Origin of the sequence: Cognatishimia sp. 1_MG-2023 (genome assembly GCF_030548175.1) — a bacterium.
GTDB lineage: Bacteria > Pseudomonadota > Alphaproteobacteria > Rhodobacterales > Rhodobacteraceae > Cognatishimia.
Window position 1 is genome coordinate 171,693 of sequence record NZ_JAUORX010000002.1, and the last position, 56,527, is coordinate 228,219.

Sequence of the window (56,527 nt, forward strand, 5' to 3'; positions counted from 1 at the left end):
CCCGTCGCCAGCCGCGCCGATGTGGACGCCGCCCTAAAACAGCTCAAACGCGATAAGAAATTCGCCAAAGCGACCCACAATACATGGGCCGTTCTGCACGCTGACGGCACACCGCTCAAAGGTGACGACGGCGAAAGCGGGGCAGGGATGGTCATCGTGCGCATGCTCGAACGGGCCGAACTGCACGACCACCTGATCATCGTCACCCGCTGGTATGGCGGTAAACACCTTGGCGGCGACCGCTTTCGCCGCGTCCAAGACTGCGTAAACGCCTACCTCGACAGCATGTAACCCCGCTGCAAGCGTCCTCCCGGGCGTCCAACCGCAATTGATGTATGTCAAAGCCTGCGAAATCACCCCATGGCACCCTCTTTCAAAACAGGAGGACACCATGCCAGATCGCGAAACCCTGCAAAAACACGTCTATCTCTTTGATACCATGTCTGAAAAACTCGGTCACGACATGCAACAACACACGCTGGATGGCGATGTGTCCATAGACGCGCTGACCAACGCCGTCGTGCGCTGCAGCCAATGCGGCCACGCCGACGACTGCGCCGCCAAACTCAACGCCGCGCGCAACCTCAGCCAACCTCCGGCCTATTGCCAAAACAAAGCGCTGTTCAAAACCCTCTGAGCCCGCGCAAGCCAACACAGATGACCTGCCGCCGCTTCCATGCTAGGCTGCTCACGGGGATGCCGCCTGACAGCCAATCGGAGGCATAAATGCAAAAGACACTACTCATCATCGGGCTCTGCACACTCGCAGCCTGCGCGACACCGCGACAACAATGCGAGACTGACGCCACCAAAAACGTCAAAGCGCTGGAACGCGCCGTCGCCGACGCCCAAGCCAACATAGACCGTGGCTACGCGCTGGAACGCGATGTCAGCCCACAATTCCGCTATGGCTTTTGCAACAAAGGCGGCAATCTCACGACCTGCATCCGCAACGATGCCCGCGTCAAAACCAAGCCCGTCGCGATTGATCTGGCCGAAGAGCGCCGCAAACTCGCCTCCGCGCAACAGCGCCTAACGACTGAACGCACCCGCGCCAACACCCAACTGGCCCAATGCGCCGCCCAATACCCCACATAAAGTAGGGTGGGGTTCCACCCCACCAACGCCCGACCTTACGCCCGTAGGGTGCGCATTCATGCGCACCGACCCCTTACGCAACACCACAACGCACCACCGTAGGCCGGGCTTCAGCCCGGCAAACCTGCGTATCACCGCAACCGAAACCGCTGCCGAAGTCCGAGGCCAAGGAAGAAGAGAAAGGGCAGGCTTACAATCGTTTGCAATCCCGAAAAAAACTTCAAAGGTATCGGTAAACATCCCATGAACTTGTTACCGAAAAACGTCCTATTGAAACCAAATGGCGGAAATAAGTTTGATAAGCTTAGCGCCGCGCCGGTGCCGTAAGGCCGCAAAGCTTCATTAGGCCATCTATTTTGACCCTCGAAACAGGCCTCAATAAACAGCGGTGTCTGCAAGAAGAACCCACCAAATATCAACAAACCCAAAATCCAAACAACACACAGGCATACAACAGGCCGCTGAATCGAATCCCCAAAATCAGACAACGCCCCATAGGCCCAATAGGTAAACGCCTCACGCTTATTTACCGAAGCCTTGGCAAACTGCATTTCTTTGCGAAAGAAAAAATGCTGATCCTCGTGCAAACCTTTCTTGGCCAAAAGATTGCGAATGATCCCGCAAGTTTCTCGAGCTTCTTTGCGTGGTTCGGTAATGCCTGCTGGCCAGAACTTTTCGGTTTTCGTGTCGACTGAAAAATCCGTAACGGGGTGCAAATCAGTGTTTGTGAATTCTGGGTAGGAATTTAGGAAACGCGCGTTGCGGAAAGAGGTGGGTTTGGCAAAGTGGGCGTCGGTAAAACGGATAGCTGGCATTTGTTTGTCGCCTGTGGCGGCAAAAACAGATTCAGCGAAATCGGTATTGCCTTGGAACTCGCAACTTGGGAAATTCGCAGACCCTTTGAAGATCGTCTTGCGAAAAATTGCTCGGTTTTTGAATGTAGTGCCAGCGAAGTTGGCTTCATTGTTGAAATGGGTCCAAACGAATTCAGTTGCTGAGGAGAAATTCGCCCGATTGAAATATGCATGACCGTTTATTGTTGAGTGGGACAGCTTGAATTGCCCGAGAACTTGAGCATCCTGTAGATCGACCTGACCTTCGAAAGTGCTATCAAATGCGTCGAATTCTTCGCCAACATAAAGATTTTTGGCGCGGAATTGCTTGCCAAGGAATGAATTTGAAAAGTTGAAGCCCCTGAAACATTGCGCGGATTTTAATGTAAATGAACCTTCGATGTTACATCCTGAGATATCAAAATAGTTGAGGAATGCCGCACTGTTGACGTTTATACTCTGTTTTATGCGCGTGTTGTTCAGGAGCGTTGCTTTTGTAAATCCAGAATTTTTTGCTGAAAGACCTTTGTGAAATAGAGAGTTGGATAAATCGACGGTTTTGCGAAACGTAAAGCCATCGAGAAACAGTTCATTTGAAAACTCAATTGACGATAGGGATATTTCAGCATCTCTATGCGGAATAGATGGTTCGGGAAGAGTGCCATTTCGTTCCCCCCAGGCTTTGGAGAACGCCTCCTTAAACATAACTGTCAATTCACGAATGCTCTTGGTGTGCCTTTTGAAAATAATACCCGCTTTGCTTAGCTTTTCCTCATTCGATGTGCCAGATGTGATGCCAAACCACGTATTCCAAACCCGCATATTCCTATCATGCAGGTCCCAATCAATCTCGTCCCCCTCCTGCTCCCCATAAAGCGTCATCAGCACATACCAAGGGTTCTCATTCGCGGGCTTCAACCCATCCGCAACGTCAGCCATCAATCCATCTCGTCATCAAAATACGCACCAACCACTCTACGCCCACACCACCCAAAGACAACCGTAGGGTGGGGTTCCACCCCACCGCCACGCCACCCAAATCCAACCTCACCAAACACCCCATTCCCAAACCCGCAGAATCCGGCTACACCGCGCGCATGTCACAGCCAGCGAACCCGCCCAGCCTCCGCCCAGACCTTGCCAACGCACAGGTGCAATCTGACCTCCGCAAAGGCCAGCCAAACATCGGCATGGTCTCTTTGGGCTGCCCCAAAGCCTTGGTTGACAGCGAGCGCATCCTGACCCGCCTGCGCGCCGAAGGCTACGGCATTTCTCCCGAATACCAAGGGGCCGACGCGGTCATCGTGAACACCTGCGGCTTTCTGGATTCCGCCAAGGCAGAATCCCTGGATGCCATCGGCGAAGCGCTCAAGGAAAACGGCAAAGTCATCGTCACCGGCTGCCTTGGTGCCGAACCCGACTACATCCGGGAGCATCACCCCAACATCCTCGCCGTGACTGGCCCGCATCAATACGAACAGGTGCTGGACGCCGTGCATTCCGCCGTGCCGCCGTCACCCAACCCTTTCGTCGATCTCCTCCCAGCCGCTGGCGTCAAACTGACCCCGCGCCATTTCAGCTATCTAAAAATTTCAGAGGGCTGTAACCACAAATGTAAATTCTGCATCATCCCGGACATGCGCGGCAAACTCGCCAGCCGTCCGGTGCACGCCATCCTGCGAGAGGCTGAAAAGCTCGCCGAAAGCGGCGTCAAAGAGCTGCTTGTCATCAGCCAAGACACCTCTGCCTACGGTCTTGATCGCAAATACTCCACCCACCCGTGGAAAGACCGCGAGGTCCGCAGCCACATCACCGATCTCGCCCGCGAATTGGGCCAGATCGACCCCGACCTCTGGGTACGCTTGCACTACGTCTACCCGTACCCACACGTGCGCGACCTGATCCCGCTGATGGCCGACGGGCTGATCCTGCCCTACCTCGACATCCCGTTCCAACACAGCCACCCAGACACGCTAAAACGCATGGCCCGCCCGGCACACACCGCCAAAACGCTGGACGAAATCACCAACTGGCGCGCTGCCTGCCCAGACATCACCCTGCGCTCCACCTTCATCGTCGGCTACCCCGGCGAGACAGAGGCCGAATTCCAACACCTTCTGGATTGGATGGACGAGGCCCAACTGGATCGCGTCGGCTGCTTCCAATACGAAAACGTCGATGGCGCGCGGTCAAACGACCTGCCAGACCACGTCGCCCCCGAGGTCAAACAAGACCGCTGGGAACGTTTCATGGAAAAAGCCCAAGCGATTTCCGAGGCAAAACTACAAGCCAAAGTCGGCACCACACAGCAAGTCATTGTCGACGACATCGACGAAGACGGCATCGCCACCTGCCGCACCAAAGCCGACGCACCAGAGATCGACGGCAACCTGTTCATCGACGAAGGCACCGACGGGTTGAACGTCGGTGATCTGGTCGATGTCGTTGTGGATGAGGCAGGGGAGTATGACTTGTGGGGGGCGTTGCAATAACAACGCTTTTAGCGCTCGAATAGCTTTATTCGAAGGTTGGTTTCTTTAAAAATCGAAGCAGCTACTTCAAAGCTTTTGGAGTAGGTTTTGTCGTTTTTAGGAAATGGGAACGATCTGAGTTCGCTAATGCCACTTTGGACAATGGCTCTTGCGCAATCGGCACAAGGGAAAACACTCGAGTAAATGATGCAGTTGTCCAGAGGTATTCCAACTCGCGCAGCATTATATATGGCATTTCTTTCAGCGTGTTCGAACCAAAAGTACTTCTCTCCATCACGATGACTCTGTCTGTTACGATCTGATGCTGAAACACCACGTGGCAATCCGTTGTAACCTGTACTCCGAATTTCGTTTGCCTTTCCGACAATGACGGCACCAACCTTACGGCTTTCATCCTCGCTCCAAGATGAAATTAAGTCGCATAATTCAAAGAAACGTTGATCCCACATAGTTTGCTGGCTAAGCGTAATGGGTATTTGGGAGATTAAATTGTCAGACATGATTATTGGCTCAGCTATTTTAGACTGCAAACTATTAGAACATGCGGATGCCAAAAACTTAAAGCATAGCACCTACGATTTAACAATTGGCCAAATTTTTCCAACTGGGTCCAGTACAGATAGTTTTGATCAGTCTCAGAATAATGGGATCTACATTTTAGAGCCTCGACAGTCAGTTTTAGTGCTCTCAAATGAAGAATTTCAGTTACCTTCAACTATTACCGGTTTGGCAACTCTACGAACAACATTTACAAAAAAGGGGCTGTTGGCTCTGAACGTGGGTATTATTGATCCGCACTTTAATGGCCCAATTAGCACCACATTAATTAATTTTTCAGAGCAAAAGGTTGCCATTAAAATTGGTATGCCGTTCTTTCGCGTTATGTTTTTTCTGCATGGAGATACATCAGACTATCATCGAATGTCCGAAAACATGGATAGAGCTGATTACATTGATGATTTGATAGTTTCTGCAAATCGCGACTTTCCCAAAAGTTTCCTTAATCTTCCCAATCTAGATAACTCGTATTATGCAGACACGGCTTGGAAAATGATAAAGGGGCTAACGGTTAAGCGTTGGTTCGTTATGATACCCATTTATCTGGTATTGCTGTCGACTTTCGGGTTTCTCATTCAGAATACAGGTTATGTTGAATATCTCATAGAAACACTAAAGTCTTTCAAGGAGGTTGTCCCGTTTTTCTAGATGTCTAGGGCTGGCTCTCGATCGATAGAGCTAGCTCCTAATTGACCACCCCAACCGGGCACCCATTAATCTCCACCAGCGCCTTCTGCCACGCCGCGGTCGCATCAAACCCGTCAACCATCCAATCATCCTCTGTCTTGCGCGGGATCATGCCCCGCTTGATCATATAGGTCGGGCGATACTCCGGCGGGCCGGCCTTTGCCACGCCCCGGCACGTCGCCGCCAAAAACACCCCATCCGGATCGCGCAATTCTGCGATCACCTTTTTCAGCTCGCCGATGATCGCAAACGAATAGCCTGAGAATATCCAGCCGTGCAGTTCTTGCACCGCCACATGGGCGCTTTCATCCCGAACGCGCTGCTGATCAAACAACGCGAAATTGGAATAGGCCCAAAAGGTTTGCACCGCGTCAACATAGCGTTCGTCCGCCACGCAACCCCGCACTGCGCCCGCCAAATGCCGCGCGTCCTGATCCGCGCGCAATTCGTCCAACGTCTGACACGGCTCTGCCCAAGCCGCCCCCGCGCTGAGCATTCCGAAACTTAGTACCCATCCAAATACACGCATAACCCCTCCACCTTAACAGCAGCTTAAGACGGGCAGGGGCCACACCAAAATCACAATCCCGATGGTTAACGGCGGCGGGGAAAGGTTAATATCTGACCAAATGGTTCGAAACGTACGTTTCAGCCCGCGAAACGTACGAATTTCCACATTTACAATGTGTAAATGAGCCGGACGAACGGTTGAACTGCAACGCCCCAGCGCTTACCCCTTTAGGGATAGGTTTTCGCAAAGGGCAAAGTCATGCGTTTGATCAAAATTCTCTTAACAATCATCGTTGTATTGGTACTCGCATTGGTCACCCTGATCTTTGTTCTCCCCGGTGAAAAGGTTGCAAAATTGGCCGCCGACCAAGTCAAAGCCCAAACCGGCCGCGACCTGACATTCGACGGAGAGGTTAATTTTAGTGTCTACCCAACCCTCGGCATTTCCACCGGCGCGGTCACATTGTCCAACGCAGAATGGTCTGATCAAGGCCCGATGTTTCAAGCAGAGGCCGCCAAGATCGGCGTTGATCTGATGGCCCTGATTGGCGGCGCGGTAGAGATCAAGAATATCACGCTGACCTCGCCTAAGATATTGCTGCAAAAGGATAATGAGGGCCACGCCAACTGGGATTTACTTCCCGTATCCGAGGCACCGGAAGACACGACAGCCGAAGGCACCCCCACCGAAACAGGCCCCGCCTTTACCCTAGACCACCTTAAAATTACCGACGCCCAAGTCCATTATTTGGACGCCGCAGGGCAAGACATAATGGTTAACGATCTGACTGCTGATCTGACATGGGGCACCGCCGAAGCCACAATCGAACTGTCCGCCAAACCGTTTACCGAAACCGTAGAATTGTCTGCAACAATCGCGGACCTAAATGGGTTAATGGCCGGCGAAATTACTAAAATTGACAGCGAATTTTCAACCGCCGGCAACACAGTCACCTTCAACGGCCGCGCTTCGATCTCTCCGGAAATTTCAGGCGATGCAACAGCTAAGCTACCAAATCCAAACGCTTTTTTCGCAGCAGTCGGCCAATCCGGCGCAGAAATGCCCGCGACTGCCTTCAAAGGCAGCGTAACGTTGACAAAAGAGCAGCTGTTCAGCCTGCGAGGTGGCGAAATCTCTATTGCTGACAATGACTTACGTGCAGAGGCCGATATTCAATTGGCCGCAAAGCCCGTCGTCACAGCGAATATTCAGGCAGATACACTCAACTTCGCAACGCTTTCCGGCGGGGAATCTGCGGAAACCACAACAGAATCAAAAGGTTGGTCCACCGATCCAATCGACGCCAGCGTGCTTGGCCTGTTTGATGGCACCATCACAATCTCTGCAAATGCGATTGATACCGGCAGTTTACAGTTTGGCCTATCCCGTCTGAAGGTCGACATCGACAATTCCCGCGCCGTCGCAACGTTGCAAGAAATTAACGGTTATGACGGTAAAATCACCGGTCAATTCGTGGCGAATAACCGCAATGGCCTGTCGGTTGGTGGCAAGATGGCATGGGCAGAATTGTCGCTGAAACCGCTGCTAACGGACATGGTTGAAATCGACCGGTTTACTGGCAGTGCGAATGGGACATTGGCCTTTCTGGGCTCAGGTAACTCTTTGAACAAAATCATAAACTCTCTAAAAGGGGACGGCACATTGAATGTTGGTCAGGGGACCATTTCCGGCATCAACCTTGATAAGCTTTTCCGTGGCACACCAGACGGCGGTACCACGGTTTTTGACAAGATGTCCGCCAGCTGGACCATTGCGGATGGCGTGGTGAACAATTCAGATCTGTTAATGGATTTGCCCAGCGTTCAGGCCAAAGGAGCGGGTACAATCGGCCTAGGTCAGCAGAACATTGACTACACGTTCACGCCGCAGATCAAAAACAATACGGATACTGGAATTGCTGTTCCTGTCCGGATCAAAGGTCCTTGGGCTGATCCAAAAATCTGGCCAGACCTTGAGGCGATTGTGAACCAAAACTTAGCTGAAGAAAAAAAGCAGCTTGAAGAGAAGGCAAAGAAAGCCGTGGCGGATAAGCTTGGCGTGACAACTGAAGAAGTCCAATCCATTGAAAAAGCTCTGGAAAAGAAGCTTGAGGAAAAATTGAACGATAAACTCAAGGGCCTGTTTGGCGGCAGCAATTAACGCCAAACATTGACACATGCATGGCCTCGTGTCAGTCACGGGGCCATGACACAGATGACTACCATCTTTATGAATTATTATCACCTGCCAAAATAAGGCGGGTGTTTTGTTGTGACCGCCGCGTAGCTGGTGGACATAACTTTTCCTAAAAATGAGTTTTCCGGCGCGCGGCTCTGAAAAGGGAAGTGCACATGGACGTGCGACGTAAATCATTGGGATTACTGGGGTTTGGCGGCTTTGGCCGTTTGGTTGCCGAGCATCTCTATCCACATTTTGACATCATGGTGCGCGATCCATCCTGTGACATCGCACGCCTGAGTGACGGCACAGAATTGCCGCTGGTGGCGCTCGAACAGCTTGCCGCATGTGACGTGATTGTTTTGGCCGTGCCAGTGTCGCAAATCCGGGCAAGCTGCGTGGCCTTAGCGCCGCATCTCAGCCCCGGAACCATTATCGTTGATGTCGGTTCGGTCAAAATGGCCCCCATCGCCGCCATGGTCGAATGTTTGCCAGATCATGTGCAAGTCGTTGGAACACATCCACTTTTTGGCCCACAAAGCGCCATGCAAGGACTTGTCGGTCGCAAGCTAACGCTATGTCCGGTCAGGGGCGAGGCTTGGCGCGCAGTTCGGATTTTCCTTGCGCGTCAACTTGGCCTCAAGGTCGTTACATGCCCAGCAGAAGAGCATGATCGTGAGGTCGCTGTGGTGCAGGGCCTAACCCATTTGATCGCGAAAGTTCTGGTCGATATGGGGCCGCTGCCGTCGCGGATGACTACGGCCAGCTTTGATCTGCTTAAGGAAGCGATTGAAATGGTTAAGGATGATCCGCCAACCGTATTGCATGCGATAGAGGCTGCGAATCCATTTGCCGCAGAAGTCAGAGAGGCGTTCTTTGACCGTGCGGAAGCTCTGCGTCGCCGGTTCGAAACGTAAGCAAAGATAGAAACGAAAAACCCCGGCGCAGAGGCCGGGGTTTTCTTTGGTATTTGAATATCTTAGCGGCGACGATCACGGCGTGCAGACATTGGCTGGAACGCCACGCCTACATGGGCCTCGCAATAAGGTTTGCCAGACTGTGTTGGCAAGCCACAGAACCAAAAATGCTCTGTCGCGGGGTCGCCCACAGGCCATTTGCAGGTCCGCTCTGTCAATTCCATCAAGCCCAATTTCTTGGCCTTCTTCTCAACTTCATTAACCTTGGCTAGTGCCTCTGGGCTAATTTCGTTGGCAGATGGCTGCGGAGGCAATGGCTGGCCAGCAGGAATGATCGCCTTACGTGTCGAGGGAGCACCAGCGACGCGCGGTGGCACGGCAGGCTCGGTCTTCATTTCCGGCATGGGTTTTTCTTTTGGCGGCGCCTTAGGCTTTGGTGCTGCCTTTGGCTTTGCCTCGGCCTTAGGCTTGGATTCGGCCTTCGCCCCACCAGAACCGGCACGGTTGGATAGGCCCAAGCGGTGTACCTTACCGATCACGGCGTTCCGAGTGACACCGCCCAATTCTTTGGCGATTTGGCTTGCCGATTGGCCTTCGCCCCACATTTTTTTCAGCAGCTCAACGCGTTCGTCGGTCCAGGACATCTACATTTCCTTGGCAAAAGAAGCGGTCCCTTTGGGCCGCTCCTGCATTTCTTGGTCAGGGGCCTATTTTAAACACCCCATCGTGAGTTACAAGGCGCAGAATCACATCAGCAGGGCAGGGTTGCCATGAAACCGCAAGAAATGGGCGTTCGGCGCTTTGGCCGGATCAACGGATTAGGTCTAATTACGCTGGCAAAGCGTGAAATAGCACGGTTTGCGAATGTTTGGACACAAACGTTAATGGCGCCCTTAGTGACCGCGGGATTGTTTCTGTTGATCTTTAACATTGCGATCGGACCGGGCCGCGGCGAGGTTATGGGCGTGCCGTTCATTCAATTCTTGGCGCCGGGCATCTTAACCATGACGGTGATTCAGAACGCTTTTGCCAATACGTCGTCTTCTTTGGTGATTTCCAAAGTGCAGGGCAACATTGTGGATACGTTGATGCCGCCACTTTCGCCGTTAGAAATTGTTTTGGGGTATCTCGCAGGCGGCGTTGCCCGTGGGATCTTTGTGGCCTTTGGTATCTCCTTTGGGCTTTTTGTTTTTTTAGGACAAAGCATTGCGCACCCGCTCTGGGTATTAACCTTTGTCATTATGGGCGCGGGTTTGATGGGGGCGATCGGTATTTTGGCAGGGATATATGCCAATAAGTTTGATCAGATGGCCGCGATCACCAACTTTATCGTAACGCCCTTGGCTTTCCTTTCGGGAACCTTTTATTCCGTCACCGCCTTGCCGCCCGTTTTGCGCGAGATTTCGGCCTATAACCCGATTTTCTATTTGATCGACGGCGCGCGTTTTGGGTTTTTAGGAGTGTCTGACAGTGATCCAGTCAAAGGCTTGCTGATCGTAACAGGCACGTTTCTAGCTATTTGTGCGATAGCGTGGAACCTGTTGCGCACCGGGCATCGACTAAAGCCTTAACGCGGCGCAAAATAAATTAGGCTTTCCAAAACGCCCTGGAGCGCCTAAAGACATCAATATGAAAACAACGAGCGCCCATATCCGAGTCCGACGACTCCGACGCTAATCCCCTTAGCTTTCCAAGCTCAGGCCTGTTGCCTTGCGGTAAATATCCGCAAATTTTTTCATTTATTGCGCGTTACTGCCGCAAGCACCCCATCCATTATTGACACATTCGCCCGGCTGTTGCACGCCAAGGGCTTAACTATAAGGACCGGACCATGATCCCCTCTGTTCTACCGACCTATAATCGGGCCCCTCTGACATTCGTAAAAGGCGAAGGCAGCTGGATGATAGAGGCGGACGGTCGACGTTTTCTCGATCTTGGTGCTGGCATTGCGGTGAATGTCCTTGGTCACGCGCATCCGTCTTTGGTGAACGCTCTGACCGATCAGGCCAATGCGCTTTGGCATGTGTCCAACTTGTATCACATTCCTCAGCAAGAGGCTTTGGCCGACAAATTGGTCGAAAATAGCTTTGCAGATACCGTGTTCTTTACCAACTCTGGTACGGAATGCTGCGAGCTTGCTGTGAAAATGGTGCGGAAATATTGGTTTGAAAAAGGTCAAGCGGACAAGACCGACATCATCGGTTTCGAGGGCGCTTTTCATGGCCGTTCTTCAGCGGGCATTGCGGCGGCTGGCAGCGAGAAAATGACCAAAGGGTTTGGTCCGCTCTTGCCTGGATTTAAGCAGGTTCCTTGGGGGGATCTGGACGCATTGCAAAACGCGATCACCGACACGACCGCTGCGGTCATACTAGAGCCGGTACAGGGCGAGGGCGGTATCCGCCCAATGGATGACGCCGATCTAAAAGCCGTCCGCGAAATCTGCGACGTAGCTGGCATCCTGCTGATTTTGGACGAAGTGCAATGCGGAGTTGGCCGAACAGGTAAGCTATTTGCGCATGAGTGGGCTGGTATCACACCAGACGTCATGATGGTGGCAAAGGGTATCGGTGGCGGCTTTCCCTTGGGGGCTGTATTGGCCTCCGAAGAGGCCGCAAGCGGTATGACCGCAGGCACACATGGCTCGACCTATGGCGGCAATCCACTGGCTTGTGCTGTTGGTGGCGCGGTGATGGACATTGTAGCGGAACCTGCTTTTTTAGACGACGTAAACCGCAAAGCTGGACAGTTTCAGCAATCTCTCGAAGGACTTGTGGCCTCGCATCCTGATGTATTTGAATCGGTACGCGGCACGGGACTTATGCTTGGGCTGAAATGCAAAGCCTCGAACATGGATGTATTGCAAGCGGCCTATGACGCAGAGCTGATTACAGTGCCAGCTGCGGACAATGTGATCCGCCTTTTGCCACCTCTGAACATTTCCGACGATGACATCAACGAGGCCATCACGCGCCTAGACGCCGCTGCGACTGTAGTGGCCCAAAACTTACAAGGATAAGCGCGATGAAGCACTTTCTGGATATTCACAAAACCGACCAAACGGAACTCCGGGGGATCATCGAGTCCGCCAAAACGATGAAAGAGTCCCGCAAGGGCTTGTCACGTGGCACGCCAGACGTCGAACAGCCGTTGAAAAACCAAATGGTCGCGCTGATTTTCGAAAAGCCATCCACGCGGACACGCGTTTCCTTTGACGTGGGCGTGCGCCAAATGGGTGGGCAGACTATGGTTCTGTCTGGCAAGGAAATGCAGCTAGGGCATGGCGAAACCATCGCCGACACAGCCCGCGTCCTCAGCCGCTATGTCGATATGATCATGATCCGGACTTTCGAAGAGCAAACGCTGCTGGAACTCGCAGAATATTCTGACGTTCCGGTGATCAACGGTCTGACAGATCGCACGCACCCTTGCCAAATCATGGCTGACATCCAGACGTTTGAAGAGCACCGTGGTTCTATTGCTGGCAAAAAGGTTGTTTGGTCCGGCGACGGCAACAATGTGTTCGCAAGCTTTGCTCATGCGGCAGGACAGTTTGGGTTTGATCTGACATTCACTGGACCAGCCCAACTGGATCCAGAACAAGAATTCATCGACTTGGCCCGTTCAAAAGGCAGCAACGTTATTATTGAACGCGATCCAGCCAAAGCCGTTGAAGGTGCTGATCTTGTTGTGACAGACACGTGGGTATCAATGCATGACGCGCAATCAGCCCGCGAACGCCGTCACAACCAATTGCGCCCCTATCAGGTAAATGATGCATTGATGGCGAAAGCCAAACCAGATGCGCTGTTTATGCACTGCCTACCAGCACACCGCGATGAAGAAGCGACCAGTAAAGTCATGGACGGCCCGCATTCGGTGATCTTTGATGAGGCTGAAAACCGCTTGCACGCGCAAAAGGCTGTTATGCGTTGGTGTCTTGGTAAGTAATTGAAACTGCAGGTATTTCTTTGCGAAATACCTGCGGGTTATTTACGGGGCTTTGCGCGCAATGTCGGATCGGCTTGCGTTGGATCCTCGGGCCACGGGTGTTTTGGATACCGCCCCCGCATATCTTTGCGCACATCCGCATAGGAACTGGCCCAGAAGCCGGGAATATCCAATGTTGTCTGAACCGGTTTTTGGCCAGGTGACAACAGCGTCACTTTTAGCGGTGTCTTCCCGACCATCGGGTGCGCCGTCTGGCCAAACATTTCCTGCAAGCGCAATGTGATCTCGGGATGTTCGCCGGAATAATCAATCGGAATTTGCCGATTCAACGGCGTCACAAAATGCGCGGGTGCATGTTTGTCCAACAGCTGCATTTGCGACCAATCCAACATCGCACGCAACGGATTGTGGATGTCGAACTTGCGCCATTGATCGGTAGTCTTCACATTGGAAAGATGTGGCAACAACCACGCCTCTAAATCATCCATCAACGCCGCTTCGGTCATGTCAGGCAGATCATGCCCTGCCTCGCGCAGTAATTGCACACGTGCGGCAAACCGTTTGGCGGCAGGGCTAAACAGCAACCCAATCTCGCGCACACCGTCCAGCATAGCCATTGCAATTGCGTCATCTGGTGCGTCTTTCCACATGCGGTCGTCCAGCACCAAGGCCCCAAATTGCTCTTGCCGCCGTGCCATCACACGGCCATCGCGTTTAGACCAGTGGCATTGATCCTGCCACGCGATTTGATCCCCATAAAGCCCACGCAACTCTGCATCAGACAGCGCAATGGCCTGCCGAATACGCGCCTCTCGTGGGTTGCCATCAAGGTCGGTTGCGACAATCAACCGGCTATTCGCCAAAGGATCATCCCCGTTCATCACTGCCCCTTTGCCACCCGACAACACAAATCGCGGCGCATCACCCTTGCGGTGCAATCCGATCCGGTCAGGGTAGGCGAGGGCTGCCATTTCAGCCAAACTAAGCCGCGCTTTGTCAGGGGCACTGCGCGCCAAGCGTTTCGCTTCGTCCCGCAACGTTGCAATCGCCCCTCGGTTCGCTTGATAGGGGCGCGTGTCGTGAAACCGCTTTAGGTCGGTCATAGCTTCTATGCGTAGTGTCAGGTCACAGGGTGCATTGCGCGACAATGGATCACGAGCCGCCAAGAGAGCCGCCAATGGTGTCGCCTGTTTACCAGCGGTTGCTACCATATGCGCAAGGCGTGGGTGCAACGGTTGCCGCGCAATCGCTTTGCCATGCGGCGTGATCCGCCCGTCGCCATCTAGTGCCCCAAGCAGTTGCAGCAGCGAGATTGCTTCTGAAAGCGTGCCATGTGGCGGAGGTGTCAAAAACGGCAGTTCATCAGGCGAGGCGCCCCAAGCGGCCAGTTCCAGCGCAAGGCTGGTCAAATCTGCCGCTTCGATCTCCGCAGGGGGAAAAGCGGACATGCCGCCTTCTTCGCCCTTCGTCCAAAGACGATAGCAAATCCCCGGTGCAACCCGGCCCGCGCGCCCTTGTCTTTGCGTGGCCTCGGCACGAGTCACGCGCTCGGTCACAAGGCGCGACATTCCGGAACCGGGATCGAACCGAGCGCGCCGCGCACGTCCCGCATCCACCACCACACGCACGTCCTGGATGGTCAAAGAGGTTTCCGCGATAGAGGTCGCCAAAACAATCTTGCGACCCTCTTTCGCCGGTTGAATCGCTGCGCGTTGGGCTTTGAAGTCCATTGCGCCGAAAAGCGTATGTACATGGCAATCACTGGGCAGGTTCAGAGCGCTGGCCGTACGTCGTATTTCACCTTCACCGGGCAAAAAGACCAACACGCCGCCATCGGTTTCCTGCACCGCTTGCATAATCAAGCGCGCAGTTGCCGTCTCTATCCGTGTGTCTTTAGGCAAAGGGCGATCCAGCCAGCGGGTCTCTACCGGATAGCTACGACCCTCTGACGTGACGACCGGGGCGTCACCCATGAGCTCGGCTACTGGCTCGGCATCCAACGTGGCTGACATGACCAAAAGCATCAGGTCATCTCGTAGAACTGATGCCACTTCTAAACACAGTGCCAATCCAAAATCGGCATTCAGTGACCGTTCGTGGAATTCATCGAAAATCACCGCGCCAACGCCCGCCAGTTCAGCGTCAGATTGGATCATGCGGGTCAGAATACCCTCGGTCACGACCTCGATCTTGGTATTGGCGGATGTTTTGCTTTCACCGCGCACACGGTAGCCCACGGTTTGCCCAACAGGTTCACCAAGCGTCTGCGCCATGCGTTCTGCCGCCGCGCGGGTGGCAAGGCGACGGGGTTCCAGCATGATGATTTTGCCATCGACAATCCCAGCTTGATGCATCGCCAAAGGCACCATGGTTGTCTTACCGGCTCCGGGTGGGGCCTGTAAGACCGCGCGACCATGGGATTTCAGGGCTGACAGCAGATCAGGTAGGGCTGTTTCAATAGGCAATGTCGTCATGCCTTGGGTTATCAATCAAGCGCTGGTCTGCGTAAAGGGATCAATCTTTGATGTGTATTTCTTTTGCGATGGGGAGGCTTAACAACCTGACCCAGCGTCAAAATCGCGCGCAGGGTAGACAAAGGGGCAGGCCGCAAGGCATGTAATTGCTTCAGACTGACACGATGAAAAGGGCCTTTCAATGGACATTACAGAGCTGCGTGACAGGATTTTAAAGCAAGACCGCCGCGCATTGGCGCGGGCGATCACCTTGGTCGAGAGTCAACGCGCAGATCACCGCGAGATGACAGCCCAATTGCTGGAATCCCTACGTGGCGCTGGGCGTGAGGCGATGCGGATCGGCCTGTCCGGCACGCCCGGTGTTGGCAAATCGACCTTCATCGAAAGCTTTGGCATGTTCCTGACAGCACAGGGCAAACGCGTTGCCGTGCTGGCGGTTGATCCGTCATCCACGCGGTCTGGTGGCTCAATCCTTGGCGATAAAACCCGGATGGAGCGGCTGTCTCGCGACAAGAACGCCTTTATTCGCCCATCCCCCAGCCAATCCCACCTTGGTGGAGTTGCCCGTCGATCTCGTGAGGCCGTGGCCCTCTGCGAAGCAGCCGGTTTTGATGTCGTGCTGATCGAAACTGTGGGTGTCGGCCAATCCGAAACCGTTGTGTCCGAGATTTCAGACCTGTTTTTACTCCTCCTCGCCCCAGCCGGCGGCGACGAGTTGCAAGGCGTGAAGCGCGGCATCATGGAAATGGCTGACCTGATCCTTGTGAACAAAGCTGATGGCGATTTGAAATCTGCTGCCATGCGCACCTGCGCCGACTATTCCGGTGCGTTGCGGTTGCTGCGCAAGCGCCCGCAAGACCCTGAAGCTTTCCCCAAGGCCATGACTGTTTCTGCCCTCGAAGAGAGCGGCATTGCCAAGGCATGGGATGAAATGATCGAACTTGCAGAATGGCGTAAAGACAACGGTCATTGGGCCGAACGGCGCACAGCACAGGCACAATATTGGTTCCTAGAGGACGTGCGACAGGGTGTATTGGCCCAATTGGAAACCGGCGACGCCAAGGCGCAAATCAGTCAAATGATCGCGCAAATTGCGCAGGGCGACATCACGCCAACCGCTGCTGCTGACACGGTCCTAGAGGCGTTAGCCATTCGCACACGGTAACAGGGGCAACAGCACTTGGATTATTTCACAAATTCCCACTGGCCTTTGTCATTTCATTGTCGTGAATCACTTGACGCCGCCCGGATTCGGGCCTAAAGACGCCCAACGAATTTACGGGTGCGGCCGTTGGCGGCGCCCATTTGCTTTATCGGGGTCGTTATCCCCGTAGACCGTAATACGAGGATGATCCTATGTCGCGCCGTTGCGAACTGACCGGAAAAGGCCCGATGACTGGCAACAATGTCAGCCACGCGAAAAACAGAACTCGGCGTCGTTTCCTGCCGAACCTGAACGACGTAACTCTGCAGTCCGAGACACTGGGTCGCGGCGTAAAGATGCGTATTTCAGCAGCAGCTCTGCGTACCGTTGATCACCGTGGTGGTCTGGACGCATTCTTGGCAAAAGCCAAAGACGTTGAGCTTTCTGACAACGCTCTGAAAGTTAAAAAAGAAATCGCAAAAGCACAGGCTGCTCAAGCCTAAGCGCGTTTCTTTCGTCACTGGACAGTGATTTTAGCCCCGTCTGTTTTCAGGCGGGGCTGTTTCGTTTTGCCGCTTTTCATTGTCGGCGCCCAAGGCGTATATCGGGCACATGACGCGGATTCGCATTCATATCACTTGGCTCCTTGTGGCTGTCTTGACCTTCACAGGGCACAGCATGGCAATTGCCCGCGGCATGTCCCCCGCGATTGGCATGATGGAGCTCTGCACCGGCGACCAAGTGGTCATGGTGCACATGGATGCCGACGGCGAACCAACCGGCCCCGCGCATATTTGCCCAGAGTTCTCACTGATGTTGATGGACATGCTGTCGCCAGCGCCATCAATGGCCGCACCGTGTGTTGCACGTTCGGAACGCCAAGTACTTGTTCAGAAAGCCGCCGTAGCACCTGCGTTGGTCGTTCAAGCCAGCGCACGCGCGCCACCTTTCGTTATTTGATCTGAACTTTTTAAAATCAATCAAATACTTAAGGAGACAATCATGTCTTTCAAATCTCTATCCCTATCCGCCGCTCTTATTTTTGCGATTGCTGCACCTGCTTTTGCCGAAAGCAAAATCATGATCCATGACGCCTATGCGCGTGTGGCCTCCAAAGCGGCCAAAACCGGTGCGGCTTTTCTTGAGGTCCACAACATGGGCGACGAAGAGGATCGCCTGATCGATGTTCGCTCCGACGCTGCAGCGAAAGTTGAATTACACACGCACAAAGATATGGGCGACGGCATTATGAAAATGATGCACGTCGAGGAAGGTTTTGCCATCCCAGCAGGCGAAACACATGCGCTTGCCCGTGGCGGCGATCATGTGATGCTTATGGGGCTGACATCCCGCTTGGCACATGGTGACGAGGTGAACGTAACGCTTGTCTTTGAAAAAGCGGGCGAAATCGCGGTGACGATCCCTGTTGATCTGGAACGCAAAGCCGATCATGGCGCGATGGACCATTCTAATATGGACCACTCCGAAATGGACGAAAGTGCTGAAGGCAAGCACGCGCACCACTAATTAGCGCGCTCGAGAAGCCGGAATAAACTTCTGGCTTTTCCTAACGGCTTAGCTCGTCAGTGACCCATTCTGGAACAATCTGACTAGCAGGCCCAAACCGCGTTTCCGCAAAGCGCGACGCGCCCGCGGACGGCTCTAGGTTCAGCTCAACTGTATGCGCGCCATATTGATCGGCATCGGCAACAAAGTTGGCAGCCGGATAGACTTCGCCAGATGTGCCGATGGACACAAAGACATCGGCTTCGGATAAAGCCACGCTGATCTGTTCCATTGCATAGGGTATCTCGCCAAACCAAACGATATCAGGGCGCGTGCTGGCCGCCGCGCAGCGCGGGCAGGGATCGTTTGGTGACATTGATGGCGGTGCAGCCCAACGGTGGTCACAAGCATGACACAGCGCGCCTGATAGGGCGCCGTGCATATGGATGACATTCTTGCTCCCCGCTTTTTCGTGCAGGGAATCCACGTTTTGTGTCACGATCAAAACATGGCCGGTGTGCTTGGCCTCTAACTCTGCCAGTGCGACGTGTCCCGCATTTGGTTCAGCCTCTGCCGCCTGGGCACGTCTGGCATTGTAAAAGTCATGGACCAGTTGCGGATTGCGGGCAAAGCCTTCGGGCGTGGCGACATCTTCGATCCGATGTTGCGCCCATAAACCACCTTCATCCCGAAAGGTGCCAAGCCCACTTTCGGCAGAAATGCCTGCACCGGTCAAAATCACAATGTTGCTCATGCTCTCTCCTGCGGGCGTCTGGTCTTGAGGGGCGGTAATCGCTAACACGGACATACTGCAAAATCAGGAGAGCGTCATGAAGGTCTTGTTTGTCTGTTTGGGAAATATTTGTCGAAGCCCATCAGCTGAGGGTGTCTTTCGTGAAATGACCTCTGCAACAACCGACAGCGCAGGCACCGCGGGTTGGCACGTTGGAAAGCCTCCCTATGGTCCGATGCAAGAAGCCGCTCAAAGGCGCGGCTACGATTTTTCTGACTTACGCGCCCGCCAGTTTTCCACGCAGGATTTTGATCGGTTCGATCTGATCATCGGAATGGACGCAAGTAACCTTGATGACATCGAGGCACTGCGCCCCGCCGGAAACGAAACACCGGTGAAATGCTTCACTGACTACGCGCCAAACAGTGACATGTCCGAAGTGCCCGATCCATATTACACCCGCGATTTTGACGGAGCCTTGGATTTGATCGAAGACTGCGCGCGCGGTCTAAAATCTGAAATCGGTTAACGCGCCGCGATTCGCGCTACCTTTCAAATTTTGAAATATGGTGTTCAGGTACGTCGGTGAGAAATGGTCGAAATCTGGCAATACTTGAAACGTACGTTTCAGGCGCTGAAACTACCGAAACGTACAATTGCTAACTCTCTAAAATGCGTAGTTCACCCTCTAGAAAAGGTTGGCTATGTACTGCGGGCGCAATGACTTTATCCTGCACCAAACGTCGAACCGTTTGCGCCACATCACGCGGTACGTTCTCTGTCCAATCGACACTGGCGTAGAGTGAAATCTTTCTTGAAAAATGAGCAAATGGCAGCGGATGCGCCGTGACCTGATCATGAAATCTTGCCGCGCGCATAAAGCCCAAAGGCGTTGTAATGGCCCAGCCAATTCCGCGCGAGACACAGGCCATCAAAGCCAAATGGCTACCGATTTCAAAGCGTTCGTTATAGTCTAGTTTCAACCGCGATAACTGCGCGTCGATTTGCCGTGAGATCAATTGCTCGCGTTCATAGCGCAGGAAAGGCAGGTCTTTCATAACACGTTCAACGTCGCCACCTTTGGCTGCGTAAGTTGTTGGTGTTACTAGGATAAAAGGGTCTTGCGCTAAGGGATATTCTACAACGCCATCCAGCACCTCGCCTGTGCTTGCCGCAATTCCCATATGTAGACGGCGCTCTTTCATGGCGGTCGTTATGTCGTTGCTGCTGGCAGTGATGAGCTTGAATTTACACTTGGTCAGGCTCTCGGCCAGAATGGTTACAAGGCGTGGGGTAAGGTCATTGTCAAAGTCGTCAATGATCCCAATCGACAACGTGCTGAGGTGGGACAGATCCATCACCGTCAACTCTGATTGTGCTAACCGTAATTCAGACAGCACCGCCGATGCCCGCGCTAAATAACTGCGTCCCGCCTGCGTCAACTGCATGGGGCGTTTCCCATGGTCAACAAGGCTTACGCCCAAGGCCGTTTCTAGGTTGCGGATTTGCTGGCTAACGGCTGGCTGACTCAATCCAGTTGTCTCTGATGCCAAAGCCACAGAACCAGAATTGGCCAAGGCTTCAAACACTTCAAGCCCGCGCAGGGTTACGCCTTTGGTCAGCATCACAGTTCTCCGGCTAAACTTGTCTTTTGTGAATGTAGCGCGATTTGCCGTCAAACGGAATTTTGGAATATTCTCAAAGAAGCAAAGGGTGTTAAGAGATCATCTAACACCAAAAAAACGTGCGAGACTGAAGTGTGGGATTAGCTTCTGCGGCTACAGGTGGCTGACGCCGTTTGACCAAAGGATTTATACCTTAGCCAAAAACGCTCGTGGCTGCGACGATCAGACTGGCGCATTTCTTGAGCTTTATGGGGGTCTTTAAAGAAGCTCGCGGCAACTTTCTGATCTGTACGAGACAGCTCCTTGTTCGCCACGCTTTGCAGGCAATTGCAGAGTCGGCGAGATGCTGCATCGCGATCCGATCTAATACATGCGCTGGAAATAGGGCCTGCCTGGGGCATGCTTGCTGCGAGCGGGAAAAGTGCCAAAGCAAGCACTGCGCTGCCAATAAGCTTCTTCATCTCGTGCCTCTTTCATAATGGTCCGTGCTTTTGAACGTGACCGGTTGCTCTATTTTAGTATGTCCTATTTTCGAACCTTTTCAAAGGGGGACACAAATAATTGAAATTTCTTAGAATTCCCGCCAAATGCTCGTTTTTATGCCGACGCGCCCGCCGCCTCGACTTTCTCCAATCAGGCCAACTTGAAGATGCACTCGTTTGCCCAAAGGGAATGCAACAGACGGTGATACCGAAATATGGGCGGGCTGATACCGCGATCTTTCCGCTGTGACCTGCGCAATCCATTTCCACTTATTGCGGGTCGTGACACCTAGGGTCGTTTCTGATGTCAAATTCCAGTCCTCCCGGCTTTTCGTCAGCGATGTATCAAAGGTAAACCAACCTTTGCGCTGTCGAATGGTTATCCCGCGTCCAAGGGTTAGCCCCAGCCGCACTTCGGGTGTGGATGCGCCAAGGTGATAGGTTCCACCCAAACCAATCTCATATGCAAATAACCAACCAGATTCCCAAGTTTTTATGGGTCGCCGTAAAAAAGCATGGCCATTTATTTTATTGATCTCATTCAATCCACCCGAAAATCCAAGCGTTGTTGTCTTTGAAAGTCCGTATTCCACATAAAGACCCGAATAATAGGTTAGACTAAGGTCGTGATTTGAAACGGTGAACGTGCTGCTGGACGACATGAAGCCCGTTGAAACTGGCCGTTGCCAGGGGCCGGCCTGAGCCGCTGTTGCAAACCAAATTGCCAGAATGATCCAGATATATCGCATATCAGCCCCTTTGGGGTGATCGTGATAAAGTTAAGTAAACATTGGCTTAAAATTGTCCTGGTGGATTGGCCGCGCCGAAAAGTACAAAAACCTGTGGCAAGTCGGGGTGAGTCAGCGGTAGGCTGAATGAAAAGGGAGACTTGCGCATGCCAACAATTCAAAAGGGTGAGCTTCGCCAAACCGTAATCACGACATTTGAGGTGACACCGGGAACATGTCAGGATTTAGTCGACGCGTTAAATGATGCTTATGATGTGCTTATATCCAAGCAACCGGGATTTATTGCCGCGGGCTTGCACGTAAATGACGCACAAACGCGGATCGCCAATTACTCTCAGTGGGAACGCCGTGAGGATTTTCAGGCGATGCTGCGCACGCCGGAAATGCGCGAAAGAACACGTGCTTTCAATACGCTTTGCAAAACGTTTGAGCCTGTGATGTATGACGTGGTGAGCACCTACTAATTCAGCGGCCTTACGCGGAGCATTGAATGTATAAAAACATCCTTATCCCTTTGTCATTTGACGAAGATGACAGTGGTGATGCCGTCATTCAGGCAGCCGCAGCATTGGCTGGGCCAGAAACTCAGGTCACTTTATTGCATATTATGGGACCCATTCCGAGTTATGCGACGAACTATTTCCCCGCAGGGTATCGGGATGAAGCGCAATCCACGATCGAGAATTCTCTGCGTGAAATGGCCCGTGATCTGCCGAACGCAGAGGGTGTGGTTATTGAAGGGCAGGCTGGGCGAAGCATATTGAGCTGGGCAAAAGAACATGGCGTTGACTGCATTGTCATGGCCGCGCATCGGGCGGGCACACATGATATTTTACTTGGATCAACGACTGCTCAGGTGGTGCGGCAAGCGGGATGCGCTGTTCATATCGTTCGATGATTTCAAAACTTTGCGTAGCTGAAAAGCCCGACCATGACTAAGATTGGTAACAAGGCGAGAATTAGTGCAATTGGTTGTTTTTCATAGGTTTTCGAAAGCCGGAGAGCGGGTACAAAACACAAGAGTAATGAGATAACCCCTACGAATAGATAGCCTTGTAACGATTGCTCTGGGGTTCGTTCATCTGGCCCAAGGTAGGCCCAAGTCATATACACAGCCCAAACCATAATTTGGATCGCAACAAGGATATGAATGAAGCGGTGCATTGTGTGTGGCGAACCCTCAATAGTCTTTAAATCCATGCGCTGAGTGCGCTCTGATTATAGAATATATATATTTTTCAGTGGGTTCTGTCACGTGAATTACGATTTCATGACGGGCTGCGCGAATTCCCTTTCCCATTCGTGGATGTGGGCCAGCTTTAACTGGCCCACTTTTAGGCACTTAACGTCCGCGGCGGCTTACGTTGCCACCACGCTGGCCAGGTCGTCCGGCCGTGGAGCGTCCTTTTGCTTGAACAGCACCTTTTGCAATGGCTTCGACCGCTGATTGACGTGCTAACGGGTCGTCGGCGATTGCAAGGTCGACGGCCTCTAGTCGTTTCACTTCGTCACGTAAGCGCGCTGCTTCTTCGAACTCTAGGTTCTCCGCTGCTTTGCGCATTTCTTCGCGTAAGCCATCCAAATGCGCAGCAAGGTTCGCGCCATGCATCGGTGCGTCGATGGTGGCAGTGACACGTGCCATATCCGTATCTCCTTGATACAGACCCGATAGAACGTCTTCGACGTTCTTTTTCACTGTGGCCGGTGTGATGCCGTGTTTTTCATTGTAAGCGATCTGCTTGCTGCGGCGCCGATCTGTTTCCCTCAGCGCGCGCTCCATGCTGCCGGTGATTTTGTCCGCATACATGATCACGCGGCCTTCTGCATTCCGCGCAGCGCGGCCAATCGTTTGCACAAGTGAGGTTTCAGAACGCAAGAAACCTTCTTTGTCGGCATCCAAGATGGCGACCAATCCACATTCGGGAATATCGAGCCCTTCGCGCAAAAGGTTGATCCCGATGAGTACATCAAAGGCACCAAGTCGCAAGTCTCGTAGGATCTCGATCCGCTCAAGGGTGTCGATATCCGAATGCATATAACGAACTTTGATACCTTGTTCGTGCAAGTATTCCGTCAGGTCTTCGGCCATACGTTTAGTCAATGTCGTGACAAGCGTTCGGAAGCCGTCTTGAGTAACTTTGCGAATTTCGTCCAACAGGTCATCGACCTGCATCTCGACCGGACGGATTTCGATGTAGGGATCGATAAGGCCGGTTGGTCGAATGACTTGTTCGGTAAAGACACCGCCTGCCTGTTCTAGCTCCCATGCAGAAGGTGTAGCAGACACAAAAATTGATTGCGGGCGCATAGCATCCCATTCTTCGAATTTCAGTGGCCGGTTATCCATGCAAGACGGAAGACGAAAGCCGTGTTCAGCTAAGGTGAACTTGCGACGGTGGTCGCCTTTGTACATGCCGCCGATTTGGGGAACTGATACGTGGCTCTCATCTGCAAAGACAATCGCGTTGTCTGGAATGAATTCAAATAGAGTGGGGGGCGGCTCGCCTGGGGCGCGCCCCGTGAGGTAGCGCGAATAGTTCTCGATCCCGTTACAAAAGCCCTGCGCTTCGATCATCTCGACATCAAAGTTAGTGCGCTGCTCAAGCCGCTGCGCTTCCAGCAGTTTGCCCTCGCTCACCAAATGGTCGAGCCGTTCGCGCAACTCTTTTTTGATCTTAATAACAGCCTGATTTAATGTCGGTTTCGGCGTGACATAGTGAGAGTTCGCATAGACCCGGATTTTTTCAAAGCTATCCGTGCGTTCACCGGTTAGGGGGTCAAACTCCGTTATGCTTTCAAGCTCTTCCCCAAAAAACGACAGTCGCCATGCTCGGTCTTCTAAGTGGGCTGGGAAAATCTCTAGGCTATCGCCGCGTACGCGGAACGATCCGCGTTGGAATGCTTGGTCATTGCGCTTGTATTGCTGTGCTACTAGATCGCCCATGACTTGGCGCTGGTCGTATTCTTTTCCGACAACTAAGTCCTGTGTCATTGCGGAATAGGTTTCAACGGAACCGATGCCGTAGATACAAGAAACCGAGGCTACGATGATAACATCGTCTCGTTCGAGCAAAGACCGCGTGGCCGCGTGACGCATTCGGTCAATTTGTTCGTTAATTTGGCTTTCTTTTTCGATGTATGTATCAGATCGAGCTACATAGGCTTCGGGCTGATAGTAGTCATAGAATGACACAAAATACTCTACTGAATTCTCCGGAAAGAACCCTTTGAATTCACCATACAGCTGGGCAGCCAAAGTTTTGTTGGGCGCAAGAATGATCGCAGGCCGCTGTGTTTCTTCGATGATCTTAGCCATGGTAAAGGTCTTGCCCGTACCTGTGGCCCCCAACAGAACTTGATCACGTTCCCCAGCCAGAATGCCGCCGCCTAATTCCTTGATGGCGGTCGGTTGGTCACCCGCTGGTTCGAACTCCGAATTGAGGATGAACCGCTTGCCCCCCTCGAGTTTTTCGCGGGCGGGGACGGGTTTGGCAGGTATTACGGCGGCAGAAGATGAGTCAGACATCAGAGATTCCTTCGTTGCCCCTAATTTGATCTGTTATTGTTCTCTTGCAAGGCCGGATGGATACAAATCTCGATTCTTAAGAGCTGACACTGACAATTATTGGCAATTGCTGGCAGCGCATCCTGAGTTGAGGCTGTTTGTCGCAGTGTGGGACAGTATTTTGAGTATGGACTGATGTATCTTTACCTCGGGTCAACTTTCAGGGGTTTGACCGCCTATTCAAAATACGAAGCTAAACCCTTCATCCTATTGAATATCTCACGTGCCAAGAAATATTAGGAATGAATTGGGTGATCTTTTGAAGTTTTATTCCGCAATTCGCTTGCCTGATGTTTAACATAATTTGTATATTCGGGATGCAAGCAGCGCTTGGTTGCTGACTAGACCACATATACCCCTCGCTCCCCGTGGGCTGATTGGCAACCAAGGCCGCCTGAAATGCAAAAGCCCCCGATTTATCATCGGGGGCTTTGTGTTCTTAGGTGTCCTCGCTATCGGTCTCCGCGACAGGGACATAAAGTTCCCCACCTTCGCGGAATTTGGCTGCCATAGCTTCCATTCCTTCCTTTTGCGCCTCTGCGCGAATGTCATGAGAAATCCGCATAGAGCAGAACTTTGGACCACACATAGAACAGAAATGCGCGACTTTATGTGCCTCTTTTGGAAGTGTCTGGTCGTGGAATTCACGTGCGGTTTCTGGATCGAGTGCGAGGTTAAATTGATCTTCCCAGCGGAATTCAAAACGTGCCCGTGAAAGCGCGTCATCGCGACGTTGCGCGCCGGGTAGGCCTTTAGCTAAATCTGCCGCATGCGCGGCGATTTTATAGGTGATCACGCCTGTTTTCACGTCATCACGATCCGGCAAGCCAAGATGTTCTTTCGGCGTCACATAGCACAACATTGCGCAGCCGAACCAACCGATCATCGCGGCACCAATACCAGAGGTGATGTGGTCATATCCTGGTGCAATATCCGTGGTCAGTGGGCCAAGCGTGTAGAAAGGTGCCTCGTGGCAGCACTCCAACTGCTTATCCATGTTCTCTTTGATCTTGTGCATGGCCACGTGGCCTGGCCCTTCGATCATCACCTGACACCCTTTGGCCCAAGCGATTTTGGTTAGCTCGCCCAATGTCTCAAGCTCTGCAAATTGCGCCTCGTCATTTGCATCTGCAATGGAACCCGGACGCAATCCATCACCCAAGCTAAAGGACACGTCATATTGGCGGCAGATGTCAGCGATTTCGTCGAAGTGCTCGTATAGGAAGCTTTCCTTGTGGTGATGTAAGCACCACTTCGCCATGATGGAACCACCACGAGATACGATCCCAGTCACGCGCTTTGCAGTCATTGGAACCATATGCAACCGAACACCGGCGTGAATGGTAAAGTAATCAACACCTTGCTCTGCCTGTTCGATCAACGTGTCGCGGAACACCTCCCATGTCAGGTCTTCGGCAATGCCGTTTACCTTTTCCAAAGCCTGGTAGATCGGAACCGTCCCAATTGGCACAGGGCTATTCCGGATGATCCATTCACGGGTGTTGTGAATGTTGCGACCTGTCGAAAGGTCCATCACGGTATCGGCACCCCAACGGATGGACCAGACCAGCTTGTCCACTTCTTCTTCCATCGAGGAACTTACAGCAGACGTTCCCATATTGGCGTTAATCTTCACAAGGAAGTTGCGCCCAATGATCATCGGCTCCAGTTCTGGATGGTTGATGTTCGCAGGGATAATTGCACGGCCCGCAGCGATTTCCTCGCGCACAAATTCGGGTGTCACATAGTTCGGGATATTGGCACCAAAATCTTCGCCATCCCGTTCCACTGCACCCGCTTCGCGCAACTGGTTCTCGCGGATTGCAACGTATTCCATTTCTGGTGTCACAATACCTGCACGCGCGTATTCATATTGGGTCACCGCAACGCCGTCTTTTGACCGTAGCGGTGTGCGCAAATTGGGGAATTCTGCGACCAAGCGATCGCCTTCTACAAAACCATTGTCTTCGGGTTTTACGGCGCGTGCTGCGTAGGGCTCAACATCGCCACGTGCCATGATCCAATCTTGACGGATTGGCGCTAGGCCTTGGCGAATGTCTGTCAAAACATCCGGATCAGTATAGGGGCCAGAGCTGTCATAGACCGGCAGTGGTGGTTCACCGGCACTTGGATGAACAGAAATCTCGCGCATTGGCACGCGGATGTCGGGGAATTGTACGCCATCAACGTAAATCTTGCGCGACGCGGGTAGGGCGCCTGTCGTGATCTTTGGATTAGGGACGTTCATTTGGTGCTCCTTAAGCAATCAATTCAAAAGGACACCAGCGGATTTCGGGTGGGAAACAGAGGGTGTACAGCCCCCTTGGTCAGCAACGTCGAGACAATTGAGGTGTACTGCCCCACTGCACGACGCGCTTAGCTTCCTACGCCAGTCTCAACTGGGTCAGGTTCAAAGGGTCGCGGTGCTGGGCTATGCCCGAGCCGCCTCTCAGTCCATCAGCTGGACTCCCCTGCGTGTTGAGTTTTTATGCGCGCTAAGGTTGTTTCGTCAACGAAAGGTTTCTCTTGGACCGATAGATATTTAAAATCTGGATTATTACCGCAGCGGCGAACGGATTCAGCTCTTGCCCGGAGGCGCGAAATCTCGGATAAAGCCCAGAGACCAAGGAGTTTGCGATGATCGCTCGTATCTACCAGCCTGCCCGTAACGCAATGACATCGGGCCAAGCCAAAACCAAAACGTGGGTTCTTGAGTTCGCGCAGTCATCTGCACGCGACATTGATCCGCTGATGGGGTGGACTGGGTCTGACGATACGCAATCGCAAGTTAAATTGCGCTTTACCTCGAAAGAAGCTGCGCTGGACTATGCCAAGGAAAAAGGCATCGACGCGACGGTAACTGAGCCACAAAGGCGTAAGCCAAACATCCGCAACGGTGGCTATGGTGAAAACTTTGCAACCAATCGTCGTGGTCCTTGGACGCACTGATTTTTGCGTTCATAACTAATATCAAAAATTACTGACGGGGTTGGCCTTTTCATTGGCCCCTAAGCTGACGGCGATTGGTCTGATCATCGGTTGAGGTGCTTAAGGTGATACACCTATCTGAATCACTTCTTTCCGATTTTAGGTTCAGTCCCTGCCTTTAGGCGTCCAATATTTTCCTTGTGCCGCCAAAAGACAAGAAGCGTTACCGCAACGCCAAGGAAGAAAATGTTTCCGTAACCCAGCAAAAGAACCCAGCATGTCGTTGAGGCCGCAGCAACTAGCGCGGATAGTGATGAAATCCGGCCAAGTAGGGCTGTAGTCAGCCATGTCAAACAACAAGCGACACCGACGGGCCAGGCGAGTGCAAGCATTAGACCAAGGAAAGTCGCGACGCCCTTTCCACCTTTGAACTTCAACCAAACAGGAAAGCAGTGGCCTAGGAAAGCTAGAAGCCCCGCAATTTGGGCCGCGTCTTCTGCTGCGAGCCAACGTGCAACCAGCACAGCTACAGCGCCCTTGCCGCCATCTAGAATGAGTGTGGCCGCTGCTGCAGACTTGGAACCGGTTCGCAATACATTGGTTGTCCCAATGTTGCCTGACCCAATTTGCCTTAAATCCCCAAGCCCAAAGATGCGTGTGATCAGAATACCAAACGGAATTGAGCCAAAGAGGTAGCCAACCGCACCCCAAATAACGAGTGCAAACAAACCGGTTTCAATTGCAGGCATCAGTCTCTCCGGTAAACGGCCTGACCGGCCACATATGTTGCCAGCACTTTACCCTGCATCCTTTGACCGTCAAATGGCGTGTTCTTGGATTTAGAATTTAGTTTAAAGCGATCTAGAACGAACGGAGCGTCTGCATCAAACATGATCAGGTCAGCCGGAGCCCCGGCTGACAGGCGACCGGATGGTAGGCCTAAACGGTTCGCAGGATTAAGGGCCATCGCTCTGAAAAGTTCTGGCAAAGTGAGTTGTTCGGCGTGGAAAAGGCGCAAAGCTGCTGGAAGGAGGGTTTCTAAAGCTACAGCGCCTGAAGCAGCTTCTTCGAACGGGAGGCGTTTGCTTTCTTCGTCTTGTGGCGTGTGCATTGAGCTAATGGTGTCTATCAGACCAGACTTAACAGCGGCAACAACAGCAAGCCGATCTTCTTCACTACGTAACGGCGGCTTGATCTTAAAGAAGGTTCGGTAGTCGGCAACGTCGAGTTCATTCAGCGTTAGGTGATGGATCGAAGTACCCGCGGTGATGTCAAAGCCATTGGCCTTTGCGCGCTCCAAAGCGGGTAGAGCGCGAGCTGTTGTTATTTGATCGGCATGATATTTGACACCGGTCATTTCGATCAGCGCTATATCCCGATCCAGCCCCATACGTTCTGCCATGGGTGTTACAGCGGGTAGGCCACGAAGGCTGGCAAATTTACCGGATGTGACTGCAGCACCTTTAGATAAGCCGGGTTCTTGAGGGTGTGCAATTACCAGCGCACCCAAAGAACGTGCGTAGGTCATCGCTCGAGAATAGACTTTAGTGTCGCTGATCACATGGTCGCAATCTGTGAAAGCAATTGCGCCTGCATCCATCAGAAAGCCGAATTCTGTCATTTCCTTCCCTTCGCGACCTTTGGTCAACGCGGCCATTGGAACAACATTCACGGGTGCAGCTTCATTCGCTCGGCGCGTAACGAATTCTAACGTTTCGGGGCTATCAATGCAGGGATCAGTATCCGGACGGGTGACCATCGTCGTGATACCGCCAGCCGCCGCTGCAAGACCTGCCGAACGATAGCTTTCTTTGTGGCGTTCCCCGGGCTCACACACTTTGACTCCAATATCCACGATCCCAGGTGCCAAGCATTTGCCGCCACAGTCGATAACTTCTGCGCCTTCAGGCACCGCAATTTCCGCACCAAGATTTACAATGACACCATCCTGCACCAGCAAGCTGCCATGTGTTTCGCTTAGGGATTCTGGGTCGATCAAACGGGCGTTCGTGAAAAGAAGGCTCATGGTTTTAGGGGTCCTTTCTGATCCAAAGCCCGTTGGGCCAATCTATCTGCGACATGCAAGTTTACGGCTTTGAGGTCAACCGTTTCATAAAAACAGCAACCAAATCAACAAACCAACCACGAGGCAAATCGCTGGCAGGATGAACATAGCTTTTAAGACATTTAGGTGCGGATGCGTTGGCGGTGCACCAAGGTTACTGGGTTCGCTCGCGGCAGCACTCGGGAGGTTTTTGAAGGTGATGTCAGTGCCAGCTTCTTGGAACACACCAAGCAATTGGAGTGCACGACGCGGGTTAATTGTTAGCTCATCACCATCAAATGCGCGAGAATACAGAATAAGAACAATGCCTTCGACGTGCTCTAAGGTCGTGCGAACGTCGGCAAGGTCACTATCTGCTACACCCAGACCCTGAACTAAATAATCAGCGAGACCAAGGCCTTCTAAATCTTGAACATCAAAGAGTTCCGCGTAATCCGTCTCGATCCAGTCTAAACCGACGAGATCAGCAATTGCAGCAGCTGTCGGTGGCATGTCCGGTTTTGGGTTTTGGATGCGATCCAAATCGGAATGAGAAATATCGACCTGAAAAAGTCGAACAACACCCACTTCGTTTCGTGCGATTTTCAACGCATCAGCCATGCGTGTTTCCTTTGTTGGAAGTGATAGCAGCTGTTAGTTCTTTGCGAATGTGACCAACGGGGCCTACAAATTGCATAACCGTCACGCGTCCATCTGTGCCTCGAAGACGCAAAGCCCACCACATCCACACTCGCACCTGCGCGATGTCTTGGAGGTTTAGCCATGAGACCTCTTCGATTTCACGGGTACTCGTCAGCAGTAAGCGTTGACTGGTCAACGTCCATTGGTCCGACCGACGGTCCAGCCAACCACGCCATTCTTCAAAGACTATCATAAACACGATGACCAAAAAGATGGCCAAGCCAATGCGCTGCACGAAACTAAGCTCAAGGCCAGGAATGAAGCCAAAGCCAATTGTTGTCAGTATCGCGAGTGAAATGGATTTTTGCAGGAATAATGCGAATTTAGGTCGATAGTGGGCCACAACGGTTTCAGTTGGGCGCAACTGCAAATGAGGATTTGCAGTGTCTGGGGCGTCCAGTTGTAAAGACGGCCCTTGGTTTGTCATCCGCCTACCCAGACCATAAGGCCAACGAGTGCGAACATAACAAGCAACGCAATCGTTGCGACGCGGCCACTCATTTTGGGATCTTTTGGATCTTCCATATTAGACCTCTACCGGCTGGTTGGCTCTGCTTTCACGCAAGTTGCGTGCCAGCAAGTCCATAGCCGCCATACGTACTGCTACGCCCATTTCAACCTGTTCCTGAATAACGGACCGGTTGATGTCATCCGCCAGTTCACCATCAATTTCGACGCCACGGTTCATAGGGCCAGGGTGCATCACGATGGCATCGTCCTTGGCATGCTTTAGTTTCTCTGCGTCCAATCCGTAGCGATGATAATACTCGCGTTCTGACGGAATAAATCCGCCATCCATTCGCTCGCGCTGAAGGCGTAGCATCATGACAACGTCGACGTCTTTTAGCCCTTCGGCCATGTCTTCATAAACTTCGACGCCAAATTCGTTGATTTGGCTTGGCATCAATGTTGGTGGGCCAACAAGGCGCACGCGGTTTTCCATCTTACCAAGCAGGATCAAGTTAGATCGTGCAACACGGCTGTGCGCGACATCCCCACAGATCGCAATATTGAGGCGATGAAGCCGACCTTTGGTTCGTCGAATGGTAAGCGCATCTAGAAGCGCCTGTGTTGGATGTTCGTGGCGGCCGTCACCTGCATTCAACACCGCGCAATTCACTTTTTGGGCCAGCAAATCTACAGCCCCAGAATGTGGATGACGCACGACTAGCAAATCGGGATGCATCGCATTCAGCGTCATCGCTGTGTCGATCAAGGTTTCACCCTTTTTGATCGAGCTTGCTTGCATTGCCATGTTCATCACATCTGCACCCAATCGCTTGCCCGCAATTTCAAAGCTGGCCTGCGTGCGAGTCGAGTTTTCAAAGAACATGTTGATCTGTGTGAGACCGCGTAGTGCCTCGGAATGTTTGACATCGCGGCGGTTCAAATCAACATATTGATCCGCCAAATCAAGGAGGGTGGTGATCTCTTCGGGGTGCAAATGCTCGATCCCCAAAAGATGCTTTTGACGAAACACCATCGCGCGGCTCCTTGTTTTGATCTTGGCCGCTTATAAGAAGCTGCTTGCCTTGCTGCAAGTCGCGCAAGGGTCAGTCTGTGACAAAATTCCTAAACGTTTGAGCTGATCTTCAACGTGGCCCTCGGTAATTGTGTGGTTTCGGCCCGTCGCTGGGCAGGCTAGGGTGTGTTTTATGGAATCGGTATTAGATTATCACACGGCAGGCGCGCTATTAGATTGGCAGGTTGAACTCGGTGCGACCGAGGCAATTCTTGACGCGCCTGTGAACCGGTATGAAATTCCCGAAACCATTAAAAAAGTTCAGGCGGCCGAGCCAGTTGCCGTTGCACACAAGCCATCCGTCGATCCAGTGAAAATTGCCCAGACCGCAGCGAAAGCATGCGCGGATTTGACAGCGCTTAAAGCGGCCATTGCAGAATTTGAACATTGTCCTATCAAACGTGGTGCGCGGTCATTGGTTTTCGGGGACGGGCATCCTAATGCCCGCGTCATGATCATCAGCGAAACGCCAGATCGCGACGAAGATCGGATAGGTAAACCTTTTGTCGGCCGTCCGGGCCAACTTTTGGATAAAATGTTATCCGCCATTGAAATGGACCGTTCTGCTGAAAACCCACAGCAGGCCGTCTATACATCAAACATCCTGCCATGGCGTTTGCCACAAAGCCGCGAGCCTTCTCCTGAGGACTTCAAGATGATGCGCCCTTTTGTGCAACGTCATGTTGAATTGATTGATCCAGACGTGATTGTTCTGATGGGAAATACGGCATGCCAAGGTGTGCTTGGAAAGCGTGGGATCACTCGGTTGCGCGGTGAGTGGGCAGAGGCCTTTGGCAAACCTATTTTGCCCATGTTCCATCCATCCTATTTGATGAAAAACCCAAATATGAAGCGGGAAGCTTGGGCCGATCTATTGGCGTTGAAGGCCAAGCTATTGCCGCTTTCTTAAGTATCGGAGGTCTCATGGATTTCATTCTGCTTTTAGCCTTCGTTCCAGCGGCGTTGGCTTTGAACCTGACACCAGGTGCGGATATGATGTTTTGCTTAGGCCAGGGCTTACGATCCGGCCCAAAACCGGCCATTGCGGCAAGTGCAGGGATTTCTGTTGGTGCATTGGTGCACGTAACACTGGCGGGACTAGGCCTTGGTGCCTTGGTGGCAACTACTCCTTGGGTCTTTGATGTGATCCGGTGGATCGGCGTCGGGTATCTCATGTGGCTAGCAATCACTGCGCTACGCAACTCTGTGCAGGATAGTAGGGTGAAGCCATTGTCTCCACGCCTGGCGTTTCGACAAGGATTGCTGGTGAACCTCTCCAACCCCAAAGTGATCTTGTTTGTTCTGGCGTTTATCCCGCAGTTTGTTGATCCGTCTCAAGGCAGCGTATTTGCACAGTTCTTGATGTTTGGAGGCGTCATCGCTTTTGGTGGATTTATAGTAAATGGGTTTGTTGGCATATTTGCAGGCAGCGTTGGGAAATCGCTAACCGGATCGCCGAAATTTCAAAGAGGGATTGGGTACGTTACCGCAGCGATCTTTTCAGCCCTCGCAGTACGTTTAGCTTTGTTGGAGCGCGCATAATGGCGAAACTTGATGACAGCCGTCCCTTTGTCCCAGTCCGCATTGCGGTTTTAACAGTTAGCGATACGCGTGGATTGGATCAGGACAAAAGCGGCGATACACTTGTTTCGCGCCTCGAAGCTGCGGGGCATACTTTGGCAGCAAGGGATATTTTGCCTGATGAAAGGCATCAAATCGCAGATCAATTGCGGTCTTGGTGCGCTGAGCCAGATATTGATGTTATAATCTCGACTGGAGGCACAGGGCTAACGGGGCGGGACGTTACCGTAGAAGCCCACCGCGATGTTTATGAAAAAGAGATTGAGGCGTTTGGAACGGTTTTCACCATCGTTTCAATGAAGAAAATCGGAACATCGGCTGTACAAAGCCGCGCGACAGGAGGAGTGGCAATGGGAACTTATCTGTTCGCTTTGCCGGGAAGTACTGGGGCGTGCAAAGATGCTTGGGACGAAATCCTTCAGTATCAATTGGACTACCGTCATATGCCTTGCAATTTCGTTGAAATATTGCCGCGCCTAGATGAGCACATGAAGCGCACCAAGGGCTGATCCGACGAGAGCGTTTAAAGCGCTAGCACTCACGCGGCGCCCTTGTTGGCGCAAATTTCTACGAAAAATTCACTTTTCTGCGACGGAAGGCCCTTCACTGCTCGTATAATGCGCTGGGCACTTGGAAATTCTACCAAACTGCACAAGTTTAGCTGTGCACACGTGAAAAGGATTAGTCATGCGGTTTTTGCGTCAAAGTATGGTGGGGCTTTTTCTACTGTCGGTGACAGTGGGCCTACTCACGATCGCTGCGCAAATGTTCACAGGTGCGCTTGCTGAGCGGCTGAGTGATGAGACACCGGCCCGTCAGCAACGCGAACGTGTGTTTACAGTAAACGTGTTGACTGCAACGCCCGAAGAAGTGGTGCCGCAAATATCCGTGTTTGGTGAAGTTCAAAGCCAACGAACCTTGGAATTACGCGCGTCAGCTGGCGGAACAATTGTTGAGATGGTTCCGGATTTTCGAGAAGGCGGTCAGGTTCAAGCAGGCCAGATATTGGTTCAAGTCGATACATCCGATGCACAAGATAGTTTGGCACGAGCAGCGAGCGAAGTACGTGCCTCACAAGCCGACGTACGCGATGCCGGACGTGCTCTAAGCCTTGCAAGTGATGAATTGATGGCGGCTTCAGATCAAGTCGATTTGCGTGCAAAAGCGCTTAGCCGTCAGCAAGATTTGGAAAGCCGGGGCGTTGGAACGGCCGCGGCAGTTGAGACGGCAGAATTAAGTTTGTCATCCGCAAAGCAACAGGAGTTGTCCCGCCGGCAGGCTATTGCGCAGGCCGAGACACGCGTTGACCAATCAGCGACCCGGCTAGAGCGTGCAAACATCGCTCTTGCCGAGGCTGAGCGCCAATTGTCTGACTTGCAAGTTGTTGCAGATTTTGACGGTAAATTGGCGGATGTGAACGCTGTTAAAGGTGGTCTCGTTTCGGCAAATGAACGGCTCGCACAGCTTATTGACCCAAATGCTTTAGAGGTCACATTTCGTGTGTCGACCGCTCAATATACACGCCTGATTGATGAAAGCGGGCGCCTACGGCCTGCCGATGTGTCGGTGTCCTTAAATGTGTCTGGTTTGGTTCTGGAAGCACAGGGTCGCATAAGTCGCGATAGTGCCGCCGTTGGTGAAGGTCAGACAGGCCGCTTAATATTTGCAACGTTAGAAAATGCGCGCGGTTTAAAGCCCGGTGATTTTGTCAGCGTGGCGATTAAAGAGCTGCCCATTAGAAATGTGGTACGCTTACCTGCCGCAGCTGTGGACCCTCAAGGGCAGGTTATGGTCGTGGGCGAAGATTTCCGTCTCGAAGCCCTTCCCATTTCATTGATCCGCCGGCAAGGCGACGAAGTTCTCGTGGAAGGTACGCATTTGGCAGGAAAAGCTATCGTTACACGTCTTACACCTTTGTTGGGCGCGGGGATTCGCGTGAAACCCGTTCAAGAGAATACCAGTGGATCACCCATTGTCGCTGCTTCACCAGAACCGGAGTTGCTAGAGCTCACCGAAGAGCGACGGGCAAGGTTAGTTGCCTTCGTTGAGGGAAATAGGCGCATGCCAGCCGACCGTAAACAGCGTGTTCTGGATCAACTGTCCCAGCAAAAAGTTCCTGCGCAGGTGGTCAATAGGCTGGAACAGCGGATCGGAGGGTAGGTCGACATGGCAAAGCACATAACCCAAACAGCGAGCGGAATACTTTCATATTTTACGCGCCATGGGACTGCTGCCAACCTGCTACTTGTGCTTCTTGTCGTTGCCGGATTATCCGCTGCGCCTCAAATGCGCGCGCAGTATTTCCCTGATGTCGTGATTGATAATGTGCGCGTGTCCGTCAATTGGGATGGGGCAGGTGCTGAGGACGTTGATGGTGCGATTGTTCAGGTCCTTGAACCAGTACTATTGGCCGTTGAAGGCGTCGAAAGTACAGAATCCCGTTCTTCAGAGGGATCTGCTTCAATTGTTATGGACTTCGAGCCGGGCTGGGATATGGCACGTGCCGCGGATGACGTTCAAAGTGCAGTCGATGCGATTAATGCCTTACCCGAAGATGCCGATGATCCGCGCGTACGTCGAGGGGCTTGGCGTGATCGCGTCACGGATGTTGTCATTTCTGGGCCGTTGTCGCCAGCACAACTTGGGCGATTTGCGGATGAGTTTGTAGTTCGATTGTTTGCCGAGGGGGTCACTCGCGCCACAATCCGCGGCGTTGCTGCACCCAGTACAATTGTTGAAATCCCTGCCATCAGCTTGATCACGCATGACATTTCAATGGAGCGCATTGCCTCGGCAATCGCTGAAGAAGTCGATGCCGATCCTGCAGGCGACGTTGCAGGTGCAAATACACGTGTGCGAACTGGTGTGGCCAAGCGTAGCGCAGATCAGATCTTAGACATTGTTTTACGGTCTAATCCTGATGGATCGTCACTTAAAATCAGTGATGTGGCGACTGTGAAGGTCGAAGGTTCTGACCGGGATCGCAGTTACTTTGTGGGGGACAACCCTGCCGTTTCGGTGCGTGTGGATCGCACTGCTAAAGGCGATGCAATTGGCATTCAGGCTTCGGTTCAAAAGGTAGCTGATGAGCTGCAAACAACGTTGCCACAAGGCACAACGATTGAGTTGATCCGGACAAGGGCGGAGGCGATTAGCGGGCGATTGAACCTTTTGCTGGACAACGGATTGATGGGGCTTGGTCTTGTTCTTTTGCTGCTATTTCTGTTCCTAAACGCGCGTATCGCTTTTTGGGTGGCCGCCGGTATTCCTGTTGCAATGTGTGCCGCAATCGCGCTGATGTATGTGGCGGGTATTACCCTTAATATGATTTCTCTTTTCGGTTTGATTATCACTCTTGGGATTGTGGTGGATGACGCGATCGTTGTCGGAGAACACGCAGATATGCGGGCGCGGCGATTGGGTGAAGAGCCTGTAGTCGCTGCCGAAACCGCAGCTCAACGCATGGCGCTGCCGGTCTTTTCTGCAACCTTAACAACGGTCATCGCCTTTTTCGGTTTAACAGCCATTGGAGGTCGGTTTGGAGATTTGATCGCCGATATTCCGTTTACCGTGATCGTTGTTTTGCTGGCTTCACTGGTCGAAGTTTTCTTGATTCTGCCAAATCACATGAGCCACGCGTTGGTTCATAGTGCTAAAAATCATTGGTATGATTTCCCCAGTCGCGTGGTGAACCGTGGTTTCCGTTGGTTCCGCGATGCTGTTTTTCGTCGGATCATGGCATTCGTCATATGGGCACGTTATCCCATATTGGCAGCCACAGTTCTTATCCTTTCCTCACAAGTTAGCTTGTTCGTGACAGGTGACGTGAAGTGGCGGTTCTTCAACTCGCCTGAACGTGGGTCTGTATCTGGTAACTTTATCATGACGGCCGACGCCACGCGTGAAGACAGCCTTGTAATGATGCGCGAACTTCAACGCGCGACCGAAGAGCTTGGGAAGGTTTATGAGCAAGAGCATGGGCTAAACCCGCTGGCCTTTGTCATGGCAGAGATCGGCGGCAACACAGGGCGTGGTTTGTCGGGCGCCGATGCGCGCAGCCCAGATCAACTCGGTGGGATTGCGATTGAATTGATTGATGCCGATCTGCGACCTTATTCCAGCTTTGCCTTTGTGGGTGATCTACAAGACATAGTTCAAAAGCACCCACTGGCTGAAACTGTAAGCTTTCGCGGATGGAGATCAGGCCCTGGCGGCGATGCACTGGACGTTCAGTTTTTTGGATCTGACAGCGCGACGTTGAAGGCTGCAGCCGAAGATTTGAAAACCGCGCTATCCCGGTATCCCGAAGTATCTGCTGTCGAAGATTCTTTACCATATGACAAAGAAGAGCTGGTTCTGGAATTAACTCCCCAAGGTCAGGCGCTTGGTTTTAGTATTGACGGCTTAGGGCGCGTGTTGCGCCATCGTTTGAACGGATTAGAAGCCGCAACCTATCCTGATGGAGCGCGTACAGCCCGCATTCGGGTGGAATTGCCTGCGGGCGAATTGTCGGCGGACTTTTTAGAAGCCTCAATGATGCGCACACCAGATGGCGCATATGTTCCGCTCGCCGATATTGTTAGCGTGGATAGAAGCACGGGTTTCTCTACGATCCGGCGTGAGAATGGGATTCGAGTTGTATCTGTTAACGGTGATATAGCCGAAGATGATGCCTCTCGGGCAGCTGAAATACAGCAAGTACTACAGGATGAAATTTTGCCGAACATTGCTAGTATTCGTCAGGTTGAGTGGCGGCTGGCTGGGTTATCAGAACAAGAAAATAGCTTTTTGACCGATGCAAGAAATGGACTAATCCTTTGCCTAGCAGGCATTTATCTCGTGCTGGCATGGGTGTTTTCCAGCTGGACACGGCCATTGGTCGTTATGGCGATTATCCCCTTTGGTTTGGTTGGAACGATCTGGGGACACCATTACCACGAGGTGCCATTGTCAATGTTTACGGTTGTTGGCCTGCTTGGAATGACGGGGATTATCATTAACGATTCCATCGTTTTAGTAACCACCATTGACGAGTATGCCGAAGAACGCGGCCTAATACCGTCCATCATTGAAGGAACCGCTGACCGATTACGCCCCGTCATGCTTACGACTTTGACAACCGTTTTGGGCCTAACACCGCTTTTGTTTGAACGGTCACAGCAAGCGCAATTTCTGAAACCAACTGTTATCACGCTAGTCTATGGTCTTGGGTTTGGAGTGCTTTTAGTCTTGCTGGTTGTGCCTGCGTTATTGGCGACGCAACAAGATATAGGGCGGCAATTCACGGCGGTCCGCCGGGCCATGAAGGCGAGGGCTTTGCAAATCGTCGTGGCACCGACTGCGTTACTTGGCACGGGGTGGTTAGTGTTAACGGTTGGATGGCGGGCATTTTCCGGACAATTACATCCGGTTTTGCTCAATGTTTTACCGAGCCAATTTGCAGATGCTGGGTTAGCAGCTACGTTTGCAATATACCTAGGTGGCACCACGATTATGGTTCTGATCGCCTACGCAATTGCCGCGATCAGCTATAAATTACGTGATCCAGCATGATTATTTCACAGAGCAGCCTGAGACCTCGACTGCATAGTTTTGTCCCAATACCGTGACACGCAATCCCGATCGGTTTAGCAGAAATGGCTTCTCTTCCACATGAAGCACTTCGCTAGAAACGCGTAATCTGCTGCCTGTTCGCTTTGTTTCAGCTTCTGCGACCCACAACAGCGGATTGTCAGTTTCAATGATGCCGAATTCCTTGCCACCCGGGCTTGGCATGTCGATCACGGCAGAAATGCGCATACCGTCTGCAGTCGCTTCTATATCGCAGCTTATGTCTTTCACCCTGGCTTCTTCGGCAGAGTAGGGTTGGTCGGACAGGGCAACCGCAATGCGAGGGTCGATTTTATTCACCGATTTTGGAAGGCGCGCTTCAACATGCAATGTCTCCGGTATGCAAATATCTTTGCAAACGCCGATTTCTAGGCGTCCGTTTAAGCTAATGTCTTTTCCATTGCGGCGTGGCTCAATGATCACTGGCACGACCACTTCGTGTGTGTAGCCAACTGAACGTAAACCGCTTTGATTAAAAACAATTGGCGTTGGCCACATTGGGTCAAGCGTGCGCACATTGCGGGATCCTGACCAGGTCAACCTTGGCGGAATGCCTCCATCTCCGGGTGAGCGCCAATAGGTTTTCCAGCCATCTTTGAGCTTCAGTCGCACCGCCGCAATATGGGTACCATCCACACGTCGCCATCCTGGTAAGATGTCAGCCTCAACTGTGGCTACCAAATCTTGGGCGGCAATAGGTGGGGCTGCTGCCCAAAGAAGCGGAATGGCTACTGCGGCCAAGAGAGATTTTCTAAACATCATACTCAACAGATGCTGGATTGCTTAGTAAAAGCCAACTCACATTCGGGCGAGCAAATGTGACGGTCTGTTTTTTCGAACGTGGGGCTTGCGCATGTGGCTTCAAAGTCTCACATTGAATGGACTACCCTTTGATTGCAGGAGAGGATTTCCTTGGATAGCACGCCAAATGGTCTTGAACTCACAGGTAAAATCCTAATTGCCATGCCGGGTATGGGAGACCCTCAGTTCGCGCATTCCGTTGTTTATCTTTGCGCGCATAGCAACGATGGCGCGATGGGTTTAATAGTAAACAAGACGATGGGCAAAATGAAATTTGCCGATCTTTTGGATCAACTCTCTATTCAGCAAGCCATACACAGCAGAAAAATGCCGTTGTATTTTGGCGGGCCGGTAGAAGGTGGTCGTGGTTTTGTTCTTCATTCATCTGAATACACGTCGCAAATATCTACACTGCGCGTTGATGATGATTTTGCCATGACTGCAACTTTGGACGTTATCGAAGAGATGGCCGAAGGTGCAGGGCCAGACAAAGCTCTATTGGCACTTGGTTATAGCGGTTGGGGTCCAGGCCAACTCGAAGAAGAAATCGGCCAAAATGGGTGGCTGATCTGTGATGCGGGACTCGAATTGGTATTTGACTTGCAGGACGATAAAAAATGGGAGGCTGCGTTGAATTCGCTTGGAATTGATGCGCTTACATTATCTGCAAGCTCTGGGCGTGCTTAGTTTTTTGACCCAAATCTGGCTCAATCGCGCGGCGCTGCTGCCCGTTTTAGTCGATCATTGATGGCTGCACCTAAGCCATGTTGAGGGATAGGCGAAACGGCAATCGCGGTGGCTTTCATCGCGTCCAAAGCATGTAGGTGATGGAATAAATTGGCTGCTGCTTCGCGCAAATCACCCGCTTCAGATAGATTTAGGTCACAGCTTACAGGCCCGAACCCAAGCAGCAATTCACCCTCGTTCAGTGTTTCGGCATTGAGTCGAACCGATGCACCTGGTGCGTAATGAGATGTCATTTGGCCGGGGGCGATCAATGGATCAGCCGTGCTGTGACGTACCATAGTTTCTCCAAGAGCAGTTTCCAGTGCTTCAATAGGTAAACCACCGGGACGCAAAAGAGTTGGCGTTTCTGAAAGGCCGATAATTGTGCTTTCCAATCCAACGGTACAAGATCCACCGTCCAGGACCCCTTCAATTTTTCCGCCTAGGCCTACCAATACATGGTTGGCTTGCGTCGGGCTGATCTTGCCTGATGGATTGGCAGAGGGGGCAGCGATAGGTCCGCCAAATTCCGTCAACAATGCCTTGGCGACTGGATGCTCAGGTACGCGAACTGCGAGGGTTGGGAGGCCTGCCGTTACCAAAGGTGAGAGGCCAGAGTCCGGTTTGAGTGGTAATACAAGCGTCAGCGGACCCGGCCAGAAAGCACCGGCTATTCGATCTGCAGCATCATTCCACTCAACGAACTCTTGAGCACGCGTCACGTTTTCCACGTGGACGATCAAAGGGTTGAACGTTGGGCGCCCTTTGGCTTCGAAGATGCGAGCGACCGCCAAATCGTTTCGTGCGTCGGCACCCAATCCGTAAACCGTCTCTGTTGGAAAGGCGACCAGTCCTCCGGAACACCAAATTGCGCTGGCTCGGGCGTATCCCTTTGCATCAGCTTTCAGTATCTCGGTCGTAAGGTCACTCATTTGTTTGACGCCGCGTTACGATAGGCGCATCTGAAACGCCCATCTAATGTAAAGATCACAGCTGCATACAAGCCAATTGAAACATTGCCAACCGCCAAGGGTCGATCACATGCCATACCGCGCGCCGATTACCGATTTTGAATATATTTATAATAACGTCATTGATCTTGCGCAGGTCGGTGAAACTGAAAAGTTTTCGGACATTGATAGTGATACGGTTTCAGCGATTTTGACCGAGGCAGGGCGACTTGCTGAAGAGGTTCTGTATCCAGTGAATCGCAATGGTGATTTAACGCCTGCGATGCTGGAAAATGGCAAAGTTCGCAGCTCTCCCGGATTTGCCGAGGCCTTCAAAGCCATTGGTGACGGTGGTTGGGTATCAACTTCATCTGACCCTGAATATGGCGGCATGGGACTGCCATTTTCTGTGACGATGGCAGTTAGCGAAATGATGTCATCTGGATGTTTGGCCTTACAATTAAACCCACTTTTGACGATGGGCCATATCGAAGCGTTAGAGGCGCATGCTTCGGATGAAATAAAGCAAACCTACCTGCCCAAACTGAATTCTGGCCAATGGTCAGGTACGATGAACCTTACAGAGCCTCAAGCTGGTTCAGATGTCGGAGCTTTAGCTACAAAAGCAGAGCGGAATGATGACGGTTCATATGCGATTACGGGGCAAAAGATTTTTATCACTTGGGGTGATACAGATTTTTGCGACAATGTGTGCCATCTGGTCCTGGCGCGTTTACCGGATGGAGGCAAAGGCACCAAAGGTATCAGCCTCTTTATGGTGCCACGCAATATTCCCGATCAGAATGGCGAAGCGGGTGTTGCCAATAGCCTGAAAGTTGTCAGCCTAGAACATAAGCTTGGAATTCACGGTTCGCCTACTGCGGTCATGCAGTACGATGGTGCAACGGGCTGGCTGGTTGGCCAAGAACACGATGGAATGAAGTGTATGTTCACTATGATGAACAACGCGCGGCTTAGTGTGGGCGGCCAAGGTGTCGGTATGGCGGAAGCTGCCTATCAACATGCTCTTGCTTATGCGACCGAACGGAAGCAGGGCCGCACGCCGGTTGAAAACGGCACCGGTACAATCTCTGAACATGCCGACGTACGTCGCATGTTGGTCACTATGAAAGCCGAGATTTTCGCAGCGCGCGCAATTGCTTTGGATTGTGCTGTGGCTATAGATATGAGCCATGGAACAAAGTCTGCTGAATGGAAGACACGTGCAGCCTTTTTGACGCCAATCGCCAAGTCCTTTGGCACCGATGTCGGTATTCGAACTGCAGATGCAGGTGTTCAAATACATGGCGGTATGGGTTTTATCGAAGAGACTGGCGCAGCCCAATATGCGCGCGACGTCCGCATCACTTCGATTTACGAGGGCACCAATGGCATCCAATCTATGGACCTTGTTGCGCGTAAATTAATGGACGGTGGTGAGATGGCCAATGCACTGATCGACGAAATCGAGAGCTTTGCGGAAGAGGCGCGCGCGACGCGACCGCGTATGGCGGAAAGTGTCTGGCAAGCCAGCGAGACATTGCGCGAGGCTACCGAGTGGATGGTTGGTCAAGGTGACCTGAATGAACGGTTTGCGGGATCGGTCCCGTATCTAAACGGATTTGCACGTATTCTTGGTGCCCACTATCACTTGAAAGCTGCTTGTGCCGAAGGCGAAAATGGACCGAGAACGAAACTCGCACGTTTCTACATCAACCGCCTGCTACCTGAGCATACAGGTCTTTTGGCTCACGCGATGCAAGGCGCAGAAGATTTGTATGCTATGAACTTGGATGATCTAAGCAAGTGAGCGGTATCCGTTATCCGTGGGATACCCCACCCGGTGAAGGCGAAGCCATAGCAGTTGGAGAAGGCGTATTATGGATGCGTCTTCCGCTGCCAATGGCGCTGGATCACGTGAATGTCTACGCTTTGGATGATGGTGATAGTTGGACTATTGTCGACACTGGGTTCGCATCAAAACGCACTCGTACGATTTGGCAAAAGCTATTGAATGGTCCCTTGCAGGGCAAGCCAGTCAAGCGAGTGATTGTCACCCACCATCACCCTGATCACGTGGGTCTAGCGGGCTGGTTCCAAAACGAATTTGGCGCCGAGCTTTGGACAACCCGAACGGCTTGGCTATTTTCGCGCATGTTGCAGCTTGATGAACAAGCCGTGCCGCGCCAAGAGACGCTAGATTTCTATCTATCGGCTGGCATGGATGCCGAGATTTATGAAAGCCGTAAATCCGAACGTCCTTTTAATTTTGCGGATGTGGTCTACCCGATGCCTTTGGGGTTTCGCCGGATCAAACAAGGTGATGTGATTCGCGTTGGTGGCCGCAATTGGGACGTGCATATCGGTAATGGACACGCGCCAGAGCATCTGACCCTATGGTCACAGGATGACAATCTCGTGATTTCGGGCGATCAGATTTTGCCGTCAATCAGCTCAAATATAGGGGTCTATGCAACAGAACCCCAGGCCGATCCTGTTGGCGAATGGCTCGAATCCTGCGAAAGGCTTTCCGAGTTTGCACATGCTGATCAACTGGTTTTGGGCGGGCACAAGCTGCCATTTACTGGTTTGCCGACGCGGATGCGGCAGTTAATTGATAACCATCATGGTGCTTTGGGTCGCCTATTGGAATACGTTCACCAGCCTAGAACGGCGGGAGAGTGCTTTCCTCCGTTGTTTAAACGGACAATTGGTCCCGGTGAATATGGTTTAGCTTTGGTCGAAGCGATTGCTCATCTCAATCATCTGTTCCATCTTGGTAGCGTAAGCCGAGTACGTCGCGATGACGGGGCGTGGCTTTGGAAGAAAAAGGACTGAGCCATGAACGATGACATTCAAACCTCTGCTGAAGTCGAAGAAGCAGCAGCTTTACCGCGCCGGTATGAAGTTGGTGCCGATGGGGCCTGCAAAGAGGATTTGCCATCTGCAGTTGCTGCAAAGCCTGTGAAAGACAAAAGCCCTGCGGAATGGGCCTATGAGCGACTGATTCTTTATATTCAGAATTTTGAACAGCAGCTCGATAATAAACATGAAATTGCGATGGGCTTTACCGGTGGTGATGCGGGCGTCTTACGCATCGAAGGCATGGGGTTTTTTGATCCGGATATGGTGACATTTCACGGAACTGATACGGGAGGTGCGAAAACGCAATTGGTGCAACATGTTAGCCAATTGAATGTTATGCTGCGTGCTTTGCCTAAGCAGGTTGAACAAGAAGAACCAAACCGCATTGGCTTTCGTCTTGCCAAGGATCTCGAACAAAATGCGTGATTGAGTTTGGCTTAAACTTATTTGAATTAAGAGCGCGTGTTTGCTGATCACAGAGGAATTCGTGCAATTGTCGCGGAATGCCGCAGATTGGCGTGGTGACAGAGAGCGGATAATGCAGTATCCAGCGAACAAACGTGACGAAAAGGGACATCAAATGGCCGAACATGAACATGGCACTATGGACTCAAAAGTGCAGGAACAAACCTTTGTTGGTTTCATCAAGGTATCATCTTATGTAGCGACCGTTTCGGTTGTTCTGCTGATCTTTATTGGTTTGGTGAACGGCTAAACCAAAAATTGTGGGTGGCGCAAAATGAAACGACTTCTTCAAGCCTGTGCTTTGGTTATCGCTGCCGGTTCATTGGTGGCCTGTACGGTTCCAAACAAGGGCGGTAGTTCACAAGAAGAGGTCGCTCGCGCCGCTTACAAACACGATGGTGCACCAAGTATTACGCTTTTCACTATGCTCTCAAACCGGAATGGGGCAGGGGCGCATACGTCTATCATGGTGAATGGCAGCCAACGGGTAGCTTTCGATCCGGCTGGTTCGTTTCGCCATGAAAAAATCGTATCCAATAACGATACGGTCTATGGCATGACGCCATATCTGGTCGATCAATATACACGCTTTCATGCCCGCGAAACCTATCATGTGGTTATTCAAACCCTTGAAGTGTCTCCAGAAGTGGCAGAGCGGGCCTTGCAAATGGTCAGTAGCCATCCCGCTGTGTCCCAGTCCTACTGTGCAATGTCGACATCACAGCTATTGTCACAGCTTCCGGGCTTTGAGGATGTGAAACCGTCATTTTTCCCGCGTAAGCTGATGGATACTTTCACGGCCAAAGGTGCATCGTTCGAGCGGCTATACGAATACGATGATGACGATAAATCGGGTGTTCTGCGTGCGTTTACACCGGAATACCAGCGTAACTGACTAGCGCTACCCCAAAAGATATAGTCCTAGATACAAAGTCACAGCGCCACATACGATGGCGAGAAGAAAGTTCTTTGTGAAATAGCCCACCGCCAACGTCACTGCTGCCGCTGAAATGCGTGACGTATCCGTGGCCCCGTTCGTTGCAGCAGGCCACAACACCAAGGGTGCGGCTAATCCGGGTAATACGCCGACGGCTGTATAGCGCAGATGACGCAGTACCCATTCAGGCAATTCGCGGTCACCGATTAAGCCAATAAAAACAAACCTCAGGCCGAAACTTCCCGCAGCAAGACATAAGATAACCGTCCAAATTGTCACGCTATCCATCGGATCGCTCCCGTTTGCTGAACCAAAGTTCGGCGTAGGCTCCTGTCATCATGGCAAGCACTGCTGCGATGAGTAAGCCCATGTTGAATGGCACGAAGGTGAAGATAAGGGAGCCAGCCACAGATACTAATGCTGCTGCCACATGTGGTATGCTACGCAGCATTGGGCCAATCATCGCTAAAAATGTAATTGGAACCGCGAAATCTAATGCCAGTTCTGGTGGGACAGATTTACCGCCCCAAGCACCCAAAAGTGTGAATAGGTACCAGTTGGGTAATACAGGAGCAATCACGCCAAAGAAGTACGCTAGCTTTTGCTGTACTGTCATGTCCGGCTCGCGCTCAAATCGAGCAATAGAAACCGCAAAACTCTGATCCACAGTCACATAGGCTGCTAATGCGCGTTGCCACACCGGGGCGGGACCAAAGTGTGGAGCAAGGCTTGCCGAGTACATTGCCATACGTAGATTAACCGCCAAGGCCGACAGAATAACAATCAGCGTTGGAGTGTTTTCACTTAGCAATTGTACTGCTGTAAACTGTGCTGCACCTGCAACCACTGCGACTGAAAACATCAGCGTTTCAAAAACGTTTAAGCCAGCTTCGGTCGCGACGACGCCAAAGAGTGCTGCGAATGGGGCAAGGACCAAGACAAATGGCAACCCGTCGCGAAAGCCCTGCCAGAACGCCGTTTTTGTGGTGGTTATCGCCATAGCTATTGCCTAAATTCAAGAATACCCAATCGCTAACCCCCAACCTAAAGAGATGCAATTGCCAAAGTTGAACGACAAGAGCTATCTGATCGCGCCCCAGCCAGATCGCATTGGTCTTACGCGCACGATTACTGGCGTCGATCATACCGGGCTAGAAGCAGAACACTCTGTCGTCGAAGAACGTCCGTTAACAATTTTTCTGAATAAACGAGAAATCGTAACCGCGATGACGATTAGCGATTACCCGGAATATCTCGCGCTTGGGTTTCTGCGTAATCAAGGGATGTTGCGTCCCGAAGAGGACATTACTGGCGTGGATTTCGATGAGGAACTCGAAACTGTAGTTGTCCGTACGGCTCAAGAAACTGACTACGAAGATAAGCTGTCTAAGAAAACCCGCACCAGTGGCTGCGCTATTGGTACCGTATTTGGTGACATGATGGAGGGGCTGGCAGACGTTTCGCTACCTGAGGTGCCCGTCAAAGTCTCAGACCTTTACACCTTGTCCTCCAAGATTAACCGCACGCCGTCTCTCTATCTGGAAGCAGGTGCAATTCATGGCACGGTTTTGTGTCAGGGGGATCAGCCACTTGTCTATATGGAAGATGTTGGCCGCCATAATGCAGTCGATAAAATCGCGGGTTGGATGCTGCAAAGCCAAACGGATGGGGCAGATAAGATTTTGTATACGACTGGGCGATTAACCTCTGAGATGGTGATAAAATGCGCGATGATGGGAATTCCCACATTGGTGAGCCGTTCTGGCTTTACTGCATGGGGTGTCGACATCGCGCGACAGGTCGGGTTGACTTTGATTGGCCGGCTCAAAGGGCAGCGTTTCGTTTGTCTTTCTGGTGAAGGACGGCTCATCCGCGATGCGAAAGCCGCGGCATTTCCAGAAGAAGATCCTAGGCAGCAACGTAAAGGTAGCAAAACATGACGCGGCCACTTGGGGTGATATTAGCCGGCGGTCAGGCCACACGCATGGGCGGCGGTGACAAAGGTCGGCTAGGCTTGGGCAACGGACATACTTTGTTTGACGAAGTAATCCAGCGCCTTGGTACTCAGGTCGATGCAATGGCCATCAACGCGAATGGGGATGCCAGCCGGTTTGCTGACCTTGGTTTGCCAGTGCTCCAAGATTCCATCTCAGAGTTCCCTGGACCACTCGCCGGAGTATTGGCCGGGCTGGACTGGGCAGCAGAGCAGGGCGCCAATTCGATTGTGAGCGTTGCAGCAGATACGCCTTTTTTCCCGCGCGATTTGGTTCAACGCTTTATGGAGGCGTCTGAGGATAGAGAGCCTCAGCTATCGTTAGCCTCTTCTTTTGATGTGCATGGAAAGCTTTGGCGGCAGCCCACATTCGGCTTATGGCCTGTCGCACTGCGCGATGACTTGCGCGCCTCGCTTAAAAACGGCCTACGCAAGGTGGTTGTTTGGACAGATCAACACAACGCTAGAGAGGTCGTTTTCAAATCCCAACTCTTTGATCCGTTTTTCAATGTGAATACGCCAGAAGGTCTCAGGAAAGCGCAAGATTTGATGCGAGATGCGCTATGAAAGTGTTCGGTGTTACGGGCCTAAAGAATGCCGGGAAAACCGGCCTTGTCGAGCGGTTGGTAACAGCCATTTCAGTTCGGGGTTATTCCGTGTCTACGATCAAACGCACGCACCACAACGTTGATTTGGACGTCGAGGGTACCGACAGTTTTCGCCATCGTGCGGCAGGGGCTTTAGAGGTGATGCTAGCCTCGGACGCGCGCTACATCATTCAGAAAGAATACGAGGTGGGCAAGTCACCAGACCTTTCAGAACTTCTGGAACGGTTAGCGCCTGTTGATCTGGTGTTAGTTGAGGGCTTCAAATCCGCAGCCCATCCAAAAATTGAATGTTATAGGCATGAAACCGGAAATAGGCAGCTATATCCTGACAACAAAACCATTGTGGCGATTGCAACTGATACGCCGCTGGGGTCCTTGCTACCAGAATTCGATCTTGATGACACAGAGGCCATTGCAGACTTCATCCTGACATCTGTGAACCTTTCAGCGTAGGCGACACCATGAATAAGAAGCCCATTTCGCCTCCTGAGTTGAAAAATGACTGTTTCGCTTTGCCTGCAGGCGTATCTTGGACGCCAGTTTCAGAGGCTCACACTCTATTGCAAGAACGCTTGTCGGCAATTGCTGCAACTGAAACGGTTCTAATAACCGAAAGCTTAGGTCGCATATTAGCAAAGCCAGTGGTCGCTCTACGAAGCAACCCGCCGAGCCCTAATAGCGCTGTAGATGGGTATGCCATTCGCGGCGCAGATTTTGGTGATGGACCGCATATCGTTCCCTGCGTGAAAGGACGCTCTGCGGCAGGGCAGCCTTATTCTGGCTCCGTTCCTAAGGGGCATGCGGTTCGCATCTTAACAGGTGCCACGATGCCTGACGGCGTCGATACCGTCATTCTGCAAGAAGACGTGACCGCAACAGAAGGTCAAATCGCCTTTCATGGTCCCCTAAAGATTGGATCAAACGCGCGCGAGGCGGGCGAGGACGTGCTCGCCGGAGATGTAATTTTACGGCAATCGCGTGTTGTGACGCCCGCTGATCTCGCCGTTTTGGCAGCGTCAGGCATCAGTGAAGTCACTGCGTATAAGCCATTGCGCGTAGGGGTCTTGTCAACGGGCGACGAGTTGGTCGAAGCGGGTGACACTGCCACGGGTGACCAAATCTATGACGCCAACCGACCGATGCTTTTAGCCATGTTGCATCAATTGGGATACATTCCCATAGACCTTGGACGCGCGCCGGATGATCGTGAGCATATTCGCAATACGCTGAATGAAGCAGCAACAAATGTTGACGTTATTCTCACCTCTGGTGGAGCGTCGGCTGGCGACGAGGATCACATGTCAGCTTTGTTGAGTGAAAACGGCGGCCTGATGCAGTGGCGTATGGCGATTAAGCCCGGACGCCCACTTGCATTGGCAATGTGGCAAGGCGTGCCAATCTTTGGCTTACCGGGCAATCCTGTTGCAGCAATGGTCTGTACATTGGTTTTCGCACGACCGGCTTTGGCTTTGCTATCTGGTCAAGGATGGTTTTGGCCTGAAGGAACAATGCTGCCAGCAAGTTTCTCAAAGTTCAAAAAAGCCGGACGCCGCGAATATTTGCGTGCACGTGTCAACGACGGGAAAGTCGAGGTCTTTCAATCGGAAGGGTCCGGCAGAATTTCGGGCCTAAGCTGGGCTGATGGTCTTGTTGAATTGCCAGATGAAGCCGCCGAAATAACGCCCGGTACGCAGGTGCGTTACATGTCATTTACTGATTTCGGCCTTTAGGCACAGGAATTAACACGCGTATTAAAATGAAAAAAAACGGCCCGAAGACCGCTTTTTCCTGAACCTTACTGAATTCTAATTAGTCGAAAATCCCCGCGACCCGCCCAACAAGCATAAAGGCCCGCGCAGTTCGCGTTTCAGATAACGCCGTAATATCCGTATCCGTTGCGGATTTTTCGAACTCAACAAAAGTCTTATCAAACCGACGTAGGAAATGATGCGCCGCATCCCGAAAGATCGGGTCTTGCTTCATTCGTCCTGCAGTCAGCGCGAGCGAAGACCGGTCTCGCACACCGCCCAAAGCCGCGATCTCGCGGCCACGAATGCCTTCTGCAAACTGACGCCAGATTTCTGGGCGCGCCAAGTCAGGGCGTAGATCATCCATGTAAATGCCGTCTTGGCTGAGCAAGGTCAGCACATCTTGCGCTGCTTGGATCAATTGGCTGGCCTGACGATCACGCAACGCTTTACGTAGAGCGTTAAACCCTTCTTGGTCCTCAGCGGTTTCGGGGAAATGCATTGCCCTAATCAAGTCTGCGTTGCTGAGCGGAGGGTCCATCGCCTCGGCTGGTGTACCCAGTGCGAGAAGTCCTTGGTCCTCTTCATCAACAACGCCCACTGCAGGTGTATCTGCCGCGGCTCGCGCCGCTTGTGTTTCCCGCGTGGTGGAGAACATGGCGATTGCTGTCTCTGTCTTGCGTTGGGCCGCAGCAATTTCATCCAATTTCTTGGCAATGCTTGGCTCAATGCTGGCGCGACCCGTCCCTTGGGCTTGCGCCATATAGCTCTGGCGCAACGCTTCTACGGCAGCATTCAGGCGATGGCCTTCTTCGCGCATCACACGGCTGGATCGCGCTGCCATTGCGGCAACCCAAATCATGGCAACTGGCATAAAGATCGCCAGCATAGTCATCATAAATTGTAGACTATCTAAGCCGTCAGTCGCGGGTTCCAATACTAGAAAAAAGATCACAGCAGCCAAAAGCCATAACAGGCTTAGGGCCACAGCAATCACTTCGATCCCTGTCACCTCTCGGGATCGGGGCCGATCATACAAACCGATTGGTGTCGGTTTACTGTCACTCTCGTCAACCATGCACAACTCCGCCCTTGGGCGTTATTTATAAGAGATTTCTACGACTTCGTAGCTTCTAACGCCACCAGGAGTACGCACTTCTACGCTGTCGCCTTCTTCCTTGCCAATCAAAGCCCGTGCAATCGGTGATTTGATATTCAGCTGGCCTTTTTCCACATTGGCTTCATATTCGCCAACAATCTGCCAAGTTTTCTCTTCGTCCGTGTCTTCGTCCGCCAAAGTAACGGTTGCGCCAAATTTGACGCTGCCGGAGAGGCTGGCAGGATCAATGATATCGGACAAAGAAAGAATGCCCTCTAATTCTTTGATGCGGCCTTCAATAAAGCCCTGCTTTTCGCGTGCAGAATGATACTCAGCGTTCTCTTTGAGGTCGCCCAATTCACGCGCCTCTGCAATCGCCTTAATGATTGCAGGACGTTCATCAACCTTCAGTGTTTTCAGTTCTGCCTCAAGCCGGGTGAAACCCACGCGAGTCATCGGGATCTTTTCCATCTATGGTTCCCCAAGTTTCTTGTATTATTTAGGGCAGCTATACCCAACCCATGTTTGTCGACGGTTGAATTACCTGACCTAAAGAGGAATGTGAATGCAAGTGAAAGCTCGAATTTCAGCGGTCTTTTGCAAATCTTGTTCGGCCGTTTCGTCCAATGGGTTTTCTATTTGCCTACTTCTTTGACGTAAAGGGGCGCGAACCTAAGACATATCGTCCCGAATTTACTTAACGTGGCGTTTCGGGGCTATTTTTCGTCGGGTTCTAATTGACGTTTTAGGCACGGAACGGCTAGCTACGCGCAAGAATATTTCCCGTCAGCCACCCGGAGGAAGGAAGCCAGATGGCCCAGATAGAACGCGAAGCTATGGAATACGATGTCGTAATCGTTGGCGCAGGCCCCGCAGGCTTGTCTGCAGCAATTCGACTCAAGCAATTGGATGCGGATCTAGAAGTTGTGGTCCTTGAAAAAGGCTCTGAAGTTGGCGCGCATATTTTGTCCGGTGCTGTCCTGGATCCATGTGGCCTTGATCAATTGATCCCCGATTGGAAAGAAAAAGGCGCACCACTGAATGTGCCGGTAAAAGAAGACAACTTTTACGCACTGGGTGAGGCGGGCCAAATCCGTATCCCTAACTTTCCAATGCCACCATTGATGAATAACCACGGAAACTACATTGTTTCTATGGGCAATGTGTGCCGCTGGATGGCTGAACAAGCCGAAGAACTAGGCGTGGAAGTATTTCCGGGCATGGCGTGTTCAGAGCTAATTTACGGCGAGAACGGCGAAGTCAAAGGGGTTGTAGCTGGCGAATTCGGCAAGAACTCAGATGGGACTGCTGGTCCAAGCTATGAACCCGGTATGGAACTGCACGGCAAATACGTCTTCTTGTCAGAAGGTGTGCGTGGCAGCTTGTCCAAAGAGGTTATTGAAAAATACGGATTGTCCGACGACAAAGAGCCGCAAAAATTTGGGCTTGGTATGAAAGAAATCTGGGAAATTGACCCAGCTAAGCACAAAGAAGGTACAGTGACCCACACCATGGGTTGGCCTTTGGGCTCGAATGCTGGCGGCGGTTCCTTCATTTATCACTTGGAAAACAATCAAGTATACGTCGGTTTCGTGGTTCACCTGAACTATAAGAATCCACATCTTTTCCCTTACATGGAATTCCAACGCTTTAAGCACCATCCAATGGTCGCCGACCTGCTCAAAGGTGGTAAGCGCGTGGCCTACGGTGCCCGTGCGATCTCTGAAGGCGGGTATCAGTCGATGCCAAAAATGGTTGCGTCTGGGGTGGCCTTGCTTGGTTGTTCCGTTGGCATGGTAAACGTACCCCGCATTAAGGGTAACCATAACGCAATGCTGTCTGGCATTTCTGCGGCTGAAGCGGCGCATGAAGCCATCAAAGCGGGCCGTTCCGGCGATGAACTGCATGACTACGAAACCGCTGTTCGCACCGGCCCAATCGCGAAAGACCTGAAAAAGGTCCGCAATGTTAAACCGCTTTGGTCCAAATACGGCATGGTCGCGTCACTTGTCTTGGGCGGTGTCGATATGTGGACAAACACATTGTTCGGTATTTCCCTGTTTGGGACAGTCAAGCACGGTAAAACCGATGCCCAAACCACAGAACCTGCGGCGGCTCACAAACCGATCGACTATCCAAAGCCTGACGGCACGCTATCTTTCGACCGGTTGACCAATGTCAGCTTTGCGATGACCAACCACGAGGAAAGTCAGCCATGCCACCTGCAATTGGCTGATCCAATGGTTCCGATCACCGATAACTTGCCAATGTACGCCGAGCCGGCGCAGCGTTATTGCCCTGCAGGCGTATATGAAATCGTAGAAAAAGACGGAAAGCCCGAATTTGTTGTGAACTTCCAAAACTGTGTTCACTGCAAAACGTGCGACATCAAAGACCCTGCACAGAATATCAATTGGGTAACGCCACAGGGTGGCGACGGTCCGAACTACCCAAATATGTAAGAAAATAAGATTACATTAAGAAGCGCCTGCCTTTCGGTGGGCGCTTCTCTCTTTTTTGTGAGCGTGCTTCCGCCTTATGTCACGCGGAAACTCGCGCAAATTTCAATCTTTGATTATGTGAATGTCCCTATAGCTGTGAGTCATCCCCTAAGCACCATTGCCACTCTGGAATGGTCCGTTTAGGGTTTTATGTGACGACCCCAGAATAGGAGCCGCCTGTGACCGGAAAATTCCTGCGAGTTTTGGCAATCGCCGCCCTTATGGGCACTGCCGCAATGCCTACTCAGGCTGACACTAGCGCAGGAGCCTATCTGGCCGCGCGCGCCGCCACCGCAACAAGCGATTATGCGACCGCCTCAAAATTCTATACCCAGCTATTAATCCAAGCGCCTTCGGATCCGTTCCTTTTGGAAAACTTGGTCCTCGCCAATCTTGCTCTTGGCAACATGGAGAAAACCATCCCAGTTGCGCGCAAATTGGATAGCCAAAGTGTGAACAGCCAAATCGGCAATATGGCGTTGGTCGCGGACCTGATCGACAAAAAAGATTACAAAGCGCTCGAAGTGCGCATTTCCAAAGAAAAAGGCATCGGCCCTTTGCTGGATGGCCTTTTGTTGGCCTGGGCGAAATTGGGGCAGGGCGAGATGTCTGAAGCGCTCAAGCAGTTTGATAAAGTTGCTGATGAGCGTGGGTTGACAGGATTTGCTCTATACCACAAAGCACTGGCGATGGCCTCGGTTGGTGATTTTGAAGGGGCAGAAGATATTTTTAGCGGTGCTACCGCAAGCTCCGTTCAGATGACCCGCCGTGGCGCCATGGCGCATATCGAAATTCTAAGCCAGCTTGAGCGCAATGAAAACGCAATCACCGTGATGGATGCCTTGTTTGGCTCTGCGCTTGATCCGCAGCTCCGCGCCATGCGGGAGGAATTGGTTGCAGGCAATACGTTGCCGTTCACCCATGTCAGCAGCCCGCGCGAAGGTATGGCCGAAGTGTTCTACAGCCTCGGCAGCGCGCTTCAAAACGAAGCCGCACCAGATTACACGCTGCTTTACACGCGAACCGCAGAATTTCTGCGCCCTGATCACATTGATGCGCTCCTATTGTCTGCAGAACTCCTTGAAGAGGTTGAACAATTCGATCTTGCGACGGACGCTTATAAATCCGTACCAGCAGGTCACACATCATTCCACGCGGCCGAACTTGGCCGCGCAGAAGCGCTCCGCCGAGATGGTAAAGTAGAGGCCGCGATCGAGGTCCTTGAACAACTTTCCAGAACGCATGGCGAACTCCCAATTGTGCATACGTCATTGGGTGACATCCTGCGTCAGCAACAAGATTTCAATGGTGCAGTCCGTGCATACGACACTGCGCTTGGAATGTCAGACTCCCCTATTCAGAGCCAATGGTTCTCTTTCTATGCGCGTGGCATTAGCCATGAACGCCTGGGGGATTGGCCGAACGCAGAGGCCGACTTCCGCATGGCGCTTGAGTTGAATCCAGGCCAACCACAGGTCCTGAACTACCTCGGTTATTCGATGGTAGAAAACAATATCAACCTTGATGAGGCGCTCGAGATGATCGAAGACGCCGTCGCCGCGCGCCCTGACAGCGGCTTTATTGTGGATAGCCTTGGGTGGGTCCTTTACCGATTGGGCCGCTTTGAAGAGGCTGTGGGCCACATGGAACGTGCCACTGAACTGATGCCTGTTGATCCGGTTGTGAATGACCATTTGGGCGATGTGTACTGGTCTGTGGGTCGCAAGACCGAAGCACAATTCCAGTGGATGCGTGCGCTCTCATTCATCGACGATTCGACTGCTGCAGACGCAAAGCCAGATCGCATTCGCGCGAAACTGTCCCAAGGTTTGGATGCGGTTCTGGCTGAAGAAGGCGAAAAAACATTGCAGGTGGCGAATGACGGCTAAGGTTACGGCCTTCGCTCCTGCAAAGCTCAATCTAACACTGCATGTCACTGGCCGTCGC

At 52.2% G+C, this 56,527-nt stretch carries 57 protein-coding genes and 1 riboswitch (2 of these 58 only partly in view); of the genes, 36 read left to right on the top strand and 21 right to left on the bottom strand.

What is annotated here, in order from left to right; all coding sequences use genetic code 11:
* The 3 genes from Q4544_RS03830 to Q4544_RS03840 all read left to right on the top strand — a co-directional run.
* Window positions 1-291 carry the 3' portion of a YigZ family protein gene (locus Q4544_RS03830; protein WP_303504161.1) on the top strand. The gene continues 60 nt to the left of window position 1, outside the view, so 291 of the gene's 351 nt are visible here — the last part of the coding sequence; its start codon lies beyond the left edge, outside the window; its stop codon occupies window positions 289-291.
* Between the two features lie 100 nt (window positions 292-391).
* Window positions 392-637 carry a DUF6455 family protein gene (locus Q4544_RS03835; RefSeq protein ID WP_303504162.1) on the top strand — a complete coding sequence of 82 codons (246 nt, stop codon included), beginning with the start codon at window positions 392-394 and terminating at the stop codon, window positions 635-637.
* Window positions 638-726: 89 nt separating this feature from the next.
* Window positions 727-1,098, top strand: coding sequence for a hypothetical protein (locus Q4544_RS03840; protein WP_303504163.1), 372 nt, complete (start codon window positions 727-729; stop codon window positions 1,096-1,098).
* A gap of 131 nt (window positions 1,099-1,229) precedes the next feature.
* Here the strand turns inward: Q4544_RS03840 and Q4544_RS03845 are convergent, their stop codons facing one another.
* A complete protein-coding gene (locus Q4544_RS03845) occupies window positions 1,230-2,813 on the bottom strand; it encodes a pentapeptide repeat-containing protein (RefSeq protein WP_368411226.1) in 1,584 nt (527 codons plus the stop codon).
* A 215-nt stretch (window positions 2,814-3,028) separates the two neighbouring features.
* On the opposite strand from Q4544_RS03845, the gene rimO reads away from it, so the two are divergent.
* A complete protein-coding gene (rimO, locus tag Q4544_RS03850; protein ID WP_303504437.1) occupies window positions 3,029-4,423 on the top strand; it encodes a 30S ribosomal protein S12 methylthiotransferase RimO in 1,395 nt (464 codons plus the stop codon).
* An 8-nt stretch (window positions 4,424-4,431) separates the two neighbouring features.
* Here the strand turns inward: rimO and Q4544_RS03855 are convergent, their stop codons facing one another.
* On the bottom strand, window positions 4,432-4,923 hold the full coding sequence (locus tag Q4544_RS03855; RefSeq protein WP_303504165.1) for a dCMP deaminase family protein: 492 nt from the start codon (window positions 4,921-4,923) through the stop codon (window positions 4,432-4,434).
* Here Q4544_RS03855 and Q4544_RS03860 point away from each other — a divergent pair.
* Entirely contained in the window at window positions 4,922-5,629 is a 708-nt protein-coding gene (locus Q4544_RS03860; protein WP_303504438.1) for a dCTP deaminase domain-containing protein, read from the top strand. The two genes, Q4544_RS03855 and Q4544_RS03860, sit on opposite strands and share 2 nt — an antisense overlap.
* A 37-nt stretch (window positions 5,630-5,666) precedes the next feature.
* Here the strand turns inward: Q4544_RS03860 and Q4544_RS03865 are convergent, their stop codons facing one another.
* Window positions 5,667-6,197, bottom strand: coding sequence for a hypothetical protein (locus Q4544_RS03865; protein ID WP_303504166.1), 531 nt, complete (start codon window positions 6,195-6,197; stop codon window positions 5,667-5,669).
* 240 nt (window positions 6,198-6,437) lie between these two features.
* On the opposite strand from Q4544_RS03865, the gene Q4544_RS03870 reads away from it, so the two are divergent.
* Both Q4544_RS03870 and Q4544_RS03875 read left to right on the top strand, forming a co-directional pair.
* Window positions 6,438-8,339, top strand: coding sequence for an AsmA family protein (locus tag Q4544_RS03870; RefSeq protein WP_303504167.1), 1,902 nt, complete (start codon window positions 6,438-6,440; stop codon window positions 8,337-8,339).
* A 191-nt stretch (window positions 8,340-8,530) separates the two neighbouring features.
* Entirely contained in the window at window positions 8,531-9,274 is a 744-nt protein-coding gene (locus Q4544_RS03875; RefSeq protein ID WP_303504168.1) for a prephenate dehydrogenase, read from the top strand.
* 62 nt (window positions 9,275-9,336) lie between these two features.
* Here Q4544_RS03875 and Q4544_RS03880 read toward each other — a convergent pair whose 3' ends face one another.
* Window positions 9,337-9,918 carry a GcrA family cell cycle regulator gene (locus tag Q4544_RS03880; protein ID WP_303504169.1) on the bottom strand — a complete coding sequence of 194 codons (582 nt, stop codon included), beginning with the start codon at window positions 9,916-9,918 and terminating at the stop codon, window positions 9,337-9,339.
* A 126-nt stretch (window positions 9,919-10,044) separates the two neighbouring features.
* On the opposite strand from Q4544_RS03880, the gene Q4544_RS03885 reads away from it, so the two are divergent.
* The 3 genes from Q4544_RS03885 (at window position 10,045) to argF (ending at window position 13,222) form a co-directional block, all read left to right on the top strand.
* Entirely contained in the window at window positions 10,045-10,845 is an 801-nt protein-coding gene (locus tag Q4544_RS03885; RefSeq protein ID WP_303504170.1) for an ABC transporter permease, read from the top strand.
* 260 nt (window positions 10,846-11,105) lie between these two features.
* Complete coding sequence (locus Q4544_RS03890) at window positions 11,106-12,290, top strand: aspartate aminotransferase family protein (protein WP_303504171.1); 1,185 nt, start codon at window positions 11,106-11,108, stop codon at window positions 12,288-12,290.
* 5 nt (window positions 12,291-12,295) lie between these two features.
* Window positions 12,296-13,222, top strand: coding sequence for an ornithine carbamoyltransferase (argF, locus tag Q4544_RS03895; RefSeq protein WP_303504172.1), 927 nt, complete (start codon window positions 12,296-12,298; stop codon window positions 13,220-13,222).
* A gap of 38 nt (window positions 13,223-13,260) precedes the next feature.
* Here argF and hrpB read toward each other — a convergent pair whose 3' ends face one another.
* A complete protein-coding gene (gene hrpB / locus Q4544_RS03900) occupies window positions 13,261-15,696 on the bottom strand; it encodes an ATP-dependent helicase HrpB (protein WP_303504173.1) in 2,436 nt (811 codons plus the stop codon).
* A gap of 181 nt (window positions 15,697-15,877) precedes the next feature.
* Here hrpB and meaB point away from each other — a divergent pair, with 181 nt between their 5' ends.
* From meaB to Q4544_RS03920, 4 genes are all read left to right on the top strand, one after another.
* Window positions 15,878-16,861, top strand: a complete 984-nt coding sequence (gene meaB / locus Q4544_RS03905; RefSeq protein ID WP_303504174.1) for a methylmalonyl Co-A mutase-associated GTPase MeaB — start codon at window positions 15,878-15,880, stop codon at window positions 16,859-16,861.
* Between the two features lie 191 nt (window positions 16,862-17,052).
* On the top strand, window positions 17,053-17,343 hold the full coding sequence (rpmB, locus tag Q4544_RS03910) for a 50S ribosomal protein L28 (RefSeq protein WP_303504175.1): 291 nt from the start codon (window positions 17,053-17,055) through the stop codon (window positions 17,341-17,343).
* A 175-nt stretch (window positions 17,344-17,518) separates the two neighbouring features.
* A complete protein-coding gene (locus Q4544_RS03915; RefSeq protein WP_303504176.1) occupies window positions 17,519-17,800 on the top strand; it encodes a hypothetical protein in 282 nt (93 codons plus the stop codon).
* A 42-nt stretch (window positions 17,801-17,842) separates the two neighbouring features.
* Entirely contained in the window at window positions 17,843-18,367 is a 525-nt protein-coding gene (locus Q4544_RS03920; RefSeq protein ID WP_303504177.1) for a copper chaperone PCu(A)C, read from the top strand.
* Window positions 18,368-18,407: 40 nt separating this feature from the next.
* On the opposite strand, the gene Q4544_RS03925 is transcribed toward Q4544_RS03920, so the two are convergent.
* Window positions 18,408-19,100 (bottom strand): NAD-dependent deacylase, encoded by a 693-nt coding sequence (locus tag Q4544_RS03925; RefSeq protein ID WP_303504178.1) that lies wholly within the window; start codon window positions 19,098-19,100, stop codon window positions 18,408-18,410.
* 76 nt (window positions 19,101-19,176) lie between these two features.
* Between Q4544_RS03925 and Q4544_RS03930 the strand changes: the two genes are divergently transcribed.
* Complete coding sequence (locus tag Q4544_RS03930; RefSeq protein ID WP_303504179.1) at window positions 19,177-19,608, top strand: low molecular weight protein-tyrosine-phosphatase; 432 nt, start codon at window positions 19,177-19,179, stop codon at window positions 19,606-19,608.
* Window positions 19,609-19,738: 130 nt separating this feature from the next.
* Here Q4544_RS03930 and Q4544_RS03935 read toward each other — a convergent pair whose 3' ends face one another.
* Window positions 19,739-20,704 carry a LysR family transcriptional regulator gene (locus Q4544_RS03935; RefSeq protein WP_303504180.1) on the bottom strand — a complete coding sequence of 322 codons (966 nt, stop codon included), beginning with the start codon at window positions 20,702-20,704 and terminating at the stop codon, window positions 19,739-19,741.
* A gap of 571 nt (window positions 20,705-21,275) precedes the next feature.
* On the bottom strand, window positions 21,276-21,935 hold the full coding sequence (locus Q4544_RS03940) for a hypothetical protein (protein WP_303504181.1): 660 nt from the start codon (window positions 21,933-21,935) through the stop codon (window positions 21,276-21,278).
* A gap of 146 nt (window positions 21,936-22,081) precedes the next feature.
* Here Q4544_RS03940 and Q4544_RS03945 point away from each other — a divergent pair, with 146 nt between their 5' ends.
* Together Q4544_RS03945 and Q4544_RS03950 are read left to right on the top strand one after the other, a co-directional pair.
* Window positions 22,082-22,399, top strand: coding sequence for an antibiotic biosynthesis monooxygenase (locus tag Q4544_RS03945; RefSeq protein WP_303504182.1), 318 nt, complete (start codon window positions 22,082-22,084; stop codon window positions 22,397-22,399).
* Between the two features lie 26 nt (window positions 22,400-22,425).
* Window positions 22,426-22,833, top strand: coding sequence for a universal stress protein (locus Q4544_RS03950; protein ID WP_303504183.1), 408 nt, complete (start codon window positions 22,426-22,428; stop codon window positions 22,831-22,833).
* A 444-nt stretch (window positions 22,834-23,277) separates the two neighbouring features.
* Here Q4544_RS03950 and uvrB read toward each other — a convergent pair whose 3' ends face one another.
* Both uvrB and thiC read right to left on the bottom strand, forming a co-directional pair.
* Complete coding sequence (gene uvrB / locus Q4544_RS03955) at window positions 23,278-25,461, bottom strand: excinuclease ABC subunit UvrB (protein ID WP_303504184.1); 2,184 nt, start codon at window positions 25,459-25,461, stop codon at window positions 23,278-23,280.
* A 478-nt stretch (window positions 25,462-25,939) separates the two neighbouring features.
* A complete protein-coding gene (gene thiC / locus Q4544_RS03960; protein ID WP_303504185.1) occupies window positions 25,940-27,748 on the bottom strand; it encodes a phosphomethylpyrimidine synthase ThiC in 1,809 nt (602 codons plus the stop codon).
* 116 nt (window positions 27,749-27,864) lie between these two features.
* Window positions 27,865-27,983, bottom strand: a riboswitch (TPP riboswitch).
* A gap of 154 nt (window positions 27,984-28,137) precedes the next feature.
* Between thiC and Q4544_RS03965 the strand changes: the two genes are divergently transcribed.
* Window positions 28,138-28,449, top strand: a complete 312-nt coding sequence (locus tag Q4544_RS03965; RefSeq protein WP_303504186.1) for an ETC complex I subunit — start codon at window positions 28,138-28,140, stop codon at window positions 28,447-28,449.
* Window positions 28,450-28,571: 122 nt separating this feature from the next.
* Here the strand turns inward: Q4544_RS03965 and plsY are convergent, their stop codons facing one another.
* From plsY to Q4544_RS03990, 5 genes are all read right to left on the bottom strand, one after another.
* On the bottom strand, window positions 28,572-29,177 hold the full coding sequence (plsY, locus tag Q4544_RS03970; protein WP_303504187.1) for a glycerol-3-phosphate 1-O-acyltransferase PlsY: 606 nt from the start codon (window positions 29,175-29,177) through the stop codon (window positions 28,572-28,574).
* Window positions 29,177-30,454 carry a dihydroorotase gene (gene pyrC / locus Q4544_RS03975; RefSeq protein WP_303504188.1) on the bottom strand — a complete coding sequence of 426 codons (1,278 nt, stop codon included), beginning with the start codon at window positions 30,452-30,454 and terminating at the stop codon, window positions 29,177-29,179. The genes plsY and pyrC overlap by 1 nt, the downstream gene beginning before the upstream one ends.
* Window positions 30,455-30,538: 84 nt before the next feature.
* Window positions 30,539-31,093: a hypothetical protein gene (locus Q4544_RS03980; RefSeq protein WP_303504189.1), complete on the bottom strand. Its 555-nt coding sequence runs from the start codon at window positions 31,091-31,093 to the stop codon at window positions 30,539-30,541.
* The gene (locus Q4544_RS03985; RefSeq protein ID WP_303504190.1) at window positions 31,086-31,601 is read right to left on the bottom strand and encodes a hypothetical protein; all 516 of its coding nucleotides are present in this window, start codon (window positions 31,599-31,601) and stop codon (window positions 31,086-31,088) included. Before Q4544_RS03985 ends, Q4544_RS03980 begins: the two co-directional genes overlap by 8 nt.
* A gap of 99 nt (window positions 31,602-31,700) precedes the next feature.
* The gene (locus tag Q4544_RS03990) at window positions 31,701-32,657 is read right to left on the bottom strand and encodes an aspartate carbamoyltransferase catalytic subunit (protein WP_303504191.1); all 957 of its coding nucleotides are present in this window, start codon (window positions 32,655-32,657) and stop codon (window positions 31,701-31,703) included.
* Window positions 32,658-32,829: 172 nt separating this feature from the next.
* Between Q4544_RS03990 and Q4544_RS03995 the strand changes: the two genes are divergently transcribed.
* The 5 genes from Q4544_RS03995 to Q4544_RS04015 all read left to right on the top strand — a co-directional run bounded on the left by Q4544_RS03995 (window position 32,830) and on the right by Q4544_RS04015 (window position 39,830).
* Window positions 32,830-33,606: a uracil-DNA glycosylase family protein gene (locus Q4544_RS03995; RefSeq protein ID WP_303504192.1), complete on the top strand. Its 777-nt coding sequence runs from the start codon at window positions 32,830-32,832 to the stop codon at window positions 33,604-33,606.
* A 14-nt stretch (window positions 33,607-33,620) separates the two neighbouring features.
* Window positions 33,621-34,238, top strand: coding sequence for a LysE family translocator (locus Q4544_RS04000; protein WP_303504193.1), 618 nt, complete (start codon window positions 33,621-33,623; stop codon window positions 34,236-34,238).
* Window positions 34,238-34,786: a molybdenum cofactor biosynthesis protein B gene (gene moaB, locus Q4544_RS04005; RefSeq protein WP_303504194.1), complete on the top strand. Its 549-nt coding sequence runs from the start codon at window positions 34,238-34,240 to the stop codon at window positions 34,784-34,786. Before Q4544_RS04000 ends, moaB begins: the two co-directional genes overlap by 1 nt.
* Window positions 34,787-34,964: 178 nt before the next feature.
* The gene (locus Q4544_RS04010; protein WP_303504195.1) at window positions 34,965-36,437 is read left to right on the top strand and encodes an efflux RND transporter periplasmic adaptor subunit; all 1,473 of its coding nucleotides are present in this window, start codon (window positions 34,965-34,967) and stop codon (window positions 36,435-36,437) included.
* Window positions 36,438-36,443: 6 nt separating this feature from the next.
* Window positions 36,444-39,830, top strand: coding sequence for an efflux RND transporter permease subunit (locus Q4544_RS04015; protein WP_303504196.1), 3,387 nt, complete (start codon window positions 36,444-36,446; stop codon window positions 39,828-39,830).
* Here the strand turns inward: Q4544_RS04015 and Q4544_RS04020 are convergent, their stop codons facing one another.
* Complete coding sequence (locus tag Q4544_RS04020) at window positions 39,831-40,646, bottom strand: protein-disulfide reductase DsbD domain-containing protein (protein WP_303504197.1); 816 nt, start codon at window positions 40,644-40,646, stop codon at window positions 39,831-39,833.
* A 153-nt stretch (window positions 40,647-40,799) separates the two neighbouring features.
* Here Q4544_RS04020 and Q4544_RS04025 point away from each other — a divergent pair, with 153 nt between their 5' ends.
* Window positions 40,800-41,375: a YqgE/AlgH family protein gene (locus tag Q4544_RS04025; protein WP_303504198.1), complete on the top strand. Its 576-nt coding sequence runs from the start codon at window positions 40,800-40,802 to the stop codon at window positions 41,373-41,375.
* Between the two features lie 20 nt (window positions 41,376-41,395).
* Here the strand turns inward: Q4544_RS04025 and Q4544_RS04030 are convergent, their stop codons facing one another.
* Window positions 41,396-42,346: an L-threonylcarbamoyladenylate synthase gene (locus Q4544_RS04030; protein ID WP_303504199.1), complete on the bottom strand. Its 951-nt coding sequence runs from the start codon at window positions 42,344-42,346 to the stop codon at window positions 41,396-41,398.
* Between the two features lie 109 nt (window positions 42,347-42,455).
* Between Q4544_RS04030 and Q4544_RS04035 the strand changes: the two genes are divergently transcribed.
* The 5 genes from Q4544_RS04035 to Q4544_RS04055 are packed head-to-tail and all read left to right on the top strand — an operon-like array spanning window position 42,456 to window position 46,589.
* Entirely contained in the window at window positions 42,456-44,174 is a 1,719-nt protein-coding gene (locus Q4544_RS04035) for an acyl-CoA dehydrogenase (protein WP_303504200.1), read from the top strand.
* The gene (locus Q4544_RS04040) at window positions 44,171-45,202 is read left to right on the top strand and encodes an MBL fold metallo-hydrolase (RefSeq protein ID WP_303504201.1); all 1,032 of its coding nucleotides are present in this window, start codon (window positions 44,171-44,173) and stop codon (window positions 45,200-45,202) included. Before Q4544_RS04035 ends, Q4544_RS04040 begins: the two co-directional genes overlap by 4 nt.
* 3 nt (window positions 45,203-45,205) lie before the next feature.
* Window positions 45,206-45,655, top strand: coding sequence for a DUF6173 family protein (locus Q4544_RS04045; RefSeq protein ID WP_303504202.1), 450 nt, complete (start codon window positions 45,206-45,208; stop codon window positions 45,653-45,655).
* 40 nt (window positions 45,656-45,695) lie between these two features.
* A complete protein-coding gene (locus tag Q4544_RS04050) occupies window positions 45,696-45,944 on the top strand; it encodes an aa3-type cytochrome c oxidase subunit IV (protein WP_303504203.1) in 249 nt (82 codons plus the stop codon).
* A 24-nt stretch (window positions 45,945-45,968) separates the two neighbouring features.
* Complete coding sequence (locus Q4544_RS04055) at window positions 45,969-46,589, top strand: hypothetical protein (protein WP_303504204.1); 621 nt, start codon at window positions 45,969-45,971, stop codon at window positions 46,587-46,589.
* Window positions 46,590-46,595: 6 nt separating this feature from the next.
* Here the strand turns inward: Q4544_RS04055 and Q4544_RS04060 are convergent, their stop codons facing one another.
* A complete protein-coding gene (locus Q4544_RS04060; RefSeq protein WP_303504205.1) occupies window positions 46,596-46,919 on the bottom strand; it encodes an AzlD domain-containing protein in 324 nt (107 codons plus the stop codon).
* Window positions 46,912-47,631, bottom strand: coding sequence for an AzlC family ABC transporter permease (locus Q4544_RS04065; protein WP_303504206.1), 720 nt, complete (start codon window positions 47,629-47,631; stop codon window positions 46,912-46,914). Before Q4544_RS04065 ends, Q4544_RS04060 begins: the two co-directional genes overlap by 8 nt.
* Window positions 47,632-47,683: 52 nt before the next feature.
* Here Q4544_RS04065 and Q4544_RS04070 point away from each other — a divergent pair, with 52 nt between their 5' ends.
* Genes Q4544_RS04070 through glp form a run of 4 tightly spaced genes read left to right on the top strand, consistent with a single transcriptional unit; the run spans window position 47,684 to window position 50,962 of the window.
* Window positions 47,684-48,571 (top strand): formate dehydrogenase accessory sulfurtransferase FdhD, encoded by an 888-nt coding sequence (locus tag Q4544_RS04070; RefSeq protein WP_303504207.1) that lies wholly within the window; start codon window positions 47,684-47,686, stop codon window positions 48,569-48,571.
* Window positions 48,568-49,191, top strand: a complete 624-nt coding sequence (gene mobA / locus Q4544_RS04075) for a molybdenum cofactor guanylyltransferase MobA (RefSeq protein WP_303504208.1) — start codon at window positions 48,568-48,570, stop codon at window positions 49,189-49,191. The genes Q4544_RS04070 and mobA overlap by 4 nt, the downstream gene beginning before the upstream one ends.
* Complete coding sequence (gene mobB, locus Q4544_RS04080; RefSeq protein WP_303504209.1) at window positions 49,188-49,685, top strand: molybdopterin-guanine dinucleotide biosynthesis protein B; 498 nt, start codon at window positions 49,188-49,190, stop codon at window positions 49,683-49,685. The genes mobA and mobB overlap by 4 nt, the downstream gene beginning before the upstream one ends.
* Before the next feature lie 8 nt (window positions 49,686-49,693).
* Window positions 49,694-50,962: a gephyrin-like molybdotransferase Glp gene (gene glp, locus Q4544_RS04085; RefSeq protein WP_303504210.1), complete on the top strand. Its 1,269-nt coding sequence runs from the start codon at window positions 49,694-49,696 to the stop codon at window positions 50,960-50,962.
* Between the two features lie 79 nt (window positions 50,963-51,041).
* On the opposite strand, the gene Q4544_RS04090 is transcribed toward glp, so the two are convergent.
* On the bottom strand, window positions 51,042-52,058 hold the full coding sequence (locus Q4544_RS04090) for a hypothetical protein (protein ID WP_303504211.1): 1,017 nt from the start codon (window positions 52,056-52,058) through the stop codon (window positions 51,042-51,044).
* Between the two features lie 21 nt (window positions 52,059-52,079).
* Entirely contained in the window at window positions 52,080-52,550 is a 471-nt protein-coding gene (greA, locus tag Q4544_RS04095; RefSeq protein ID WP_303504212.1) for a transcription elongation factor GreA, read from the bottom strand.
* 341 nt (window positions 52,551-52,891) lie between these two features.
* Between greA and Q4544_RS04100 the strand changes: the two genes are divergently transcribed.
* From Q4544_RS04100 to Q4544_RS04110, 3 genes are all read left to right on the top strand, one after another.
* Window positions 52,892-54,541 (top strand): electron transfer flavoprotein-ubiquinone oxidoreductase, encoded by a 1,650-nt coding sequence (locus tag Q4544_RS04100; RefSeq protein WP_303504213.1) that lies wholly within the window; start codon window positions 52,892-52,894, stop codon window positions 54,539-54,541.
* A 218-nt stretch (window positions 54,542-54,759) separates the two neighbouring features.
* On the top strand, window positions 54,760-56,469 hold the full coding sequence (locus Q4544_RS04105) for a tetratricopeptide repeat protein (RefSeq protein ID WP_368411206.1): 1,710 nt from the start codon (window positions 54,760-54,762) through the stop codon (window positions 56,467-56,469).
* Window positions 56,459-56,527: the 5' portion of a 4-(cytidine 5'-diphospho)-2-C-methyl-D-erythritol kinase gene (locus Q4544_RS04110; protein WP_303504214.1), read on the top strand. It continues 780 nt past the right edge of the window; the window shows 69 of its 849 coding nt (coding positions 1-69); the start codon lies at window positions 56,459-56,461; the stop codon falls past the right edge of the window. The genes Q4544_RS04105 and Q4544_RS04110 overlap by 11 nt, the downstream gene beginning before the upstream one ends.

Bases quoted from the DNA above. Each gene is read 5' to 3' on its own strand.
- Q4544_RS03885 (WP_303504170.1), top strand. From the start codon at position 10,045: ATGAAACCGCAAGAAATGGGCGTTCGGCGCTTTGGCCGGATCAACGGA.
- moaB (WP_303504194.1), top strand. From the start codon at position 34,238: ATGGCGAAACTTGATGACAGCCGTCCCTTTGTCCCAGTCCGCATTGCG.
- glp (WP_303504210.1), top strand. From the start codon at position 49,694: ATGAATAAGAAGCCCATTTCGCCTCCTGAGTTGAAAAATGACTGTTTC.
- mobB (WP_303504209.1), top strand. From the start codon at position 49,188: ATGAAAGTGTTCGGTGTTACGGGCCTAAAGAATGCCGGGAAAACCGGC.
- Q4544_RS03840 (WP_303504163.1), top strand. From the start codon at position 727: ATGCAAAAGACACTACTCATCATCGGGCTCTGCACACTCGCAGCCTGC.
- Q4544_RS03980 (WP_303504189.1), bottom strand. From the start codon at position 31,093: ATGGCTGATGCGTTGAAAATCGCACGAAACGAAGTGGGTGTTGTTCGA.
- meaB (WP_303504174.1), top strand. From the start codon at position 15,878: ATGGACATTACAGAGCTGCGTGACAGGATTTTAAAGCAAGACCGCCGC.
- plsY (WP_303504187.1), bottom strand. From the start codon at position 29,177: ATGCCTGCAATTGAAACCGGTTTGTTTGCACTCGTTATTTGGGGTGCG.
- mobA (WP_303504208.1), top strand. From the start codon at position 48,568: ATGACGCGGCCACTTGGGGTGATATTAGCCGGCGGTCAGGCCACACGC.
- Q4544_RS03875 (WP_303504168.1), top strand. From the start codon at position 8,531: ATGGACGTGCGACGTAAATCATTGGGATTACTGGGGTTTGGCGGCTTT.
- Q4544_RS03945 (WP_303504182.1), top strand. From the start codon at position 22,082: ATGCCAACAATTCAAAAGGGTGAGCTTCGCCAAACCGTAATCACGACA.
- Q4544_RS03985 (WP_303504190.1), bottom strand. From the start codon at position 31,601: ATGACAAACCAAGGGCCGTCTTTACAACTGGACGCCCCAGACACTGCA.
- pyrC (WP_303504188.1), bottom strand. From the start codon at position 30,454: ATGAGCCTTCTTTTCACGAACGCCCGTTTGATCGACCCAGAATCCCTA.
- Q4544_RS04055 (WP_303504204.1), top strand. From the start codon at position 45,969: ATGAAACGACTTCTTCAAGCCTGTGCTTTGGTTATCGCTGCCGGTTCA.
- Q4544_RS04020 (WP_303504197.1), bottom strand. From the start codon at position 40,646: ATGTTTAGAAAATCTCTCTTGGCCGCAGTAGCCATTCCGCTTCTTTGG.
- greA (WP_303504212.1), bottom strand. From the start codon at position 52,550: ATGGAAAAGATCCCGATGACTCGCGTGGGTTTCACCCGGCTTGAGGCA.
- thiC (WP_303504185.1), bottom strand. From the start codon at position 27,748: ATGAACGTCCCTAATCCAAAGATCACGACAGGCGCCCTACCCGCGTCG.
- Q4544_RS04070 (WP_303504207.1), top strand. From the start codon at position 47,684: ATGCAATTGCCAAAGTTGAACGACAAGAGCTATCTGATCGCGCCCCAG.
- Q4544_RS04065 (WP_303504206.1), bottom strand. From the start codon at position 47,631: ATGGCGATAACCACCACAAAAACGGCGTTCTGGCAGGGCTTTCGCGAC.
- Q4544_RS04010 (WP_303504195.1), top strand. From the start codon at position 34,965: ATGCGGTTTTTGCGTCAAAGTATGGTGGGGCTTTTTCTACTGTCGGTG.
- rpmB (WP_303504175.1), top strand. From the start codon at position 17,053: ATGTCGCGCCGTTGCGAACTGACCGGAAAAGGCCCGATGACTGGCAAC.
- Q4544_RS03995 (WP_303504192.1), top strand. From the start codon at position 32,830: ATGGAATCGGTATTAGATTATCACACGGCAGGCGCGCTATTAGATTGG.
- uvrB (WP_303504184.1), bottom strand. From the start codon at position 25,461: ATGTCTGACTCATCTTCTGCCGCCGTAATACCTGCCAAACCCGTCCCC.
- Q4544_RS03855 (WP_303504165.1), bottom strand. From the start codon at position 4,923: ATGTCTGACAATTTAATCTCCCAAATACCCATTACGCTTAGCCAGCAA.
- Q4544_RS03835 (WP_303504162.1), top strand. From the start codon at position 392: ATGCCAGATCGCGAAACCCTGCAAAAACACGTCTATCTCTTTGATACC.
- hrpB (WP_303504173.1), bottom strand. From the start codon at position 15,696: ATGACGACATTGCCTATTGAAACAGCCCTACCTGATCTGCTGTCAGCC.
- Q4544_RS03865 (WP_303504166.1), bottom strand. From the start codon at position 6,197: ATGCGTGTATTTGGATGGGTACTAAGTTTCGGAATGCTCAGCGCGGGG.
- Q4544_RS04035 (WP_303504200.1), top strand. From the start codon at position 42,456: ATGCCATACCGCGCGCCGATTACCGATTTTGAATATATTTATAATAAC.
- Q4544_RS04045 (WP_303504202.1), top strand. From the start codon at position 45,206: ATGAACGATGACATTCAAACCTCTGCTGAAGTCGAAGAAGCAGCAGCT.
- Q4544_RS03935 (WP_303504180.1), bottom strand. From the start codon at position 20,704: ATGCTGACCAAAGGCGTAACCCTGCGCGGGCTTGAAGTGTTTGAAGCC.
- Q4544_RS04090 (WP_303504211.1), bottom strand. From the start codon at position 52,058: ATGGTTGACGAGAGTGACAGTAAACCGACACCAATCGGTTTGTATGAT.
- argF (WP_303504172.1), top strand. From the start codon at position 12,296: ATGAAGCACTTTCTGGATATTCACAAAACCGACCAAACGGAACTCCGG.
- Q4544_RS03965 (WP_303504186.1), top strand. From the start codon at position 28,138: ATGATCGCTCGTATCTACCAGCCTGCCCGTAACGCAATGACATCGGGC.
- Q4544_RS03845 (WP_368411226.1), bottom strand. From the start codon at position 2,813: ATGACGCTTTATGGGGAGCAGGAGGGGGACGAGATTGATTGGGACCTG.
- Q4544_RS03930 (WP_303504179.1), top strand. From the start codon at position 19,177: ATGAAGGTCTTGTTTGTCTGTTTGGGAAATATTTGTCGAAGCCCATCA.
- Q4544_RS03950 (WP_303504183.1), top strand. From the start codon at position 22,426: ATGTATAAAAACATCCTTATCCCTTTGTCATTTGACGAAGATGACAGT.
- Q4544_RS03890 (WP_303504171.1), top strand. From the start codon at position 11,106: ATGATCCCCTCTGTTCTACCGACCTATAATCGGGCCCCTCTGACATTC.
- Q4544_RS04000 (WP_303504193.1), top strand. From the start codon at position 33,621: ATGGATTTCATTCTGCTTTTAGCCTTCGTTCCAGCGGCGTTGGCTTTG.
- Q4544_RS03915 (WP_303504176.1), top strand. From the start codon at position 17,519: ATGGCAATTGCCCGCGGCATGTCCCCCGCGATTGGCATGATGGAGCTC.
- Q4544_RS04060 (WP_303504205.1), bottom strand. From the start codon at position 46,919: ATGGATAGCGTGACAATTTGGACGGTTATCTTATGTCTTGCTGCGGGA.
- Q4544_RS03940 (WP_303504181.1), bottom strand. From the start codon at position 21,935: ATGCGATATATCTGGATCATTCTGGCAATTTGGTTTGCAACAGCGGCT.
- Q4544_RS03860 (WP_303504438.1), top strand. From the start codon at position 4,922: ATGATTATTGGCTCAGCTATTTTAGACTGCAAACTATTAGAACATGCG.
- Q4544_RS03990 (WP_303504191.1), bottom strand. From the start codon at position 32,657: ATGGTGTTTCGTCAAAAGCATCTTTTGGGGATCGAGCATTTGCACCCC.
- Q4544_RS04015 (WP_303504196.1), top strand. From the start codon at position 36,444: ATGGCAAAGCACATAACCCAAACAGCGAGCGGAATACTTTCATATTTT.
- Q4544_RS03920 (WP_303504177.1), top strand. From the start codon at position 17,843: ATGTCTTTCAAATCTCTATCCCTATCCGCCGCTCTTATTTTTGCGATT.
- rimO (WP_303504437.1), top strand. From the start codon at position 3,029: ATGTCACAGCCAGCGAACCCGCCCAGCCTCCGCCCAGACCTTGCCAAC.
- Q4544_RS03880 (WP_303504169.1), bottom strand. From the start codon at position 9,918: ATGTCCTGGACCGACGAACGCGTTGAGCTGCTGAAAAAAATGTGGGGC.
- Q4544_RS04030 (WP_303504199.1), bottom strand. From the start codon at position 42,346: ATGAGTGACCTTACGACCGAGATACTGAAAGCTGATGCAAAGGGATAC.
- Q4544_RS03870 (WP_303504167.1), top strand. From the start codon at position 6,438: ATGCGTTTGATCAAAATTCTCTTAACAATCATCGTTGTATTGGTACTC.
- Q4544_RS03925 (WP_303504178.1), bottom strand. From the start codon at position 19,100: ATGAGCAACATTGTGATTTTGACCGGTGCAGGCATTTCTGCCGAAAGT.
- Q4544_RS04100 (WP_303504213.1), top strand. From the start codon at position 52,892: ATGGCCCAGATAGAACGCGAAGCTATGGAATACGATGTCGTAATCGTT.